At 40.5% G+C, this 57671-nt stretch carries 48 protein-coding genes and 2 tRNA genes (1 of these 50 only partly in view); 27 read left to right on the top strand and 23 right to left on the bottom strand.

Annotated elements, in window-relative coordinates; translation table 11 throughout:
• The 3 genes in view from NK987_RS00440 to NK987_RS00430 are tightly spaced (at most 2 nt apart) and all read left to right on the top strand, a layout consistent with a single transcriptional unit that may run on beyond the window.
• Positions 1 to 64, top strand: the final stretch of a protein-coding gene (locus tag NK987_RS00440; protein WP_259262260.1) for a helicase HerA-like domain-containing protein. It extends 1478 nt beyond the left edge of the window; only the last 64 of its 1542 coding nucleotides appear in the window; its start codon lies beyond the left edge, outside the window; its stop codon occupies positions 62 to 64.
• Positions 65 to 66: 2 nt separating this feature from the next.
• Positions 67 to 1290 carry a BaiN/RdsA family NAD(P)/FAD-dependent oxidoreductase gene (locus tag NK987_RS00435; RefSeq protein WP_258424529.1) on the top strand — a complete coding sequence of 408 codons (1224 nt, stop codon included), beginning with the start codon at positions 67 to 69 and terminating at the stop codon, positions 1288 to 1290.
• Complete coding sequence (locus tag NK987_RS00430) at positions 1290 to 1652, top strand: hypothetical protein (RefSeq protein ID WP_258424528.1); 363 nt, start codon at positions 1290 to 1292, stop codon at positions 1650 to 1652. The genes NK987_RS00435 and NK987_RS00430 overlap by 1 nt, the downstream gene beginning before the upstream one ends.
• A 5-nt stretch (positions 1653 to 1657) precedes the next feature.
• On the opposite strand, the gene gap is transcribed toward NK987_RS00430, so the two are convergent.
• Positions 1658 to 2653: a type I glyceraldehyde-3-phosphate dehydrogenase gene (gene gap / locus NK987_RS00425; protein ID WP_259262259.1), complete on the bottom strand. Its 996-nt coding sequence runs from the start codon at positions 2651 to 2653 to the stop codon at positions 1658 to 1660.
• Between the two features lie 192 nt (positions 2654 to 2845).
• Here gap and NK987_RS00420 point away from each other — a divergent pair.
• Together NK987_RS00420 and NK987_RS00415 are read left to right on the top strand one after the other, a co-directional pair.
• Positions 2846 to 2920: transfer RNA gene (locus NK987_RS00420), tRNA-Glu, on the top strand.
• A 39-nt stretch (positions 2921 to 2959) separates the two neighbouring features.
• Positions 2960 to 3031: transfer RNA gene (locus NK987_RS00415), tRNA-Glu, on the top strand.
• Between the two features lie 122 nt (positions 3032 to 3153).
• Here NK987_RS00415 and NK987_RS00410 read toward each other — a convergent pair.
• Both NK987_RS00410 and NK987_RS00405 read right to left on the bottom strand, forming a co-directional pair.
• Positions 3154 to 5358: a B12-binding domain-containing radical SAM protein gene (locus NK987_RS00410; protein WP_259262258.1), complete on the bottom strand. Its 2205-nt coding sequence runs from the start codon at positions 5356 to 5358 to the stop codon at positions 3154 to 3156.
• A gap of 167 nt (positions 5359 to 5525) precedes the next feature.
• Positions 5526 to 8063: a M14 family zinc carboxypeptidase gene (locus tag NK987_RS00405; protein ID WP_259262257.1), complete on the bottom strand. Its 2538-nt coding sequence runs from the start codon at positions 8061 to 8063 to the stop codon at positions 5526 to 5528.
• Positions 8064 to 8236: 173 nt separating this feature from the next.
• On the opposite strand from NK987_RS00405, the gene NK987_RS00400 reads away from it, so the two are divergent.
• Complete coding sequence (locus NK987_RS00400; RefSeq protein WP_259262256.1) at positions 8237 to 8995, top strand: 3-keto-disaccharide hydrolase; 759 nt, start codon at positions 8237 to 8239, stop codon at positions 8993 to 8995.
• Between the two features lie 106 nt (positions 8996 to 9101).
• On the opposite strand, the gene NK987_RS00395 is transcribed toward NK987_RS00400, so the two are convergent.
• The 5 genes from NK987_RS00395 to NK987_RS00375 form a co-directional block, all read right to left on the bottom strand.
• A complete protein-coding gene (locus tag NK987_RS00395; protein WP_259262255.1) occupies positions 9102 to 9776 on the bottom strand; it encodes a LytR/AlgR family response regulator transcription factor in 675 nt (224 codons plus the stop codon).
• Between the two features lies 1 nt (position 9777).
• The gene (locus NK987_RS00390) at positions 9778 to 11193 is read right to left on the bottom strand and encodes a sensor histidine kinase (RefSeq protein WP_259262254.1); all 1416 of its coding nucleotides are present in this window, start codon (positions 11191 to 11193) and stop codon (positions 9778 to 9780) included.
• A 20-nt stretch (positions 11194 to 11213) separates the two neighbouring features.
• Positions 11214 to 11414 carry a hypothetical protein gene (locus NK987_RS00385; protein WP_259262253.1) on the bottom strand — a complete coding sequence of 67 codons (201 nt, stop codon included), beginning with the start codon at positions 11412 to 11414 and terminating at the stop codon, positions 11214 to 11216.
• Positions 11415 to 11649: 235 nt separating this feature from the next.
• The gene (locus NK987_RS00380) at positions 11650 to 12864 is read right to left on the bottom strand and encodes an Nramp family divalent metal transporter (protein WP_259262252.1); all 1215 of its coding nucleotides are present in this window, start codon (positions 12862 to 12864) and stop codon (positions 11650 to 11652) included.
• Positions 12861 to 13952 (bottom strand): DUF2891 domain-containing protein, encoded by a 1092-nt coding sequence (locus tag NK987_RS00375; protein ID WP_259262251.1) that lies wholly within the window; start codon positions 13950 to 13952, stop codon positions 12861 to 12863. Before NK987_RS00375 ends, NK987_RS00380 begins: the two co-directional genes overlap by 4 nt.
• A gap of 132 nt (positions 13953 to 14084) precedes the next feature.
• Between NK987_RS00375 and NK987_RS00370 the strand changes: the two genes are divergently transcribed.
• The 5 genes from NK987_RS00370 (at position 14085) to NK987_RS00350 (ending at position 19945) form a co-directional block, all read left to right on the top strand.
• Positions 14085 to 15098, top strand: a complete 1014-nt coding sequence (locus tag NK987_RS00370; protein WP_259262250.1) for an alpha/beta fold hydrolase — start codon at positions 14085 to 14087, stop codon at positions 15096 to 15098.
• A complete protein-coding gene (locus NK987_RS00365) occupies positions 15088 to 16338 on the top strand; it encodes a DNA recombination protein RmuC (protein ID WP_259262249.1) in 1251 nt (416 codons plus the stop codon). The genes NK987_RS00370 and NK987_RS00365 overlap by 11 nt, the downstream gene beginning before the upstream one ends.
• A 47-nt stretch (positions 16339 to 16385) precedes the next feature.
• Complete coding sequence (locus NK987_RS00360; protein ID WP_259262248.1) at positions 16386 to 17045, top strand: tetratricopeptide repeat protein; 660 nt, start codon at positions 16386 to 16388, stop codon at positions 17043 to 17045.
• A gap of 100 nt (positions 17046 to 17145) precedes the next feature.
• Positions 17146 to 18492, top strand: a complete 1347-nt coding sequence (trkA, locus tag NK987_RS00355; protein ID WP_258424516.1) for a Trk system potassium transporter TrkA — start codon at positions 17146 to 17148, stop codon at positions 18490 to 18492.
• 1 nt (position 18493) lies between these two features.
• Positions 18494 to 19945: a TrkH family potassium uptake protein gene (locus NK987_RS00350; RefSeq protein ID WP_259262247.1), complete on the top strand. Its 1452-nt coding sequence runs from the start codon at positions 18494 to 18496 to the stop codon at positions 19943 to 19945.
• Here the strand turns inward: NK987_RS00350 and NK987_RS21440 are convergent.
• From NK987_RS21440 to NK987_RS00335, 3 genes are all read right to left on the bottom strand, one after another.
• Positions 19942 to 21849 (bottom strand): tetratricopeptide repeat-containing sensor histidine kinase, encoded by a 1908-nt coding sequence (locus tag NK987_RS21440; protein ID WP_259262246.1) that lies wholly within the window; start codon positions 21847 to 21849, stop codon positions 19942 to 19944. The genes NK987_RS00350 and NK987_RS21440 overlap by 4 nt on opposite strands.
• Positions 21850 to 22029: 180 nt before the next feature.
• Entirely contained in the window at positions 22030 to 24483 is a 2454-nt protein-coding gene (locus NK987_RS00340) for a ligase-associated DNA damage response DEXH box helicase (protein ID WP_259262245.1), read from the bottom strand.
• A complete protein-coding gene (locus tag NK987_RS00335) occupies positions 24476 to 26065 on the bottom strand; it encodes an ATP-dependent DNA ligase (protein WP_259262244.1) in 1590 nt (529 codons plus the stop codon). Before NK987_RS00335 ends, NK987_RS00340 begins: the two co-directional genes overlap by 8 nt.
• A 138-nt stretch (positions 26066 to 26203) precedes the next feature.
• Here NK987_RS00335 and NK987_RS00330 point away from each other — a divergent pair, with 138 nt between their 5' ends.
• Positions 26204 to 26719, top strand: coding sequence for a hypothetical protein (locus tag NK987_RS00330; RefSeq protein WP_259262243.1), 516 nt, complete (start codon positions 26204 to 26206; stop codon positions 26717 to 26719).
• 28 nt (positions 26720 to 26747) lie between these two features.
• On the opposite strand, the gene NK987_RS00325 is transcribed toward NK987_RS00330, so the two are convergent.
• The 3 genes from NK987_RS00325 to NK987_RS00315 form a co-directional block, all read right to left on the bottom strand.
• Positions 26748 to 27173, bottom strand: a complete 426-nt coding sequence (locus NK987_RS00325; RefSeq protein WP_259262242.1) for a hypothetical protein — start codon at positions 27171 to 27173, stop codon at positions 26748 to 26750.
• A 69-nt stretch (positions 27174 to 27242) separates the two neighbouring features.
• On the bottom strand, positions 27243 to 27836 hold the full coding sequence (locus NK987_RS00320; RefSeq protein WP_259262241.1) for a hypothetical protein: 594 nt from the start codon (positions 27834 to 27836) through the stop codon (positions 27243 to 27245).
• A 27-nt stretch (positions 27837 to 27863) separates the two neighbouring features.
• On the bottom strand, positions 27864 to 30170 hold the full coding sequence (locus NK987_RS00315) for a TonB-dependent receptor (protein WP_259262240.1): 2307 nt from the start codon (positions 30168 to 30170) through the stop codon (positions 27864 to 27866).
• Between the two features lie 315 nt (positions 30171 to 30485).
• On the opposite strand from NK987_RS00315, the gene NK987_RS00310 reads away from it, so the two are divergent.
• Positions 30486 to 31703: a S8 family serine peptidase gene (locus NK987_RS00310; protein ID WP_259262239.1), complete on the top strand. Its 1218-nt coding sequence runs from the start codon at positions 30486 to 30488 to the stop codon at positions 31701 to 31703.
• Between the two features lie 50 nt (positions 31704 to 31753).
• On the opposite strand, the gene NK987_RS00305 is transcribed toward NK987_RS00310, so the two are convergent.
• Complete coding sequence (locus NK987_RS00305) at positions 31754 to 31963, bottom strand: DUF3820 family protein (protein ID WP_259262238.1); 210 nt, start codon at positions 31961 to 31963, stop codon at positions 31754 to 31756.
• A gap of 207 nt (positions 31964 to 32170) precedes the next feature.
• Between NK987_RS00305 and NK987_RS00300 the strand changes: the two genes are divergently transcribed.
• Positions 32171 to 33127, top strand: a complete 957-nt coding sequence (locus NK987_RS00300) for an aldo/keto reductase (RefSeq protein ID WP_259262237.1) — start codon at positions 32171 to 32173, stop codon at positions 33125 to 33127.
• Positions 33128 to 33177: 50 nt separating this feature from the next.
• On the opposite strand, the gene NK987_RS00295 is transcribed toward NK987_RS00300, so the two are convergent.
• Together NK987_RS00295 and tamL are read right to left on the bottom strand one after the other, a co-directional pair.
• Complete coding sequence (locus tag NK987_RS00295; RefSeq protein ID WP_259262236.1) at positions 33178 to 33471, bottom strand: hypothetical protein; 294 nt, start codon at positions 33469 to 33471, stop codon at positions 33178 to 33180.
• Positions 33472 to 33497: 26 nt separating this feature from the next.
• A complete protein-coding gene (tamL, locus tag NK987_RS00290) occupies positions 33498 to 35912 on the bottom strand; it encodes a translocation and assembly module lipoprotein TamL (RefSeq protein ID WP_259262235.1) in 2415 nt (804 codons plus the stop codon).
• Between the two features lie 18 nt (positions 35913 to 35930).
• Here tamL and NK987_RS00285 point away from each other — a divergent pair, with 18 nt between their 5' ends.
• From NK987_RS00285 to NK987_RS00275, 3 genes are all read left to right on the top strand, one after another.
• Positions 35931 to 36677: an RNA methyltransferase gene (locus tag NK987_RS00285; RefSeq protein WP_259262234.1), complete on the top strand. Its 747-nt coding sequence runs from the start codon at positions 35931 to 35933 to the stop codon at positions 36675 to 36677.
• A gap of 19 nt (positions 36678 to 36696) precedes the next feature.
• Positions 36697 to 37692, top strand: coding sequence for a bile acid:sodium symporter family protein (locus NK987_RS00280; protein WP_259262233.1), 996 nt, complete (start codon positions 36697 to 36699; stop codon positions 37690 to 37692).
• 155 nt (positions 37693 to 37847) lie between these two features.
• Positions 37848 to 38633 carry a PhzF family phenazine biosynthesis protein gene (locus NK987_RS00275; protein ID WP_259262232.1) on the top strand — a complete coding sequence of 262 codons (786 nt, stop codon included), beginning with the start codon at positions 37848 to 37850 and terminating at the stop codon, positions 38631 to 38633.
• Here the strand turns inward: NK987_RS00275 and NK987_RS00270 are convergent.
• Together NK987_RS00270 and NK987_RS00265 are read right to left on the bottom strand one after the other, a co-directional pair.
• A complete protein-coding gene (locus NK987_RS00270) occupies positions 38626 to 39717 on the bottom strand; it encodes a 3-oxoacyl-ACP synthase III family protein (RefSeq protein ID WP_259262231.1) in 1092 nt (363 codons plus the stop codon). The genes NK987_RS00275 and NK987_RS00270 overlap by 8 nt on opposite strands.
• A gap of 114 nt (positions 39718 to 39831) precedes the next feature.
• Positions 39832 to 40467 carry a peroxiredoxin gene (locus NK987_RS00265; protein ID WP_259262230.1) on the bottom strand — a complete coding sequence of 212 codons (636 nt, stop codon included), beginning with the start codon at positions 40465 to 40467 and terminating at the stop codon, positions 39832 to 39834.
• A gap of 182 nt (positions 40468 to 40649) precedes the next feature.
• Here NK987_RS00265 and NK987_RS00260 point away from each other — a divergent pair, with 182 nt between their 5' ends.
• Genes NK987_RS00260 through NK987_RS00250 form a run of 3 tightly spaced genes read left to right on the top strand, consistent with a single transcriptional unit; the run spans position 40650 to position 42595 of the window.
• Positions 40650 to 41249: a TIGR04282 family arsenosugar biosynthesis glycosyltransferase gene (locus NK987_RS00260; protein ID WP_259262229.1), complete on the top strand. Its 600-nt coding sequence runs from the start codon at positions 40650 to 40652 to the stop codon at positions 41247 to 41249.
• A 58-nt stretch (positions 41250 to 41307) separates the two neighbouring features.
• On the top strand, positions 41308 to 41901 hold the full coding sequence (locus tag NK987_RS00255) for a DUF6134 family protein (RefSeq protein ID WP_259262228.1): 594 nt from the start codon (positions 41308 to 41310) through the stop codon (positions 41899 to 41901).
• 7 nt (positions 41902 to 41908) lie between these two features.
• Positions 41909 to 42595, top strand: coding sequence for a TIGR04283 family arsenosugar biosynthesis glycosyltransferase (locus tag NK987_RS00250; protein ID WP_258424494.1), 687 nt, complete (start codon positions 41909 to 41911; stop codon positions 42593 to 42595).
• A gap of 198 nt (positions 42596 to 42793) precedes the next feature.
• Here NK987_RS00250 and NK987_RS00245 read toward each other — a convergent pair whose 3' ends face one another.
• Positions 42794 to 44104 (bottom strand): amidohydrolase, encoded by a 1311-nt coding sequence (locus NK987_RS00245; protein ID WP_259262227.1) that lies wholly within the window; start codon positions 44102 to 44104, stop codon positions 42794 to 42796.
• 127 nt (positions 44105 to 44231) lie between these two features.
• On the opposite strand from NK987_RS00245, the gene NK987_RS00240 reads away from it, so the two are divergent.
• A complete protein-coding gene (locus NK987_RS00240) occupies positions 44232 to 45203 on the top strand; it encodes a YheT family hydrolase (RefSeq protein ID WP_258424492.1) in 972 nt (323 codons plus the stop codon).
• Between the two features lie 266 nt (positions 45204 to 45469).
• Here the strand turns inward: NK987_RS00240 and NK987_RS00235 are convergent, their stop codons facing one another.
• Entirely contained in the window at positions 45470 to 47200 is a 1731-nt protein-coding gene (locus NK987_RS00235) for an amidohydrolase (protein ID WP_258424491.1), read from the bottom strand.
• 376 nt (positions 47201 to 47576) lie between these two features.
• Between NK987_RS00235 and NK987_RS00230 the strand changes: the two genes are divergently transcribed.
• Positions 47577 to 49427, top strand: coding sequence for a serine hydrolase domain-containing protein (locus NK987_RS00230; protein ID WP_259262226.1), 1851 nt, complete (start codon positions 47577 to 47579; stop codon positions 49425 to 49427).
• A gap of 164 nt (positions 49428 to 49591) precedes the next feature.
• On the opposite strand, the gene lhgO is transcribed toward NK987_RS00230, so the two are convergent.
• Positions 49592 to 50797 carry an L-2-hydroxyglutarate oxidase gene (gene lhgO, locus NK987_RS00225; protein WP_259262225.1) on the bottom strand — a complete coding sequence of 402 codons (1206 nt, stop codon included), beginning with the start codon at positions 50795 to 50797 and terminating at the stop codon, positions 49592 to 49594.
• A gap of 160 nt (positions 50798 to 50957) precedes the next feature.
• Here lhgO and NK987_RS00220 point away from each other — a divergent pair, with 160 nt between their 5' ends.
• The 5 genes from NK987_RS00220 to rplT all read left to right on the top strand — a co-directional run bounded on the left by NK987_RS00220 (position 50958) and on the right by rplT (position 56866).
• Complete coding sequence (locus NK987_RS00220) at positions 50958 to 53438, top strand: DUF5686 and carboxypeptidase-like regulatory domain-containing protein (RefSeq protein ID WP_259262224.1); 2481 nt, start codon at positions 50958 to 50960, stop codon at positions 53436 to 53438.
• Between the two features lie 165 nt (positions 53439 to 53603).
• A complete protein-coding gene (gene thrS / locus NK987_RS00215; protein WP_259262223.1) occupies positions 53604 to 55553 on the top strand; it encodes a threonine--tRNA ligase in 1950 nt (649 codons plus the stop codon).
• Positions 55554 to 55639: 86 nt separating this feature from the next.
• Positions 55640 to 56191, top strand: coding sequence for a translation initiation factor IF-3 (gene infC / locus NK987_RS00210; RefSeq protein WP_258424486.1), 552 nt, complete (start codon positions 55640 to 55642; stop codon positions 56189 to 56191).
• A 21-nt stretch (positions 56192 to 56212) separates the two neighbouring features.
• On the top strand, positions 56213 to 56410 hold the full coding sequence (gene rpmI / locus NK987_RS00205; RefSeq protein ID WP_258424485.1) for a 50S ribosomal protein L35: 198 nt from the start codon (positions 56213 to 56215) through the stop codon (positions 56408 to 56410).
• Between the two features lie 111 nt (positions 56411 to 56521).
• Entirely contained in the window at positions 56522 to 56866 is a 345-nt protein-coding gene (gene rplT / locus NK987_RS00200) for a 50S ribosomal protein L20 (protein WP_258424484.1), read from the top strand.
• A 345-nt stretch (positions 56867 to 57211) separates the two neighbouring features.
• Here the strand turns inward: rplT and NK987_RS00195 are convergent, their stop codons facing one another.
• Positions 57212 to 57466, bottom strand: coding sequence for a GIY-YIG nuclease family protein (locus tag NK987_RS00195; RefSeq protein WP_259262222.1), 255 nt, complete (start codon positions 57464 to 57466; stop codon positions 57212 to 57214).
• Between the last annotated feature and the right edge of the window lie 205 nt (positions 57467 to 57671).

The following is a 57671-nucleotide window of genomic DNA, read 5'->3' as shown; positions in this document are numbered from 1 at the left end:
AAGTATCTTCAGGGAATTGACCAGGGGAATATTGGGTTCATTTTCGGGAAGTAAAAGAAGATAAGGGTGGGTAGGCTAAAAATCGGTGTCATTGGAGCCGGTGCGGCAGGGTATTTTGCTGCCATTCATGCCGCCCAATGGGATGCTGAAGTGACTATCATCGAGAAGACTTCCAAGTCACTCGCTAAAGTGAAGATCTCGGGAGGCGGTAGGTGTAATGTCACCCATGCTGCCTTTGAGATCTCTTCCCTTTCAAAAAACTACCCAAGAGGTGAAAAATTTCTTAAGAAAGTATTCCGCCTTTTTGCTGTTAATGATACCATCAACTGGTTTGAATCCAATGGAGTAACTTTGAAAACCGAGGCAGATGGAAGGATGTTTCCTGTTTCGGATGATTCACAATCCATTATTGATGCTTTACAACATGCTGCCAATCGGGTAGGAGTTAGGGTACTTTTTAACTTTAATGTAAAAAAAATCATTACCAAAAACCCAGGGTTTGAACTTTGGTCAGATGACAAAAAGCTTCATTTTGACAGGATCATCGTCTGTTCTGGAGGAAATCCAAAATTGGAAGGGTTTGATTTTCTTTCAGGTTTTATACACAGTATTGAACAGCCGATTCCTTCTTTATTCACCTTCAATACACCACAGGAACCAATCAGAAAATTGATGGGTATTTCACTTCCTGATACTTTCGTCCGACTTGAAGGTACTAAAATGGCCTACAGAGGCCCTTTGCTGATTACACATTGGGGATTGAGTGGACCGGCAGTTTTGAAATTATCAGCCTTTGGTGCAAAATGGCTTTTTGACCAACAATATAAAGCCAAGGCACATATCAGGTGGTCAAATGATTGGTCCGAAGAGTGGCTTGTCATGGAGCTTCTTTCTTTTCAAAAAAATCACCCAAAAAAGAAAATCAGTACCAATCCCTTGTTTGGGATACCGGGTAGATTATGGGAACATCTCTGTGAAAAATCAGAGATGGAGCCTGACATTATTTGGCAAAATTTGCCAAAAAAACAGTTCAATAAATTGGTTCAAAATCTTTTTTGCTATATTGTATGTGTAGATGGAAAGACTACCTTCAAGGAAGAATTCGTTACGGCCGGTGGAGTGGTCTTAGATGAGATCGACCCTGAGACTATGGAAAGCAAACTTATTGATGGTTTGTTTTTTGCAGGTGAAGTATTGAATTTAGATGGGATAACAGGAGGATTCAATTTTCAGGCCGCCTGGAGTACCGGATATGTTGCAGGAGTAAGTGCAGGTCAACCAGAAAAATAATGCTCGAAAAACAACTCCCTGTCAATTTTGACAGAATAGAAGAAATGGCTGAAGGTGATGCTGAATTTAGAGCAGAACTGGTAAGTGCTTTATATAAATCACTTTCGGAGCTAAAGGAAAAGTATCTCGAAGGCTCTGAATTGAAAGACCTTGAGATCATCTCTCAGATCCGGCATAAGGTAAAGCCTGCGCTAGCCTTGTTCGAAATCAATGTTTTGAACGAAGTGATTCAAGAAGGAAAAGATATTCTTACAGATAAGGGATTCAATGAGGGTTTTATTGCACACCTTGAGCGTTTCCTTGATGCTGTCCAAGACGCCATAGATCAGGTTGCGTTGCATTTGGATGTGGAAAAAAGCTAGAGTAGCTATCTTATTTTTTGGATCAGGTCAACCAATCGATTTGAATAGCCTGCTTCATTGTCGTACCATCCTACTATTTTGACCAGGTTTCCTTTGACTGATGTCAATGCCGAATCAAATATGCATGAGTGAGGATTTCCAATGATGTCAATAGAAACAATTGGCGCTTCTTCAAATTCAATGATTCCTTTCATATCACCGTCAGACTCTTTTTTAAAAACAGCATTCAATTCCTTTGTTGTGGTTTCTTTTTTTAGCAATACCACCAAATCAGTGAGCGAACCATCAGGAACAGGAACCCGCATCGCAGAAGCTTCGATTTTCCCTTTTAGTGCAGGCAATACAATTTCCATCGCCTTTGCTGCATTGGTGGTGGTCGGGATGATGGAATATGCCGCAGCCCTAGCCCTTCTTAAATCCCTGTGCGGGGCATCATGCAGGTTTTGGTCATTGGTATAGGAATGCACGGTGGAGACAAATCCTTTTTCTATCCCAAAATGATCCTCCAAAACCTTAACCATCGGTGCAAGGCAGTTAGTTGTGCAAGAGGCGTTTGAGATGATTTTCTCTTCACCTGAAAGGATATGGTCGTTGACACCAAGAACTATGGTTGGTATTTCTTTACTTGGTGAAGGAGCAGTGATGATTACTTTTTTTGCACCTGCTTTGAGGTGGCCTTCAGCAAGTGGTTTTTCTGTGAATTTGCCCGTGGACTCCAACACAATATCGATGTCAAGATCGCCCCATGGAATATTTTCCGGATTTCTTTCAGCAAAGATCCGGATGGTTTTTCCCTTTACCTCAATATTTCCATCCACCGCTTTGACGGCAAAGGGGTATTTTCCGTGAACAGAATCATACTGAAGCAGATGGGCAAGGGTAACAGGGTCCGTAAGGTCATTGACAGCAATGAGTTCGATGTCTTCTTTTTCAAGTAAAAGCTTGAAGGTCAACCTTCCGATACGTCCAAAGCCATTGATTGCCACTCTCGTTTTTTTCATGTCAGCTAATTGGGAATTTAAATCAAAGGCGAAAGTAAGGATTTGCGGGGAAAGGCTTCCAATATTTTTTTAGGTTAGTTATCAATGTTTTGACTTCCAAAACCAAATATTTTTCTGTCTTGTTTTGCATTCTTGTTTTAACCCGCTATATTTGCAACACCTTTCAAAAAAGAGGTCAAAACCCACAAAAATGGTCGATTCGTCTAGGGGTTAGGACGTATCCCTTTCACGGATAAAACACGGGTTCGATTCCCGTATCGACTACCAAAACACTGGAAAAATCCAGTGTTTTCTTTTTGACTGCATGGTCGATTCGTCTAGGGGTTAGGACGTATCCCTTTCACGGATAAAACACGGGTTCGATTCCCGTATCGACTACAACAAATTGATGTTTTTCATCTTTCGGATTGCATACGAAAGTATGCATGAAGAATTTGTTTTATGGTTGTTAGTGGTTAAAGTGAATGAAAACCCGGTCTTCTAGGCCGGGTTTTTCTTATTTAAACCAATACCAATCCAAATTCCAATAAGCCTCTCCAGACTTTGGATCCTAGGAAGCGGTCAAAATCTCCTAAATTTGCTGCCACGTATTTCTCTTCAAACTCCGCAAAGGTCATCTCTTTTTTTCCAAGTTTGGGTGTGATATCCCGAAGGATTGTTTCAAGCCATTCTCCTTCTTCCTGTCTGACGAGGATTTCATCTGTTCCATTTTTGTTTTCGATCACCAAAGGCCACATTTCTGTCTTTTTACCTTTTTTCACAAAAGCAGTTCTCTCCAGTTCAGGTTCATTTCCCAACCAAATTAATTTGGCATTGGGTTTCATAACATTTCCTGTTTCGATCTGAATGGCATTGTAGATGAAATTGGGAGAAACGGATGTTTTTGGGATTTTGAAACTAAACCACTCCTGAAGCGGAAAATCAAAACAGATCCCATGCATGTAATTGAAAAGGGCTTTTTTGAGGCCTTCGCTAAAAAGTTCATGGTCAGCACCATTGGGATCCTCATGACTCAGGTCGTTGTCGGCAAACAGGCCTTTTTCAGGTCCGGTACGGACTACTTTAAATGCACCAGGGTCAATCCCGATTGGCGCATGGGATGTCATCGCAAACAAATGCCAAAATCCCGATTGCAGGATATTGTTCATAAAGAGTTGCCTGACCATCTCCAGGCTGTCAATGGTTTCTTGCGCAGTCTGCGTCGGAAAACCGTACATCAGGTAAGCATGAACCATCACGCCTGATTCTGTGAAATTCCTTACCACACGGGCTACTTGGGAGACAGTGACACCCTTTTGCATCATCTGCAGCAACCTGTCTGAAGCTACTTCCAACCCCCCTGAAACGGCAATGCATCCGGAAGCCTTCAGTAACCTGCACAGGTCATATGTAAATCTTTCTTCAAAACGGATATTGGTCCACCAAGTGATTTTGAGGTTTCTCTTAAGGATTTCGATCGCCAATTCCCGCATCAGGGCAGGGGGGGCTGCTTCATCCACAAAGTGAAAGCCCGTTTCTCCAGTCTGTGCAATCAATTCCTCAATCCGGTCACAGATGATGTTGGCGCTGATCGGCTCGTAATTTTTGATATAATCCAAGGTCACATCACAAAAGGAGCATTTCTTCCAATAGCAGCCATGTGCCATCGTCAGCTTGTTCCACCGGCCATCCGACCAAAGGCGGTGCATGGGGTTGGCAATCTCGATGACTGACAAGTATTTGTTCAGAGGCAAACCCGAATAATCAGGCGTTCCTGTTTGGCTAAAGGGAATGTCGGTGTTTTTGGCGCCATTGTGGTAGGTGACTTTCCCATCGACCAAGGCAAAGGTTCTTTTGAGTTGGTCAAGACTTCTTTCACCATCCAAATGCTCCAACAGGCAGGTGAGGGGCCTTTCTCCATCATCTAAAGTGATGAAATCCAAAAAGTTAAATACCCTAGGCTCATTGATTGACCGGAGTTCAGTATTGGGATAGCCGCCTCCCATAGCCACTTTGATATGGGGATAATTAGTCTTGATAAATTTTCCACACCGCAAAGCGCCGTAAAGATTTCCGGGGAAAGGTACCGAAAGACATACAAAATAAGGATCGGTTTCTTGGATCAGTTTATCCAATTCCTCCATTAAAAACTGATCAGTAAAAGATTCGGGACCTTCCAAAGCCTCATTCAAAGCATCAAATGAAGTCGCCGACCTTCCCAAACGCTCTGCATACCGGCTAAAACCAAAGTGCGGATCCAAGGCCTCAGAGATCAAATCCCCGATATCTTCCAGGTACAAAGTTGCGAAATGCCTAGCTTTGTCTTGGATGCCCATCGTTCCAAATGCCCAATCCAAATCATCCAATTGGTCAAAGCGGGAGGCTTGTGGCAGGAAGTCGCCGTCACAGATATTATAAGCCAAAGTGGGATTGTCAAACTGCAGGAATCGGATGACAGGATCAATGGTATGCAAATAGTCTTTCTGTAATTTGACTATTCTTTGGATGTTCGAGGAATAATTTTTAACTCCTTTATTTTCAATAGATTGAAATACTTTGGTTAAACCTTCTTTTGAAAAAATTCTCAGAATAACTTTGATGCCCAAGTCACTTTGAAATGCTGATTTCCCTATTGTATTCAGATACCCTTTGATATAAGCTGTCGCCGGGTAGGGTGTATTAAGTTGGGTAAAGGGTGGCGTAAGAAGGAGAATTGATTTGGACACAGTAAAATGATTTGCTTCAAATTTCGGCAATTTTTAAAGATAACCACTAAAGAATCTTAAAATGAATGAACCACCAAAGGAACAAACAAAAACAAAAGAAACTTAACATTTAAATATTTATGCTTAGGTCTTTGTCCTCTTTTATTTCTTTTGTGGTTCAAAATCAATTAAATTTTATCTCCAAAGAAGATGGCATTGAAGAACAGCTTATTTGTTCCAAACCATGTGCCGCGGAAATTCGGGTTGTCGATAAAGTGAATTACCCTTCCCTGACCGACAGGTGACACCAATACACTTGCACTTTGCTTGATTTTTTCAAGGTTTGCCGGAGAAACGTAACCGCCAAGCAAAGGATTTGTTGTATACCTGACCGGGGTTTGGGATTTGTTTTTAGATGGTTTGAAGAAAAGCGTTGTATTTCTATAAACAGGAATTTCTGAGTTTTTGTAACCAAAACCCAAAGGATGTGTAGTGTCCAATTTTCCCAAATAAATGCTTCCACCGATTTCCTGCGCTCCGGATAAGTTCCTGGAGTCGGCAAATGCGACGGATTCAGGACCTTTTGCTGCTTCGGAAGTAACAAATTCTTCCTGAACAATCTCTTTACTTTGGAGCCATTGACTTGCTGTCCGCATGGAAATGATGGTTCCGCCTCTAGAAAGCCAATCGTTCAAATGGGCAATTTGCGGTGCTGAAAGACTAGAATAATTCCCTGAAGGAAGGATCAAAGTGGTGTAATCAAACAGATTCACCCTCCCAAACAATCCCAAATCCACTTTTGTAATTGGCATTCCAACTTTGGTATCCAACAGGTGCCAAATTTCCCCGGCTTCATATTGGGAGGTTCCCTGACCGACAAGCATGAGAACTTTTGGTTTTTGGATGGCTGAAATACTGCCGCTACCCAAGTCAATCCCTTTCAAGCTGAATCCTGTCGTGCTTGCAAATACATTTTGGCCTGATAAGTCAGCTGCTTCTTTCAGTGCTTTTCTCAATTCTTCTTGAGAAAGTTTTTGGAAAGCCGTAGGAATGACCAATGAACCTGCAGGGAATTCCTTTGAGCCTTGATCGGTATTTGAAGTAAATGGCTGCGCAGTAACTTCAACATGGACTCCTGCTGACTGAATATGGTTCAGGAATTTGGCAGCAAAATAATCGGACCAATCCACCATATATGCAACATACTTCCCATCGGCCGGGAAGGTCAAGTTTTGGCTTGGCAATTCCTTGATTTCTTTTCCGCTAACAACTGTTTGCGTGGCGAAAGGCATGCCATATGCCAAGGCCATGGTCCAAGATGAAGCGTCGTAAAATACCGAATCTGAAAATGTAGTCACCTTCTCAAACATCGATCTTACCATCCTGTATTGTGTTTGGGATGTAGGAACAATCCAGGATTTTCCTTTCTTAAATGACTTTTCTTCTGAGGTTATATCTTTATCATTTTCAAGTACTTTGATTTTATGATCTAACAATAACTTTAAGAAAAGTCTGTTACGGGAATCGTCTGACTCATCTCCAAAAATATACCCTTTGGCTTTGTCTTTTCCTGCTTCAGTGATCGCAGTTTGGAAATATTCACGAAGGTATTTGTGCATATATTCCCTTTCCTTGACACCGGCTTCCATGGTGGCAATAGAAGTTTTGAGTTGGTTCCGTATCGTAAATTGAAAGGTAATATCGCCACGCTGAGAGCTTTGGATATGACCCCGCGAACTCGCCTGTTCAAATACCAATCCCAAACCTCCCTGAATATCCGGATAGGTAGAACCATATCCCGGATAGCTGTTGTCAAATACTTCCTTGGTCCAATACAAACTGCCAATATCATCCAACGCCTTTGCAAAATAGACCGCAAACTTATTGTTGATTTCGTCATAGTTCTTTCTTGGAATCACAGGGTTTTCACTGCCAAAAGGTTTGGTCGGTTCAAAGAAGTAGGTGGCATTGGTTCCCATTTCGTGAAAATCTCCCACTACGTTTGGATACCAAGTATGATACCAAGCGATTTTGCTTTGTAATTCCACTTGTGCCAAAGGCAACCAATCCCTATTCAGGTCGAACCAATAGTGGTTGACGCGTCCTGAAGGCCATATTTCATTGTGTTCTCTGTCCAATGGATCTGCGACAGGCGGCGAACCTTTGTGCATGTTTGCCCAATTGGTATGTCTGTCCCTTCCGTCCGGATTGATGGCGGGATCGATCATGACCACGGCATTGTTTCTGATTTCTTTGGCAAGGTCACTTTGCGAAGCCAAAAGCCAATAAGCTGTCAAAATAGAAGCTTCTCCTCCCGAAGGTTCATTACCGTGGACGCTGTAGGCAAGGTTGACGATGGCCGGCATGCCGCTGACATCAGGCATGGGCAAGGTTGGATCTACCAACTTGAGGTGGTTTGTCCTTATGGATTCCAAATTGGAGATGTTTTCTTTATTGCTGATAACCAGGACAACCAAGGGCCTGAGCTGATTGGTATAGCCGATGGTGACAAGCTCTGCCATATCCGATTTGTCAGCCAACAACTGAAAATATCCCACAAGACGGTCGTATCGGGTATGCCATTCTCCAACGTGGTAGCCCAGATAGGAGTAGGGACTTGGAATGTCATTAGAGAAAGTTTCTCCTGGAAAATAATATTCCTTTTGGGCTTTTGCAGAATATATATGGAGCAAGAGCAAAGTTATCAGTAGTAGTTTCTTTCGCATAGGTTTAAATTTGGAGGAAATTACCTGTAAGGTAGCAGAACCAAAACCAAAAATCCATCAACGGCTTTTGAAAGCTTGCGAATTGACTTAATTTGGAACGCGAAAGAATTGTAAAGTTGAATCCTTCATTTGGATCCATCAAAACTAAAAACAATAAATAAACCAATAAACCTATGAAAAAGCTTTTTCAAGCGTCTTTGACAATGATTGCCTTCATGGCGGCAATGCCATTATTTGCACAACAAAAAGACATCAAACTACCACCGGAAGCTACTGAATTTTGGGAACCTGTTCCTAGAAAAGTGACGGCTGCTGCCCAAATGGGTCAAGCACCTTCTGATGCGATTGTCATTTTTGATGGCAAGAACCTTGATAACTTTGTCAGTTCAAAGGATGGAAGTGCCCCACAATGGAAAGTCGAAAACGGTGCATTTACAGTAGTCCCAAGAACTGGTGCGATCAAAACCAAGCAAGGTTTTGGGGATATGCAGCTTCATATCGAATGGTCAGCACCTACTGTAATCAAAGGTGAAGGTCAGGGTAGAGGAAATTCCGGAATCTTCTTGATGTCTTTGTATGAATTACAGGTTTTGGATTCATATGAAAGCAGAACCTATTCCAACGGTCAGGCAGGAAGTATCTACAAGCAACATCCTCCTTTGGTTAATGCGATGAAAGCTCCGGGAGAATGGAATACTTACGATGTGATTTTTACCGCTCCAAAGTTCAATGCTGATGGCATGTTGGTTACTCCTGCTAGAATCACTGTTCTGCACAATGGGATTTTGGTACAGAACAATGTTGAACTTAAGGGCCCAACCGAATACATCGGAATTCCAAATTACAAAGCACATGCTGCCGAAATGCCGCTAGAACTCCAAGATCACGGGGATTTGGTAAGCTTCAGGAATATCTGGGTGAGGAAGTTGTAATTGAGGACAATTTTCAATTTTAGACGGAAGACAGAAGATGGAAGGCAATACACATCCTTACGTCTTCTGTCTTTTTTTTACTTCTAACTTTTAACTTCAGAATTCCTTACTTCAACCTATCCATCAATCCTTCCTGATAACTGACACTGATTGGGACGAGTTTATCTCCAATAGTCAATTGGTGCCTCTCGATTTTTTGGACATGTTGGATATTCACCAAAAAGGAACGGTGGGATTTGACAAAATTGGAAGGCAGGATTTTTTCGACTTCTGCGAGGGTCATTCTACTAAGGATTTTTTCTTTCGGAAGCTGGAAATTCACATAGTTCCCATTTGCCTCGCAAAAGAGCAACTCATCGAAATTGACCTTTATTTGCTCATAGCCTGTTTTGACAAAAATGGTCCCTGCGGCATTTCCATTTTTGAGTTCATGCCATTCCTGCGCTTTTTGGCAGGCTTTTAAAAACCTCCCAAGGTTAAAAGGTTTGAGCAGGTAATCCTTCGCATCCAATTCGAAACTCATCACAGCGTGCTCTGAGTAAGCTGTAGTAAATATGACCATGGTGTCCTTCGGAATCAAAGCCGCGAGCTCGAGCCCTGAGATATCGGGCATTTTGATATCAAGGAAAATCAAGTCCACCTGCTCGCTTCTGATATAATCCAAGGCAAGGATTCCATCTGTGAAAACCTTACGCAAATCCAAGAAAGGCACTTTGGCTGCATGGGCTTTGATTACCTCGAGGGCCATCGGTTCATCGTCTATGGCTATGGCATGGAGCATATCAGGAGCGTTTTATGGTTAAATGTACAAAATATTCCACTTCGTTTTCCCGAATGACAAGTTCATGTTTCCCCGGATAGAGGAGTTGGAGACGCTGTTTGACATTGTCTAAGCCGATACCGTTTGACTTGGATTCAGGGTCATCTTCGTGGCTTCGGTGGATACTGTTGTTGACATCCAAATGGATGGTTCCATCCGTACAACGCAGGCTGATTTTAACCCATGATTTCTTTTGGAAACTGATTCCGTGTTTGAATGCATTTTCTACAAAGGGTATAAGCAACATGGGAGCGATATCCCCTGTACAATTTTCAGGATTATGCCTAAAATCAATGTCAACATTGTCATGGGATTTAATGCGGAGTACCTGCAAATCCACATAATTGATCAGGTATTCTTTTTCTTTTGCAAGTGGGATTTTATCCATGTTGTTTTCATGAAGCATAAAGCGCATCATGTCTCCAAGCTTTTGGATACCCTCAGAGGTCCTTTCGGCATTTTCCTGCAAGGCCGTTCCATACAGGGTATTCAGGATATTAAAAAGGAAATGGGGATTGATCTGCATCCTTAGTAAGGAGAGTTTGGCTGAACCTTCGTCCACTCTGTAGCTCAGCGTATTAATCTTACCTAGAAGGTGATCATATTTTTTGAACATCAGGTTGGAAAAGGGGATGAGTAGACCTACAACAAATATCAACACAGCCAATCCTAGGACCAAAATACCGACATTCTCGTTTTCAATTGCCAAAATGAAAAAGAAAAACCCTAAGGCCAAAATCAACAAAACATATAATGAGTTGGCAAGTTTGTTCCGTTCTTTCTTTCTGTTTCGGTATATGAAAAAGTAATTGTAAAGCACAATGCCAAGCATCACAGGGATTGCGATCGTATAGCTAAGCGGAATCCACCGTTCGATGATATCTTGCAAACCAAACAGAAATAACATCGCAAAGGCGAAGACCGTGATTAATTTGACAACGTTGTAAGGCTGAAAGTCTTTCGTTTCGGAACTAGGGAAAATCTGTTCTATCACGTCACTAAGCAAAAGGTAACCTATATAAAGGCCTACAGTGCTGAAATAGTAGGGTGCCGCGAAGTTTTGGACAAGTTCACCCATCATTGAAAATCCGCCCACAAAAAGGAAGGAGATCAAAAGGATCAGGAAGGAATAAATGTAGTAGGTAGATTTTCGTTTTATGGTTTCTTTGCTCGGAATCAATATCTGATGGTGCAGGAAGAAAGAAAGGAAAAGTATTGCAGGTATCAGGATTTTGGCAAAATATCTTGCGAGTTCCAATCCATTCGGTTCAAAATCGTAGAAGTTGGATTGGAAAATGTTTGCTAAAATAATGGTGACAAACAAAACTGTCATCACCCACCATTCTATTTGTCTAAAGGGAAGTGGTTTTTCTTTCATTGGGGTTTGAATTTAATGATTTAAGGTTGGGTTTGATTTGATTTAGAAACAGAAATCTCGGGTTTTGATTTTTCTTTTCGCTTTTCATCTTCAGCTTTACCGATAAGCCAGATGTTATAAAGTATGGCTGCTATAAGTAGAATGAAATAAGGCGTCTTGGATTTCATGGAATAGGTCGTCGATTCTTTGACAAGGATAAGCCTGATAATAAAGTACCACAAAAAAATGTGATGAAGCGAATGGAATTTGGGGTGGAAATGCAGTTGGCAGTCTCGGTAGGCAGTGGTCAGTATCAGTAGGCAGTTATCAGTCAGCAGTCGCAGTTTACAGTGGTCAGTTGCAGTTTTCAGTTAACAGTATCAGATTTTAGTAAAGAGTGACAGTTTGCAGAGGAAATTTTGCAATCTTCCAATCTTCCAATCTTTCAATTTTCCAACCTTCCAATCTTCCAACCTTTCAACCTCCTAGCACCTTCCAAATACTCATTCCTCCAAGCAGTAAGGTGATCAGCCAGATTGCGAAGGCCAAAACATTCATCCATACTCCGTTGGTGTGAGTTCCCATTACAGATTTTTTATTGACCAACCAGAGGATGTAGCCACTCAATAAGGGAAGCAAAACGCCATTTGCCAGTTGCGCAAAGAGAATCAGTTGGATCGGTTTGATGCCAAATGAAGAAAATACCAAACCCAAACCCAAAATCCCCACAATACTGATCCGCATAGGAAAACTTTTGAGGTCATTGGATAAGCCAAAGCTTCCGGCAATAACCAAGGAACCTGCCAACGGAGCTGTGATCGCAGAGGTGATTCCTGCAGCAAACAATCCAAAAGCCATAAAGTATTTGGCCATTTTGCCCATCAAAGGTTCCAACCCAATGGCCAAATCAATTGCTGAATTGACTTCGGTAGCAGATCCGGCTTTGGCAGTAACAATAATCGCCATAGAAACCAATCCTCCCAAAATGACAGCAATCAGGGTGTCAACCCTGATATATTTGAGGTCTTGGATTGAATTCCATTTTTGGGAAATCAGAGAGGAATGTAAAAAAAGATTGTACGGAACCACCGTTGTACCGATCAAGGCTACTATGGTAAAGATATTCTCAGGATTGATGCTGGGTTTAAATCCTGAAAGCAAGTCGAACATATCCGGTTTAGAAAAGGCAGCAGTTCCCAAAAAGGCCAAGCTCATCAAAATCACCAGACCTGTCAGGTAGTTGCTGATGGATTTATAACTTCCGGTCAGCAATAGGATCAATGCCAATGATCCAATCAAAAGATTGAGCAGATTAACTTCAAATTGGCCAAGGTTTAAAATCTGGGTTTGGAAAAACAATTCTGACCCCAAAGCACCTCCGCTGATGTTACCTGCTTCATAAGCTGCGTTACCCAAAACGATGGCAGTCATCACAAGAAAAATGGAAAAATACCGGAGGATTCCTTTTTGCAATGTTTCCGATATGACCGAAGCGAGCCCTTTTTGGGTAACCAAACCAATCCTGGCAACCATTTCCTGAAGTACAATTGTTGCAATCACAGACAAAGCCATCGCCCACAGCAAGTCAAAACCAAAGTCGACTCCGGCGAGGGTGCAGACTGTAACCGTACCCGGCCCGATGAAAGCGGCTGCAACAACCGGCCCAGGACCTATGTATTTCCTCCAACTCATGGCGCCTGCTGCAAAGCATATATTGCATAACTGCCCAACCAATGCGTTCCTTCATAATTGTCATCGACAATAGAAGGAAGGGAATAATTGATGTGCATGTTGGCTACCTTCATCAGGTGGCCATATTCCTCAGGATAATCTTTGATCAAACCATAAAGCACCCAAGCCCTGCTGAAGTTAAGTCCATCAAGGTGAACCAATTTACCATCTGTCCGGTCGCTGACTTTTCCCGGCTCCAAAGCAAAATCAGTATTCGCCAATTGGGGTAAAAATTGTTTGACCCATGGTCGAAAATCTTCTTTGGGCATCACTTTCCTCATGATATCCAATTCCTGAAAGCATGGAGACAAAAAGTCAAAACCGCTCGGTTCATAGACCAAAGGGCAATTTTCATCTTTAGAAAACCAGTCCAAAGCCTTGGATTTAATCAATTCCTGCAGGCCAACGTGATTCAATGTTTTGGCATAATCATAAGCCAAAGACAATCCAAAGGCAATATTGGTATGCTCACCAACCCTGATAGGATAAATGAGTTTTGGCAAAAATTCAAGGTACTTTTCCACCATGAGGTCTGTCAATGGCTGAAGGTTTTTTTCCAGTTCCCTTGCCAAAGGATCATCCCAAAGATGGATTTCCTCGGCGAGTTTCAGCATCCAAGCCCAACCGTAAGTCCTAGAAAAACCTGGATCAGAAGGGCCATTAAAATAGGCGACCTCTACAGCAATGTTTTCTGCGCTGATATTTTCCAATAATTTCCTTCTGATTTCTTCTCCATTTTCTAAGTCGGGGAATTGTCTCAGAAGACTCACCAACATCCAATGACCATGCATACTTGAATGCCAGTCAAAGCAGCCATAAAAAGCTGGATGAAGTGCTTTTGGGCCTTTCAGTTCAGATTCATTTCCCAATGTCTGATTGAGTTTATTGGGATATTCGGTTTGCATACAATGCAGGGGAAGTTTGGAAAGTCTGTTGGCTTCAGCTTCTGTCAGGCGTATGGGGTCAGGGATTTCGAGGGTTTCCTTTTTTGGCTGACAGGCCAAAAGAAAGCCTGCCAGGAAAAGCAATAAGAATAAAGATCTGATCATGTCTATGGTTTTGGATTTTGAATATAAGGGATAAAGGTGATTTTTTCAGATTGGCTCATTTATTTGGCTTTTTCGGGTTATAAATAGCTTGATTATTGATATTTTGCCTGAAGATTATCCCAACAAAAATTCATGAAAAGATTTATTCTCAAGTTGCTTAAGGTCATTTTATTCATTGTTTTGGCTGTAATCCTTGTTTTATTGGCATCCTACAGAGGTGATATTGCTCCTGATGAACTAATCAGAAAATACAGCGATGAAAACTCCTTTTTTTTAATGGTAGATGGTGTGAACGTTCATGTGAAGGTCAGGGGAGAAGGAGAACCGATCTTTTTGATCCATGGGAGTTTTTCTTCCCTTCATACTTGGGAAGCTTGGGAAAATAAGTTGAGTCCATTTTTTATGACCATTTCTATGGATTTGCCGGGTCATGGCCTTACAGGTCCCGATTTGCAAAAACGATATGGAATTGAGGACTATTCCAAACTTGTATTCGGTATCGCAGACCAGTTGGATTTGAAAGAGTTTCATGTAGCAGGTAATAGCATGGGCGGAGGAGTGGCGCTAAAAATGGCCTCCGACCAACCTGAAAGGATAATGACTTTAAACCTCATCGATTCATCGGGTGCAAGACCGAAAACCCGAACAGATTCTGCCCAAAGCAAATCTTATAACTCAGGCGCTTGGATTTTTAAAGTGGCCCAAAACCCTATTTTCAATAAACTTTTGCTCAAATGCACTCCCAAATTTGTTTTCGGCCTAAACCTGAAACAGGTTTTCTATGATAATTCAAAAATTACGGATGAAGTGTTGACAAGGTATTATGAGTTGTTGAGAATGGAAGGAAACAGGCAGGCAACATTGGACAGGCTGACTACCGGAAAACCTTATGCGATAGATTTTGAAAAACTGAACATGCCGGTTCTGATCATGTGGGGAAAACATGACGCGTGGATTCCTTTGAGTAATGGCGAAAGCCTTGCACAAGCTATTCCAGGATCGAAACTGAAGGTTTTTGAAGATGCGGGACATGTGCCTATGGAAGAAATACCGACGGAGACTGTCTCAGAATATCTGTCATTTTTGGGCATTCAGGTTGAAAGAGATTACTTTTCTACCCCCAAATTCTTCAGCCATGTCTATTGAAACCATTTTGATTTCTCTTTCAGTAATTCAGATTTTACTGATCATCTTTTTAGTCATTAAGTTTCTATCTCAAAAGTCCGAAAGGGATTTCAATCAATTGGGAATTAGTCAGTTAAAGCAAGAATTTGCACAGCAGATGGCTGCGAACAGGGTCGAAATCCAGGATGGTTTGATGAAACAGTTTGGTTTGGTATTCGAGTCCCTTCGAGCCAATTCAAAAGAACAATCTGAGGTTTTGAAGGATTTCGGCACGATTTTCAGAGAAAATGTCAAAGAATTCAATGAGCTTCAGAGGGAAAAATTCCAAGACCTGATCTTCAGGCAGGAGCGGATGTTGGCATCCACGGAAGAGCGCTTGGATAAGATGCGTGAAACTGTGGATGAAAAACTGCAAAAGACCTTGGAGGCAAGGTTGGGCCAATCTTTTGAGTTGGTGACCAACCAACTTTTGGCTGTTCAAAAAGGACTTGGAGAAATGCAGAACCTCGCAACCGGAGTGGGTGACCTCAAGCGGGTGCTGAGCAATGTCAAAAGCAGGGGAGTGTTGGGAGAATACCAATTGCATGGGATTTTGGAAAATATCCTTTCGCCCGAACAGTATGCAAGTAATGTTTCCGTCAAAAAAGGGAATTCGGAGCGGGTAGAATTTGCCATCAAAATGCCCGGAAGCAAGGAAGACGGGCCGGTTTACCTGCCGATTGATGCCAAATTTCCGCAAGAAACTTTTTACAGACTTCAGGATGCATATGATACCGGAGACAAGCTTATCATAGATTTGGCAAGGGCCGATCTCTTCAAAGCCATCCGGAAAGCCGCTCAGGATATCAGCCAAAAATATCTGCATCCCCCGTTTACCACCGATTTTGCCATGCTTTTCCTTCCCATGGAAAGTCTGTATGCAGAAGTTCTCCGTGAACCCAATCTTGCGCAATCCCTGCAAAAGGATTACAAAATCATCATTACCGGACCGACAACTTTAGCCGCGATGTTGAACAGTCTTCAAATGGGATTCAGGACATTGGCTATACAGGAGAGGAGCAGCGAAGTTTGGAAGGTATTGGGAGCCGTCAAGTCTGAATTTTCAAAATTCGGGGATTTGATCAGCAAAGCTCAAAAGAAAATTATTGAAGCACATACCGATTTGGATGAATTGGTTGGAACAAGGACAAGGGTTATTCAACGAAAATTGAAAGAGGTAGAAATTATGCCGGAAGATGAGGGAAGAAAACTTCTTGAATGATTGTTAAACTAATTTCCATTTTTAAATTTGAGAAAAATCAATCCCCTATGAAATTTTATTATTCGGTCATTTTCTTTTTGATTGTCTCATTTTCTTCAGCACAGCAGATTTTTGATGTCGAGCCCGAAAATCGGGAGAATTCAATAGAAATCAACAATACTGCTGTTGACATGATTTCCAAAGGAAACTTTGAAAGTGCTGCACGGATTCTGCAACAGGTGATTTTGGATGATCCATCATTCCACCCGGCTTATTTGAATTTTTATAGAGCAGGAGGGCAGGTAGCTTCCCAAAAGGAAAAAGTGATCGAAACCTTAAGAAAAGGGCTTTTGATCTTTGAGGAAGATGATGAGATGGCGTATTATCTCGGAAACATTCTTCAAAGGGAAAACCGCCTCACAGAAGCGATAGCTGCCTATACAGATGCCATTAACTTTAGTAAAATTAATGGAGAAGAATTTGAGTTGGTCTGGGCTTACCATTTCAACAGAGGGAATTGTTACCTTAAATCAAACAAACACGCCAAGGCCATACCTGATTATGATTATGCATTGAAACTCAGCCCGTCTAATGCAGACGTTTTGACCAACAGGGGGTTTTGTCATTATAAAACAGGAAATAATTCTGCCGCTTGCGAAGACTGGAATGAAGCCAAAAGACTCGGAAATACCCAGACAGAAAAGTATCTCCAATCCTTCTGTAAATAAAAAACTTATTTCTTATTGCGCTTAGATGCAAAACATCATACCTTTTGCCCGATTTGGACAGGATAAGCTTTTACACTCCTGACTCTTATTGATATTTCAAATGGGAATGAACATTGTCATTGCAGGTGCCGGAGATATGGGTTACCATCTAGCGGAGCAACTTAGTTATGAAAACAAGGATATAACCCTGATTGATGTAGATAAGGATGCATTGGACAATGCGGCTTCACATCTTGACGTCATGACCATCATGGGAGATGCGACTTCACTCGAAGTGCTCAATAATGCCAACCTGAAGGATACGCATATGTTTATGGCTGTTACCACTTCAGAAAAGACAAATATTGTGGCAGCTACTTTGGCAAAACAATTGGGTGCAAAACGGGTGATTGCGAGAGTACGAAACCATGATTACTTAGAACCTGAACACGAGGTTTACTTCAAAAACATCGGAATAGACAATATTATTTCACCCACCATGCTTTGTAGCGGTGAAATATACCGGATGATCAAAAATTCTACATTTACGGAAGTTATTGAATTCGAAGGAGGTAAACTCAATATTGTCGGGATTTCATTGGATCAATACAGTCCATTATTCAACAAAAAAATAGCTGATATGAAAGACATCCCTTTATTTGGGGATATCAGGATCGTAGCAATAGTCAGAGATCAGATGACGATCATTCCGAGAGGCAATACCATCATCAGAAACAACGATCACGTATTTTTCATTTCTAATAAAAAAGCTGTTGAATCCATCATTGAACTTCTTGGGGAGAAAAAAATAAGCATCAAAAATATCATGATCATTGGAGGTGATGATATGGCATTTGCTACAGCCTTGAAGCTTGAAGATGAATTCCGTGTGACTTTGGTCCACAGAGATAAGGAAAGATGTAAATGGCTTTCTGAAAGGCTAAATAATACCTTGATTATCAATGGGGATTACAAAAACATTGAACTTTTGATTGAAGAGGGATTGGAACAAATGGAAGCTTTCATCTCCCTTACAGAATCTTCAGAAACTAACATTATCACCTCGCTAAGTGCAAAGAATCATGGTGTTTACAAAACCATTGCCCATGTGGATACAAGAGAGTATATCCATATTTCGCATAGTATAGGCGTGGATTCCCTTATCAATAAAAAACTAGTTGCAGCCAATCAAATAACCCGTTTTTTAAAAAAAGGAAAAGTGGAAGCGGTATCAGGAATCTATGGGGTAGATGCAGAAATCATCCAATACGTAATCACAAAAGGAAATAGATTGACGAAAAAATCCTTAAAAGAACTTCATTTCCCTGATACAGCCATTGTTGCAGGCGTAATCCGGGGAGAAGAAGTTTTTATACCTGATGGAGATTTTATGCTTCATGTAGATGATAAGGCTATTGTTCTTGCCTTGCCAGCAGCCAAAGCAGCTTTAGAGAAACTTTTCCATTGATATGATTCATTATAGGGCTATTGGAAAAGTAATGGGGGCATTGTTGATGCTTTTATCACTTTTGATGTTTCCGGGACTTGGATTTTCATTATACTTCGAAGGTGGAGACCATTACCCGTTGTTAATGTCCGCTTCTGCTTCTCTGATAGTGGGTGCAATCATGTTTTTTTCTTTTGCAAAGCAAGATCAGAATATCAGAAAAAGAGAGGGATACCTGATAGTCACGCTGAGTTGGGTTTTCATGTCTGTATTTGGAATGCTTCCATATATGCTGAGCGGGACAACAGCTACCTTGAGTGATGCTTTATTTGAAACTGTTTCAGGACTTACCACTACCGGTGCAAGTATTTTGACCGACATAGAAGTGGTTCCTGAAGGAATTCTTTTTTGGAGAAGCATGTCCCAGTGGGTAGGAGGACTTGGAATTATCGTTTTGACAGTGGCCATATTTCCACTTTTGGGTATCGGTGGCATTGAATTGTTTGTGGCAGAATCACCAGGACCTACCTCAGATAAACTACATCCACGGATTCAAGAGACAGCCAAAAGGTTATGGCTGATTTATGTAGGGCTTACCTTTACCCTTGGTGTATTGTATTATTTTGGTGGGATGACATTTTTTGACGCTGTCAATCACGCATTGACTACGATGGCCACAGGTGGATTTTCTACCAAAAATGCGAGTATGGCTTTTTATGATTCAGCCTTTATCCAATATTCTGCTATAATTTTTATGTTTTTGGCAGGTACTAACTTTACTGTAATCTATTTTGGACTTACAGGAAAATTTGATAAAGTATGGCGTTCAGATGAATTCAAAGCGTATGCTTCTACCATAATTGTCCTTGCTTTTTTCATTACTGTTCCTGTTTATTTTTATTCAAGTCAAGATTTGGAAAAAGCATTTAGGGATACTTTGTTTCAGATTGTATCCCTAATCACGACTACGGGATTTGTATCCGCTGACTACACTTCCTACCATGACGGACTTACTTTGATTTTCTTTATGTTATTGTTTTTGGGTGCATCTGCCGGTTCTACCGCAGGAGGGATCAAATTTGTCAGGCATTTAACCTTCTTCAAAAATAGTTGGCTTGAATTCAAAAGAATTGTACATCCACGGGCAGTGGTTCCTTTAAAAATAAACGGTGACAGGGTTACAGGAAAAATCATTACCCATATCATGAATTTCCTGTTGATTTACCTTATGATTTTTGTGACAGGATCGGTGGTGATTTCCCTGATGGGATATGACATTCTCACTTCATTTGGTGCAGTAGCCACCTGCTTGGGCAATGTGGGACCGGGAATAGGTAAAGTAGGACCGATTTATAATTTTGCCTTCTTTGATCCTTATTCAAAAATGATTCTCAGTTTTTTGATGCTATTGGGCAGGCTAGAATTGTTTACAATTCTCGTCTTGTTTACCCCGTATTTTTGGAGAGCCAATTAAGATTTTGGAAGTGTAAAACAAAAAGTGGATCCTGAGCCAATCTGGCTTTTTGCCCAAATTTCGCCTTTGTTTTTCTTTACCAGTTCTTTGGATATCAACAGTCCCAAACCGGTTCCTTTTTCCTGATGTGTTCCGGAAGTACTGTAAAAATCATTGCCAAACAACTTGCTCAGGCCGGCTTCTGTCATGCCTATTCCTTGGTCAGAAATGGAAATGGTATAGAAATTTTCCTCTTCTTCCAAAGCGACGGTGATTTTATCATTGGCATTGGTGAATTTCAGCGCGTTGGTGAGTAGGTTTCTGATTACGATTTCAAGCATCGTTTTCTCAGCTTCGATCTCAATGGATTTTGGAATATAATTTTCCAAAATCTGTCCTTTATAATATCCTGAACCTGATAGGAAACTGAGGCTTTGTTCCACTACTTTGAAAAGATTGAATTTTGAAAATTCTGTATTCATCCCCCTCATTTGGCTTCTAGACCATATTAGTAGGTTTTCAAGTAACATGGAGTTGTTTCCAAGATTTTGGGATAAAATCGGCAAATAGGATTCAAATTCCTCTTGGCTTAGGTTGTCTTCATTCATCAACTTGACCATTCCCCAAAGTGAATCCAAAGGTGCTTTGAGATCATGGGCGAGAATTGAGAATATTTTGTCTTTTTCGATATTTAAACGATTCAGTTCTGCAGCTTGGCATTCGATCTGATTTTGTTTTTCTTTCAGGACACGGATATTGTGGATTTCTTTTTTGTATGACCTGTAATAGATCGAAAATGCAATGAAGAGCGAAAATGCCAATAACATCAGAGCAAAGGTGATGTACATTTTGAATTTCTGATTAGCCTGCATCAGTTCATTCTCTCTGCTCAAAGCAGCAATCTCATCCTTCTGTTTTTTGATAGTAAGCCCTGCAAGGTAATTTTTGATTCTTTCCGCACTTAAAATCTCTTTTTCCTGGTCCAAAAGCGCCAGATATTTCTTCGATTCTGTGGTATTTCCCCGATCAAAATATAACTGATACATCATCTCATAAATCTCAATCATAGATTCTGAGTTTGGACGCTGTTGGTGCAGGATTTTAGCTTCTTCAGCATACTTGATGGCTTGATTCACATTTCTTGTGGCAATGTTGAGCTCTACAAGTTTTTCAAGCGCATGGATCGCCCTAATTATATCATAAGTGAGGCCATATTGATAGAGGTTCTTGATGTCATCCTCTACCGAATTGAATTCTCCCATTGACATTAAAAGTACAGATCTATTGAATTTTGAGACTAGCAATTGTCTTTCATTTCCTTGTTCTTGGCGTATTTCAATGGCTTTGTTAATGATGTCGAGTGCCTCTTTATTTTTTCCCAAAGCCCCTAAAACAGGGCTCATTCCAGTGTAATTATAAGCCAAGCCTTCTTTGTTACCCACTTTCAAAAACTGGGATTCAGCTGCCTTGTAATATTCCAAAGACTCTTCAAAAAGATCTTTGTAAAAGTAAATCTGGCCAATATTATTTAATGAATGTCCTATTTGTACAGGATTATTGTTTTTTTCACTTATCTCCAATGCCTCCTCATAGAGTTTAAGTGCCTCTTCCTGTAGGTTCATGTTTCGGTAATAAACCCCCAATCTATTAAGGTTTTGAGCTTCCAACTCGTGATCCTGAAGTTTGTGCGCAAGTCTGATGGCTTCAGGGTAATATTTTTGGGCTGAATCAGAGTAATGAATCACCTTGACAAGCTCCGAGAGAAAATTAAGTTTTTCTCTGTCGGATTCAGCATCTTGGTATAGGAAAAGTAAACTGTCGGCTACGTTTATTTTGTCATTTAGAATATTTCCAAATGAACCTTTGGGGAAAAGTAAAAAAATAAAAATAAATACAATTAATGGTGGTAAATGATAAGTTTTCACAGTGCAATTATTTTCGACTTAAAACAATAAAAATCGATCGAAAATAGCCTTATTCCAATTAATTACAAAATGTTTATTATACAGAAAACCTCATTATGTGCACAAAACATATAATTAATTATCAAATAGATTTTTTTGTTTGTTTTAAGGAAAATGGTTAGAAGGGAACATTTTTTAAAATCATTCAATCAGTTGGGCTTTCATTTTTGCGATCCTGTCCTCGAGAGACTCTGAGGAAATTGATGCCCTAAACCAACGGTCAACCATGATCGGAAAAGAAAATGGTGTGAATTGTCCGGGAGTCTTAAGAATGATTTTATTTGAATTTATTCTTCTGATTGCTTCAAGGACTTTGTCCTTTTCCATCTGCATATCCAATACCTCTCTGTGTGCCTGACTGAGTAAAAGGTTATCAGGATCATAATCTTCAAAAACCCCGAAAAGTATGCCCGAATTGGATTGAAGGTGTTTAAATTTCACCGGTTTGCCGGGAAACCCTTGGAAAATAAGTCCTGAAATCGTGGCTACATCTCTAAATTTCCTTTTCGCCATTTCACTTTCGTTGATGCAAGCTTTTATGTCTTCCGCAAGGTTTACTTCCGAAAAAACATCCTCTTCCAAAATGTCCTCAATCGGAATAGGCATATCCGAAAGTAATTCAAATCCATAATCGTTCATGGCGATGCTGAAACTCATTGGATAACTTACGCTGATCCTGTAAGCTATTAAAGCACCAAGGATTTCATGGACCATCCTTCCTTCAAAAGGGAAGATGAACACATGATAACCTTCCCGGGAAATGATTTTTTCAATCAGCAAGGTCTCCTTGGATGGAACAATTGAAATTCTGTTTTGTAAATCTAAAAGTGGCGCGACATAGGACATCTCTTGGGATTCATAAATACCAAGGGTAGATTTCTCCAAAATTTCCCTGATTTTCGAGGCAAGTTTAGAGGAGAGTGAAATTCTTCCTCCCATGTAAGAAGGCGTATTTGTACTTTTTTTCTTGGAAAGCTGAACAATGGCACTCATGTCTTTGATGGCTACAAATTCAAGGTTTCTTCCTGCAAAGAAAAAACGATCTCCAGGTTTGAGCTTTGAAAAGAAAAATTCTTCCACCATGCCTAAAAAAGTGCCGTTTTTGAACTGAACTTTGAGCATCGGTTCGCTGACAATGGTGCCCATCGACAGCCTATGAATCATAGCAGCTCTTTTATTTTTGATTTGGTATTTTCCTTTTTCATCTTTTTCCACCTTGGAAAATTCCTCATAACCCTGCAAGGATTCTCCACCTTGGGTAATAAATGACAAAGTCCAACGGTACTCCTCTTCTGTCAGTTTTTGGAAGGAAAAAGTATCTCTCAGTATTGGCAGCAATTCGGCCTCCAAAAAACCATCACCCACTGCGAGTGTTACCAAAAACTGGATCAAAACGTCAAAAGTCATTGTCGGACAAAGAAGATTTTCTGATTCATTGTTTTCCATGGCACTCCTTAATGCCGCAGCTTCAATCAGCTCCAAAGAATGGGTCGGCACGAAATATATTTTGCTTGGCAGTCCGGGTTGATGGCCTGATCTGCCAGCCCTTTGGATAAACCTAGCTACGCCTTTGGGGCTTCCGACCTGTACCACGGCATCGACAGGCCTGAAATCTACTCCCAAGTCGAGACTTGAGGTACAAACCACCAATTTGAGTTTACCGGAATGCAGGGATTCTTCCACCCATGTTCTTACCGATTGATCCAAAGAACCGTGATGGATCGCCACCAAGCCTGCCCATTCCGGTTTTTTTTCCATAATGTAGTGATACCAGATTTCTGTTTGGGCACGGGTATTTGTAAAAAGTAAAATGGAATTATGATTCTCGATGATAGGAATGACCTTATCAATAAGCCTTATTCCCAAATGGCCTGACCATGGATACTTTTCCAATTCATCGGGAAAAACAGTATTGAGAATTATTCTTTTCTCAATTTTGGCTTTGACAATATGGACAGGATGTCTTTCACCGAGAAGTATTTGACAAGCTTCCTCAAGATTGCCAATGGTAGCCGAAATCCCCCAAAGTCTTATTTCCTGCGGGCAGATTTGGCGAATGTATGAAAGGGCTAACTGAACCTGAACTCCTCTTTTGTTTCCCAAAAGTTCGTGCCATTCATCGATAACAATGGACTGCAAAGACTTAAAAAACAATTGATTTTCTTTTTGGGTGAGAAGGATATGCAGGGTCTCAGGAGTGGTAATCAAAACCTCGGGTGGGTTCTTTTTTTGTGAAACACGCTCTTTGTTTTCTGTATCTCCGTTTCTTACAGAAACTTTCCACGGCAGCCCGATCTCTTCACAGACTTCCTGCATGGCTTTTTGAATATCCTGAGCCAAAGCCCTAAGAGGAGTGATCCAGATCAACTGGATTCCATTTTTCCTTTGTTTTTGCCAATCTTCAGGATGCCTGCGTATATAATCCAAAATCACAGGGAAAAACAAAGCAAATGTCTTTCCGCTTCCTGTTGGAGCATTGAGCAATCCTGACTTTCCAGCCATAAAGTCTCGCCATGTTTCTAACTGAAATTCAAAAGGTGACCAGCCTTTTTTTTCGAAGTAATCAACAGCAACTGATAAATGATTACTAACCATATACTGAAAGTAGGGATTTTAAATCTTCCAAAGTGTTGGCTTCTCCTATTGGTTTATCTTTCCTATACCTTTGAATCCTTGGAAACCTGAGCGCAATTCCTGATTTGTGCCTAGGACTTTCCTGTATTCCTTCAAATGCGATTTCGAACACCAAGCCTGGTTTAACCGTTCGGACAGGTCCAAACCTTTCAAGCGTATTTTGCTTCACGTATCTATCAACTTCCAAAATCTCAGCATCAGTCAGTCCTGAATATGCTTTGGCAAAGGGAATAAGTTTATCACCTTCCCACACCGCTAAGGTATAATCAGTATAAAGATCAGCCCTTCTGCCGTGCCCTTTTTGGGCATAGAGGAGCACTCCATCGATGGTGAGTGGTTCAATTTTCCATTTCCACCAAGAACCTTTTTTTCTTCCTACTTCATAGACAGACTCATTTTTTTTCAGCATAAACCCCTCTGCCATCCTTGTTCTCGATTGGGATTGAAGTCTTGAAAGTTCATTCCAATTCTTTGCCTCAACCAGAGGTGAAATTTCAAATCTACTGTTATTGATTTCTTTTGAAAGTTTTTCCAATAACTGCCTTCGGTCTTTTTGAGAATTTTGTCTTAAATCCTTTCCGTCATATTCAAGAATATCATATGCGATAAAACTGACAGGGGCTTCCTGAAGGATTTTTTTACTCAAGTTTTTTCTTCCGATTCTAGTCTGAAGCAAAGAAAAGGGTAGGGGTTTACCCTGGGAAAACGCGATGATCTCTCCATCCAATACAGTCCCTGAGGGTAATTGCAAGGACATTTCGACTAGTTCAGGAAATTTATCAGTTACTAATTCCTCGCCTCTTGACCATATGAAGACCTCACCATTCCTTTGGATCACCTGTCCCCGGATTCCGTCCCATTTCCATTCAATCTGCCAATCTGAGATTTCTCCAAAACTTGACAGTTCCTTTTCCAATGGATATGCAAGAAAAAATGGATAGGGCCTGGAAATATGTCCACTATTTTCTTTGGTCATAACCAGTCCCTTAAAAGAAGTTTTTTCAGGGTTCCAATCCCCCATTATCCTATGGGCTACTTCAATTTTTTCAAGTTCAAAAGCTTCGGCCACTGCTTGGGTAATAAGATTTTGACTTACTCCAACCCTAAATCCACCTGTGATCAATTTGATGAAAATAAAGCGTTCCTCTTTCGCCATCATTTCCCATGCCATCAATATTTTTTCCTTTTTGTGGGATTCCTCAAGATTTTCCAAATCCATTAAATACCTGATCCAAAAACTCAGAGAATTATCTTGGTGAATTTCTTTGGTTGGCAAAAGCAGGGAGATTGTTTCGGCCAGATCACCGACTGTTTGATATGATTCTTCAAAAAGCCAATCAGGAATTCCGGACCATTCGCAGCACCATTCACGTAATTGTCTTGTATTTACCTGTCTCTTGGGTCTACGGTGGGTAAAAAGGGCTATAGTCCAAAGTTTATCCTCATCCGAGACCGACAAAAAATATGTCCTCAGCGCCTCGAGTTTGTCAGAGGTTTTGTTACTTTGGTCCAGACGCATGAAAAGACTAGCAAAATCTCTCATTTATTGAAGTTATGTTTCATTTCAAACTTTTGACAATGTGACAAGGTTCACATCAAGAAAAAACTTAAAATTGTATCTTTATCTCTGTATGGAACTTAAAGCCATATTCAGCGTAATTACATTAAAAACCAAACAGCTATGAAAAAGTTGGCGATTATATTTCTTTCTGCCCTGATCATATTTTCCTGTGATCAGCAAAAGGATCCTGTTTATACCACCAATGAACTGACTTACAACCTTTACCAAGGTTCTGACTTCAATTATACCGGCAAAGTTCAAATTAAGGAATTGCTCAACGGTGACTTGGAGCTTACTTTGGAACTTAATGGGAACAAGGACCAGGACCCTTATTATTTTCCTGCCCACCTTCATTTTGGTCCTTATGACAGCCCTGATTCTCCCATAGCTTTCCAACTTGACCCCATTGACATCAGAACTTTGAAAAGTGTTACTGTCTTAGGACAGCTTTCGGATGGGACCAAATTGAAATTTGAGGATTTAAACAATTTCGATGGACATATTAAAGTTCACTTGGCTGATTCGGGACCTGAATATCAGGTAATTTTATCAGTGGGAAATATCGGAGCAAATGACAACAGCCCACAGGCATTTAAAAAAGAGGACATGACGGTTTGTTCACCTTATCTCAACTAAAAAAGGTCATCTTCTGATGACGTTTTCTTTATTTATTTTCTTCCATTACCTCAGGAAGAGTCAATCTTTTGAATTTTTCATGTAATTGTGCGATTTCAGCATGCATCACTTTTTGGTAATCAAGGTGCTCAGTGTCTTTAAATGGCTTCATCGGATTGTGGACGTGATACGTTCTTTGATGCTCATCATCATGGGAATGCTCAAATCCAGGAACTTCAATAATGTCTTTGTCCCATATCTTAAGTTCCTCTTTTAACTCACTGAAATCTGATCCTGATTCCTTCAGCTGCTTTTCGAATCCTGTGATTTCTTCTCTTAAGTCAAGGGACTTTTGGAGATATCCGTTAGCTTCTGCATATATTTTTGGATCTCCTTCCACTTCTTTTTTTCCTGAACAGGAAAGGGCAAAAGAAATTACAAAACTGAATAACAAAAGGTGGTATAAATTTTTCATAAAATTGAATTTTTATGCCAATATAAATAAAAAGGCGACTTTTTTAAAAAAGCCGCCTGTATTGTATTATCAATTCAACACTACAGGAAAAGTAATGTCAAGGTCTGTTTCGCCTCCTGCTTGCACAAAGTTCTCCCAATTTGGATTGTTTGCCCCAGTAAAATTCTTGTTGAGGTCATGTCTTAAAACAACCCTCATCTGCGCTGTATTAAAACCAATAGTCTGTACAATGCCTCTCAAACCTACCGGATTACCATCAATATCCTCGTCATCATAAGCATAGGTCAGAATCGCTGTTCCCTGAAATGCCGTCCCAAGGAAAAAAAACTGATGATCTTCCTTTTCTTCCTCAATTTCAACTGTGATATCTTCATTTTCTATGCTGTTGAAAAGGGAAACTTCCATAAGATAGGTTTTACCCCTTGCAAGCGTGATTGTTTCTATGGTTGGACCATTTCCCAATTCCAACCCATCAGGGTCTGTTGCACTTACTTCAATTGGAGTGCCTGTAGGAGAACCGGCTGAATTTAGTTCTGTGAATTTTAAGATTACATCTGTGATTACTTCGCCTTCATTTTCCGGTACGGGGTCGTCACTTTTACAAGATGAAAAGGTCAAGGCAACCGCTGCAAATAAGGTCATTAAATAGCTGTAGTTTTTCATGATAATTTAATTGTATATGTATTTGGTTTAAAATTCATAATTGAGTTTGATCAATAAATTCCTTCCCAATTCATGGGAAAAGTACCTGAATCGATTCATGTAATCTTTGTAAGCTTTATCGAACAGGTTTGTGACCTGAAAACCTAAATTGAGCTTGTCATTTCCTATTTTGAAAGATGTTTGAAATCCTAAATTCCAAAGCATGTAAGCCGGTGGTGCAGGGGCAAGGTCAAAATCAGGTTCGCGATGTTGCTTTGCCACAGCAAGATTACTGAAGGAAATTTTGGAATTATTTTCGGATACGCCGGTTTGAAAATTATAACTCAAACCCGTTTCCAACCTGTCAGTAGGGATAAATGGAAGAAAAGTATCTTCAGTCGTATTGGTTGCTCTGACAATTGAACCCCTTGAAAATAATTCCCAATGGGAAGTAACTGTCCAAATTGCGCTCAGGTCAGTCCCCATAAAAAAAGCATCGGTCTGAAGGTATTCAAAGACATTGAATGTACCTCGGAGAGAAACAAAACGGTCTTCAGTAGGATTGAGGTAAATATAATTTTTAATGGTATTGGTATATCCGGTCAGTTCAACGTTGACCTTACTTCCTGAATAATTAAGGGTATTCATCCATTTAAAGGATTGTTCAGATACAAAATCAGGGTTTCCGATTTCGATCGCCGCCAAACCATGATGAAGTCCCTGACTGAACTGTTCATTGATACTAGGCGGTCTCCAAGCTGTTCCAAAGTTGGTATTGAATGTGAGATTTCGTGAAATCGGGTACATGGCACCGATAAAAGCAGAGAAGTTATTGAAATCAAATACATCTTCTTGAAGGACGCCTCCTCTGTTGACCCTTGCTGACTCCACATGTCTGAAATCATACCGAAGACCGCCTTCTATTTCCAAAGGCCCGCTTGTGAATTTTTCAATGGCAAAAAAACCGACATTAAACATTTCATAATTGGGAATCAATGGCACTACACCAGTTCCGGGGATATTTGAATTTGCCTGTTGAATCAATTGAAATCCTATGGCCCCATTCCAGTTTTTCCTTGTTTGGTGGTTATAGCTCAGATCTAGGGTGTTGGTAAAAAGCACCAAATCCAGGGAAGGTCTGCTGTTCAGCTCTCCCCGTCTTCTGTCATATTCCTGTCTATGATTTCTCTGAAAAGCGTATTGGATGTTCAGCTTTGCCCCGTCAGCCAAATGATAATGCCCCTTTAATTTCAAAAGCTGATGGTCGACATTTTGCTTCGGATTTTGGATGTCATATGTGAAATCCGGCGTCCGAAACGGCCTTCCATTTTCAATGATACTTTCCAAGTCGGAGAGATTGCCCGTATGGGAATCCGTCAAAATACCGATAGTAGTCTGAAAATGACTGAAATAAACTTCCGTACCCAACTTTGAATTACTGTAACCTAAGGCTCCTGAAAAATTAAACTCTCTCGCGCCTGTATTATCAAGCATATAATCGGGGGTTTGCAGGTTTCCTGCAATTCTTGAAGATGACTGAATCCAATAACCCAAACCTTTGATTTTTTTCGAACCGCCGAGTAAACCCACTGAACCTGTGATTCCGCGCCCATTTGAAAATCCAATCAGGTCAATTTCTCCACTTTGACCACCTTTGACAGGTAGCGGTGCAGGATTTACCAAAATCACACCTCCCATTGCGTCCGGACCAAACCGGACAGTTTCGGCACCTTTGACTACAGAAATTTCTCTTGCTACAAATGGGTCGATTTCTGGAGCATGATCTGCACCCCATTGTTGGCCTTCGAGTCTGACTCCATTATTAAGAATCAAAATCCTATTGCTGTGAAGTCCATGAATTACAGGTTTTTGGATACTCGATCCTGAAGAATATGTCGTTACACCTGGGATTCTTCTTAATGTTTCCCCTAGGTTTTGACCTCTTGAAATCCTCAGCTCATCTCCATAGATACCCGAGACAGTATTTGTTGTCAACAAAGCATCCTCATGCCCGTGGATTTCAACTCCTTCCAACTGGACATCCTCTGCCATCAACCTGATGGTGATACTCATATTTGACTTGATATTGACTTTTTCTAAATTGTCTTTATGACCGAGATATTGGACTTTTAGAGTCTGTTCACCTTGGCAGATTTTCGATATCCTAAAATTTCCTTGGGAATCGGTGACAGCACCTTTTTCTGAATCAATTAGCCAAACATATGCACCTTCAATAGGCTCATTGTTTTCTTCATGAACTACCTTTCCACGAAGAACAAGCAAGCATTCTTCCTGCCCAAATGAATTGGCAGCTATCAAAAGAAAGGAAAAGAGAAAGACAATTGGTTTAGACATAAATGAAACTATGTTGCAAAAATAATCAAAGCCATCCTTTTGACCTAACGTTAATGCAACTTTGTTTCAATTCTGAAGTTCAAATAAAAAATAAAAAATTTTTTCTGCTAAAAATATCCAATTCAAACTTTTGGTAAAGACATTTTGATAAAAACACCAAAAAATTATTTTTTTAAACATTAAAAATATAACAATTTCATTAAAACCACTTTCTAATAATTTTTTTATACTTTTTGAATTTCAATTTTATTTTGATTTAATTTATCAAAACCAAATTCTATTTGGGAATTAAAACCACTTTAAAATTTCTTTATTATGATCAAAAAATTCTACCGATTTATGGGCAAACCTGCAGGAATTGCTTCATTAGCCCTAGCCCTTGTGACATTTTCATGTCAAGAAAATGCGGAATCTCCAATTTTGGAATCGCAAGACCAGATTATGAAATATCAAAATGGAGATATTATTCCTGATAGCTATATCGTAGTATTAAAACCTCAATCTATAGGTTTTAGAAAAGATGGATCCTATGAAGACACACAGTCTTCGATGAGAAAAAGTGTTTCAAGTATCTTGGCAAAATACAGAATCTCAGATGAAAATCTAGGGGCGGTATATTCAGCTGCATTAGATGGCTTTGCAGTGAAACTTGATAAAAGTCAAATCGAATTATTGAAAAATGATCCTTCAGTAAGTTATATAGAACCAAACAGAGTAATGTCCATTGCCCAAAAAGGTAAACCGGGCGGTGGCGGTGGCTCCACAGGACAAGAAACACCTTGGGGAATCACCAGAGTGGGTGGTTCGGTTAATTATACAGGAACAAACGTCGCATGGGTAATTGACACAGGAATTGATTTGACACATCCTGATCTAAATGTAAATGCCACCAACGGTTTTACTGCTTTTACATCTGGGAAAGATGCCAATTTCAATGATGGAAATGGACATGGTTCACACGTAGCAGGTACCATTGCTGCAATCAACAATTCAATCGGCGTGATAGGTGTTGCAGCCGGAGCTCAGGTCGTACCTGTTAAAGTACTTGATTCTAGAGGTTCAGGCTCGTATGACGGGGTAATTGCCGGAGTAGATTGGGTTGCAGCCAAAGGAAAATCAGGAGATGTAGCCAATATGAGTTTGGGTGGCCCTGTTTCTCAAGCATTGGATGATGCTATTGTAGTTGCAGCAGGCAAAGGAATCAAGTTTGTGGTTGCTGCGGGGAACAGCGCAGCTAATGCAAATAACTATTCCCCTGCAAGAGTAAACGGTTCGAATATTTATACGATTTCGGCTTCTGACAGTGGAGATAGATTTGCCTCATTTTCAAATTTTGGAAATCCTCCGATTGACTATTGTGCTCCTGGTGTTAGCATTAAATCTACTTGGAAGGGTGGGGCATATAATACCATCAGTGGAACTTCAATGGCCTCACCACATGCAGCAGGTGTATTGCTTTTGGGTACTGCAAAAACATCAGGATTTGTAACAGGTGACAAAGACAACAGTCCTGATGCAATTATTTCACGATAATTTAAAAAGTAATATTTAGGTTTTAGACCGCCTGCTTCATTGTGGGCGGTTTATTTTTTTAATTCCCTTAAGATATCCTCCAGGCCGTTGAGCCGGATTTCATAAAGTGTACTAAGCCACATGCCTAGTTTTCCCTCAGGAAAACCCTTTCTATGCATCCAAATCAAATAATCCTCAGGAATATCGCAAAGCAACTTTCCCTTGTATTTTCCAAAAGGCATTTTTTTCGAAACCAAGTCTAAAAGTATTTGTCTGTCCATGTCCCAAAAGTAGGTTTTTAGATATAAAATTTGACTTTCAGCCGGTATTTCATTTTGCAGACCATTTTTATATTTCCAATTGAAAAGTAGGTCCATTTTGATTTAAAAAACAAATTTTAAAACATCCATCAAAAAAATGAGGTTTTCATTCCGAATGAAGATATAAGCTAATAACTTCGTGTAGTTCAAAAAACCGAAACAAATACCATGAAATCAATCACTTTTAGTAATGGAGACCAAATGCCGATAATAGGTCTTGGCACTTGGAAATCTAAACCTGGAGAGGTCTATCAGGCTGTTCTATGGGCAATTGAAGCTGGATATAGGCATATTGATTGTGCTGCCATCTATGACAATGAAAAAGAAGTGGGTAATGCGCTAGATAAAGCCTTTAAAGACGGTGTTGTAAAAAGGGAAGAGCTTTTTATTACTTCAAAACTTTGGAACAGCAACCATCGCTTGGATGATGTGGTGCCTGCATTAAAAAAAACACTCAAAGACCTTCAGCTCGAATGCCTTGATTTATACCTCATACATTGGCCGATAAGTTTTAAAAAAGGGGTTTTATTTGCCCAGACCAGGGAAGAGTTTTACACCTATGGGGATGTCCCTTTGTCTCAAACTTGGGAAGGAATGGAAGAAGTAAAGAAAATGGGATTGGCTAAACATATAGGAGTCTCCAACTTTAACATTACCAAACTTGAGGAAATAATCAAATCAAGTCAGTTTGCTCCTGAAATGAATCAGGTAGAAATGCATCCATTTCTTCCACAGGATAAATTGGTCAATTTCTGTAGGTCCAAGAATATCTTAATGACAGCCTACTCGCCCCTAGGTTCGGGAGATAGGGCAACTGCTAATAAAAAAGCAAATGAACCAAGCCTTCTCGAAAATGAAGTGGTAAAGGAAATAGCTTCGAAGCACCGTGTTTCTTCTGCACAAATCCTGATTTCTTATTCAGTACATAGAAATATCGCCGTCATTCCAAAATCTGTCAATCAAGACAGAATTGTACAAAACCTAGCTTCAATCGAAGTCAATCTAGATGAAATCGATATGCAAAAACTGGCAAATATTGGAACTGCGTATCGATTTATTGATGGTTCATTCTTCACAGGAACGCAAAGCCCTTACAAGTTGACTGACCTTTGGGAAAAAGAATAAATAAAATTATCTACCATTTTGCCTGATGAAACCATCGGGCAAAATGTTTTTTACCTGATTTTTAATATTCTCTCTACCAACATTTCCCATTCATCTTTCAAGCTGATTTCAGGTCTGGTTTCTCCGGAACGGCGGTACCAATAATCCGCATTCCAAATATCACCTTCTTTTCTGTGGAGATAAGCATGGACTCTGGCTGAGAGCTTATCAGAAGGACCATCTGCAAGGTTATGGGCACTTTTCCAATCTCCCTTACCATAATACCACAAAGCTTCCAATTGTGTACTTAGTCCTTCTGGTGGGTTTGGTTCATTTAGCGATGATTTGAATTCAGACAATGTCATTTTAGTCAATTTTGGCTATTTATGATTTAGAATGGATATCCAATTCCTATGTTAAATACAGTCTGTCCCCTTTGTCCTGGAAAATTCCTAAAGAAGCTATTCAGGATATACCGTTGTCCGGGTTGTCGGGCAGGATCGACTGCCTTGATTCCCATGTCCAACCTGACTACCAAAAAATCAAAGTCCATCCTCAAACCAACTCCGGTTCCCACAGCGATCTCCTTATAAAACCTGTTGAATTCAAAATTTGCACCGGGTCTTGAATCATCGGCTACAAAAGTCCAGGTATTGCCAATATCAACAAAAAATGCGCCATCGAAGTAGCCATAAATTTTTGATCGAAATTCAAACATTCCTTCAAACAAGATTTCACCAGGCTGCTCAAATCGGTAATCGAAAGAGCCATCACTAAGTGTATCGGGGGCAAATGAACCAGGACCCAATCGCCTCGGTTGCCATGCCCTGATTCCTGTACTGCCTCCCGCAAAAAAGTATTTTTCATAAGGCAAGACGCCATTACTTACACCGTAAGGTTTTGCTATTCCCAGATTCAATCTGTACGCAAAAGTTTGATCTTTGGTGATGGGTATGTACCTCCTATAGTCAGATTGAAATTTCAAAAACTGGAAATAAGCCAGGTTTCTACCTTCAACGAAATTGCTGTTAACAAAATTTAGAGTAGTACCGCCGCTTTCAAAGAATAAGCGCCAAAGTGAAGCTTTGTTTTTTTGAAAGGCACCGTATTGGTTAAAATTAAAAATTACTTGCCCTGAAATACTGCTGACATAAGAAGGAAGGAAAGAATTGATTAGGTTATTTCCTTGCTCCTCAAGGCCTTTCAGTAGAGCCCGGAAATCATCACTTAAGTTTGACCGGATAAAATTCGCGTCCAATGCATTGACTGTATATTGTTGCTTTAGATTCCGTGTATTCCAATTATAGGCAATGACCCCGTTGACACTTTCCCTAATGTATTCAGGGCGGTTGACATAATTGTAACCGATCAAAGTCCTGGTACGGGGATTATACCTGCCGAATTTTTCCAGGGAATTGACACTGAGCGGAAGTAAAAACTGGGGAAAAATTACTGAGGCAGAAGTATTTAATTCCCTGCTTCTGAAAACGCCTCCTTCTCCTGTCGCTGATACGACACCTTCCAAACCGGCTCTGAAGAAAAACTCGAAAATTTCAGCACCTCTAAACAGGTTACGGTTTCTCAGAGAATGGCTAAAAAATGGACCTGGGACCTGTTCCGTGATGGTTGCTCCAAGCTGATTGGTAATGAGATATTTTTGGTTGGATTGGGTATAAATCCTTGGTCTGAGCACATTCCCCAAAGTATCAAAAGCAATGTTTACAAACCTAAACAGGTCAAGGTTAGCAAGTTGCCTCTGCGTTTCGATCACATTGGTCCTATTGTACAAATTACCTTTTTCAAGAAAAATCCTGGAGGAAATGATCTTTTCTGAATACCTGTCATCATATAATTCGAATACTATGTCCCTGTGTTTTTTTTGGTAGGCATTGTTAATAAATGCATCAGAAGGTGGATCAATTGAAAAATAGATAGAATCCAAGGTGTAGACTTTGTGTTTTTCTGAAAATGATGGATTTCGGATCACTTCTTCGATGTTTATTTTCTTTTCTACAGTGTCTTTGTACACATTATATTCAAGAAATGACTTCGAAAAAGTATAGTATCCATTATCTTTCAATAAATCCTCCACCCGCTGTCTTTCCCGGGTTATGGAATTTTGATTGTAATTTTCACCGACTTTAATCTGATTATCATTTTGATTTTGGGTCAATAATGTCAAAATCCCTTCGTCGTCAGATTTGGTATAAAAGGAATCTACCACATAAGGTTCATGCTCTTTGATGAGATAGGTTATTCTTGCTTTTTTGTTTTTGAAGGAGGCTTCAAAATTAGTTTCTGCATCAAAAAAACCGTTGTTTACCAAGTAGTACTTCATTTGCCTGGTTGTTTCTTCGGTCAATGCGCTGTCAAAAATGACTCGAGGATTTCCCGTTCTCATGAAAAAATTTCCAAACTCAAGTTTCTTTTCGACGGAAGCTAAATTGTCATTGATTTTGTTTAGCCTTTTGATCTGCTTTTTGCTGAGCTGTTTTGAAGTACTTATTTCCCTCAATTCATTTCTTTCCATAAGCAGTTCATCCTGTTTTCTGATATGCCTTGTACTGTCATAAATCCATTCACCAAATCTATAAATGGAAATTCCCGCCGAGGTGTTGAGAAGTGGGATTCTGGTATTTGGGGCTTGCTGGATCAATCCCGAAAGGTCGGATTTGTCACTTTTTTTTACGCCTTCCACTTTGACATCATAAACCAAATATTGACCTTCCTTGAGCCCTTTGGTCAAAGAACAGGAAGAAATTAAAAAAAGCAGAAAAAGAAAGTTTATATATTTGGCTTTATTCACAATTAGGCAATTAACCGAATGTTAAGCAAAAATACGCTTAAGTTTATTAAATCCTTGCAACAGAAAAAATTCCGAAAACAAGAACAGTTATTTTTTGTGGAAGGAGGTAAAAACGTAACGGAATTGCTTCAATCAGATTATGAAGTAACTCAGGTATTGTTTACCACACAATTTGGCAAGGACAATTCAGTTCTATTAAATGCTATCAAAGCTGAAATTTTTGAAGTAAGTCAGTCTACATTGGAATCAGTAGGTTCATTCCAAAGCAATGATTCAGCCCTTGCCGTGGCCAAATGCAAACCCAATATTCCTATTGAATTGGCTTCAGACGAATGGGCAATTGCCCTAGACGATGTCAAGGATCCCGGAAATCTTGGGACGATAATCCGTATTGCAGATTGGTACGGGATCCAAAAATTGTTGTTGAGCGAAGAATCAGCAGAATTTTACAATCCTAAAGTCGTGCATGCAAGTATGGGAAGTTTTACCAGAATCATGTTTTCATACACAGATTTGAAAAAGCTATTCGAAAAATCTGACCTGCCCATTTACGGTGCTTATCTGGAAGGAAAATCCATATATGAGTCAAAATTTGCCAAAGGGGGGATTATCCTGATGGGAAATGAGTCCAATGGCATTTCCAAAGAACTTGAGCCTTATGTGAGTCATAAAATCACCATCCCAAGATTTGGACATGCCGAATCATTGAATGTCGCTGTAGCAACAGCCATCTTCTGTGACAACATGAAAAGGAATTCAATTTAAAATCAACCACTGAATCAGGATGGCCAAACTGAGGGAAACTCTAAACCGTGTAGGACTGAATACCTTCTTTTTCCTACTTATTGGAATGATTTTTTTGGCAAGTACCTTTCCGGATTGGGGTGCCGAAGCTATTCTCGATCCATTGAAAACAATAACAGGAATAGGCATTTCCTTCATTTTCTTTTTTTATGGGGTCAAACTAAGTCCGGAAAAACTTAAACAAGGTTTATCCAACTGGAAGCTTCATGTGTTGGTTCAATCCACCACATTTTTGATTTTTCCATTGGTAGTGTTGCTACTGTATTTCTTTTGGGGAGATGAGGCAAACCTATTTTGGATCGGCACATTTTACCTTGCAGCCTTACCTTCTACAGTTTCTTCTTCTGTAGTCATGGTTTCGATTGCAGGAGGAAATCTTCCGGCTGCAATTTTCAATGCTAGCATTTCTAGTATCGTAGGGATTTTCATTACACCACTTTGGATGGACCTGATGTTGCCCGAGACTGCAGTAGATTTTGACCTGACAGATACAATTTTTAAGCTTAGTTTTCAGGTTTTGGTACCGGTGATTTTGGGTTTATTTTTTCATAAGTATTTGGTGAATTTTGTCAATAAATTCCAGGCTACTTTGAAGAATATTGATCAAGCTATCATTCTTTTGATCATTTTTACTGCTTTTGCTGAGTCATTTTTAGCAAATATGTTTGACGGACATTCAGTTGCGGAATTGGTTCTTTTGGGAGTTTTGATGTTGGCTTTTTTCCTTCTGATGATGGGAGTGATGTACCTTTTGTCCAAAGCTTTGAAATTTTCAAGAGAAGATATGATCACTGTAATATTCTGCGGAAGTAAAAAATCCATGATCCAGGGAGCTGTGATGGGTAGGGTGATGTTTCCAGACCCGGTGGTTTTTGGGGTTATGCTTTTACCTTTGATGATTTATCACGCCCAACAGTTGATGGTAGGGTCTGCTATTGCTCAAAAGTTGGGAGATGGCAAGAGCAGTGGTCAATAGCAACAGGCAGTTTTCAGTCGCAGAAGGCAGTCTCAGAAGGCAGATTTCAGTTATCAGTCTCAGTTTCCTCTAAATCTCAAACTCAGACAACATTGACAACTTGACAACAACTACAACAATTGCAACCACTACAACAAATACAACAATTCTACCCTATGGAACTTAAAATCTACCAAGTCGATGCATTTTCAGATAAGGTTTTTGGAGGCAATCCTGCCGCAGTCGTACCCTTGACTCAATGGTTAGAAGACGAAATTCTCCAAAAAATCGCTTTAGAAAACAACCTTTCCGAAACTGCTTTTTATGTGATCGACGGAGATAGGGTCATTCTTAGATGGTTTACCCCGGGCACAGAAGTAGATCTTTGTGGTCATGCTACTCTTGCTATTGCGCATATATTATTTGAACATGAAGGATTTGAAGGAGAAGAGATTACCTTTTTATCACCGAGATCAGGGATTTTAAAGGTTAAAAAGGAGGGAAGCCAACTCGTGATGGATTTTCCACTTGATACTATTCAGGAAATTGAGTTGACAGACCTCATGACCAATCCTTTTTCTCCCAAACCTTTTCAGGCATTCAAGGGGAAAACGGATTATATTTTGCTTTTTGAGAATGAAAGCCAAATCAGGAACCTTGATTTTGACCTTGCTCAAATTGCCACGCTACCAGTCAGGGGAGTAATTGTCACTTCAAAAGGAGATCATGTGGACTTTGTTTCCAGGTTTTTTGGGCCGCAGGTGGGAGTACCTGAAGATCCGGTGACAGGTTCTGCCCATACAAGTTTGACTCCGATCTGGGCTGAGAAATTAGGAAAAAATGAATTGACTGCCGTTCAGGTTTCACCAAGGGAAGGTAAATTGGGCTGTAAATTGGTCGGAGACAGGGTGATCCTGACCGGAAATGCAGTGACTTATCTGATTGGAAGGATTTTTATTTGACCCTCATTAATGGTTGGATATAAACAAAAGCATTGACATTCATCCCTGCACCAACAGAGGCAAATACCAAGACATCATCGGAATTGAAATGATGAGCTGGCAGTTCGTTTCTGACAATTTTGTCGTATAAGATCGGAACTGTAGCCACTGAATTGTTTCCCATTTTGGCAATGATCATCGGCATGATTTGTTCAGGCATTGCTTCTTTCTCAAAGAGTTTAAAAGTCCTTTCAAGGATCGCATGGTCCATTTTGGCATTGGCCTGATGAATCAGGACTTTATTTACATCCTCTATTCCAAATCCTGCTTTTTCAATGACCTGTTTTACCAAGATCGGAACCGTATTCAATGCATATTCATAAAGCTTTCGGCCATTCATCTTCATAAAAAGTGTATCATCTTCATAATTAGGATTGTATGATACGTCCATTCTCAAGTAATGGGCTTGAGTCAAGGTATCTGTTCTGGTCTTATGTGCAATGATACCCACAGGTTTTTCACTTTCTATTCCTTCAACCACCACCGCTCCTGCACCATCGGAGTAGATCATGGTATCAATATCATGCGGATCGACGATTCTTGAAAGGTTTTCCGCACCAATGATCAGGGCACGTGTGGCATCGCCAGATTTGATAAAATAATTTGCTTGGATCACTCCCTGAACCCATCCCGGACAGCCAAAAGGCAGATCATAGGCCACACAGTCCGGATTTTCGATTTTGAGCAAATGCTTAACCCTTGATGCAATCGTCGGAACCAAGTCACTTTTTTTATTACCATGCCTGATTTCACCAAAATTGTGGGCCACGATGATATAATCTAAAGTCTCAGGATCTATTCCTGCAGCTTCTATGGCCCTTTGCGAAGCAATAAATGCCATATCAGAAGTATTTAATCCAGGTTCCAAATACCTTCTTTCTTCTATTTCAGTGATTTCCTGAAACTTCTTTATGATGGCTGAATTTTCTTTTTGGATTTTTTGCCCTGAGGCATCCAAAAATTCATTATTCAAAAAATCCTCATTCTTAACAATGATTTCCGGCAGGTAAGAACCTGAACCTTTGATTACGGTATAGGTTGGCATGGTGGTGATTTTTGGCTCTTGGATTAAGAATCCAAGTAAGCAATAAATTATTAAAATCAATCAATAAACAGCAAAGAAAAAGCCTTGGATTTGCCAAGGCTTTTTAGATCAGTATCAAATATTCGGTTGTGGGGTAGTCCTCAGGTAGGGCTTGATTTTGGTATGCCCTTTAGGAAATTTTTCCGGGATCTCCTCATCCTTGATAGCTGGTGCGATGACCACATCTTCCCCATGTTTCCAATTGGCAGGGGTGGCAACGGAGTATTTTGCAGTCAATTGCAAAGAATCAATTACCCTGAGCAATTCATCAAAGTTTCTGCCTGTGCTTGCGGGATAAGTGATGATAAGTTTGATTTTTTTATCAGGCCCGATCACAAATACCGACCTGACGGTAAAGTTCTCATTCGCATTCGGATGGATCATGTCGTAAAGTTGTGAAACATTCCTGTCCTTATCCGCGATCAAAGGAAAATTGACCGTCGTATGTTGGGTTTCATTGATGTCTTTGATCCATGCTGCATGGTCTACCAATCCATCCACACTCAAGGCCATTACCTTGACATTTCTTTTTTCAAATTCGGATTTCAATTTTGCGACAGCACCAAGCTCGGTGGTGCAAACAGGGGTATAATCTGCAGGATGGGAAAACAATACTCCCCAACCATCGCCTAAATATTCATGAAAATCAATTGTTCCTTCGGTCGTCTCTGCGACAAAATTCGGTGCTAAATCTCCTAATCTTAGTGACATGGTTTGTTTTTGATTTAAAGTCTATAGAAAATATAGGGTATTAACTTGGGCTTTTCTTTAAAAGTTCAGAATCTGAAAAAAAATAAGGCTTTTAGGAGATTTTAAACCTATTTATAAATTGCCGAGCATAAAAATTTGAGGATATTCCATTAATCTTGATAGTTTGCCACAAAATGAAAAGTATGAATAATGAAAATGCGTTGATCGTCTTTCAAAAAAACGCAGTATTGGGAAAAGTGAAATCCAGGCTTGCCGCTACAATCGGGGAAGAAAAGGCCTTGGAAATATATAAATCATTGCTCTTGCACACATTTGGTGAAATCAATAAGTTGAAAGGAATCGATACCTCGATCTTTTATTCAGATTTTATTGAATTTGATTCAGAATCAGCATACAAGGCTGAATACAAAGAAATCCAAGTGGGTGGGGATTTGGGAGAAAGAATGTCAAACGCTTTTCGGAAACTTTTTCAAGAAGGGTACAAAAAAGTAGTCATTATCGGAACAGATTGTCCGGAAATCCAGAGCAGCGACATTGATGCCGCATTTCGCTCTTTGGAAAAAAATGAAGTTTGTATCGGACCAGCTTTAGATGGGGGGTATTATTTACTCGGAATGCGCAGATTCAATGAATGCCTTTTTCAGAATATCCCTTGGAGCTCTTCTGAAGTAACTGCCAAGACCAAGGAAATACTAATTAGCCGACAAATCAGCTTTGATTTATTGAAAACATTGCGCGATATAGATACCGAGGAGGACCTGATTGCAATATTCCCCAAATAAATCATTTCAAGTTGTCATTTTAATTTTGGAATTTGGCGTTGCCAGAACCAATCAATTCATGAAATCCATCACTAGATTATTCCTGATCCTGTTTTTTCTCCCGGTGGGACTTTTTGCCCAGAATGTCCAAAAATACGACATATCCATAGCGGGAATATCAATCGGTGAGATGACTGCTTCAAAAAAAGTTACCGGTGAAGATTCCCAAATTGACATCAGAAGTAAGGTCGGATTTTGGTTTTTTGGAAAAATCGAACTCGATTACCATACCCTATCGGTTTTTAAAGGCAATCATTTTGTCAAAAGTGAAGTCAATTCCAAGACAAACAAAGGAAACTTCCGCTCACTCATCACCTGGATCAATGACCATTATAAAGTGAATTCACGCAATTACAAATACGAGTTGGATACTGAGGTTAGGAAAAAGGTTTTTTTCAGTTCCGCTTCCTTTTATTTCGAAGAACCCAAAAATGTAAAAGAGTTTTTTGCTGAAGGATATGGATTGGTTTGCCCTGTGACCAAACACAAGGACCATTACGAAGTCAATGTCAATGGAAACAAAAACAGGTTTTACTACATCAATGGAAAATTAGACAAAGCAGTGATGGAATTCCCGATCAAAAACTTTGTCGTAAAGAGGAAAGACCCTTGATGTTCCCATGAAATTAAGTGTCATTATTCCGGTAATAAATGAAGAGAAGAACCTCAAAGAATTGCTGCTTTTGTTTCCCAAGGATATAAATTCAGGGTTACTGGAAGTGATAGTAGTGGACGGTGGGAGTACAGACAGGTCCAAAGAAGTTGTAGAAAAGGCCGGTTTCAGATTTTTGGAAAGTCCGATCAGAGGCAGGGCATCTCAGATGAATTTGGGTGCTAAAGTCGCGAAAGGGGATGTATTATATTTTGTCCATGCCGATGTAAGGATCTTGCCGACATTTATGAATGAAATCAGAGCGTGTTTGGAAGAAGGTTTTCCGGTGGGCTGTTTTGCCTATGATTTTGATTCAACTATGAAATTACTAAAGGTCAATGCATGGTTTACGCAATTCAACGGATTGCTTTCCGGAGGAGGCGATCAGACCCTCTTTATCCGAATGGATGTTTTTTGGGAATTGGGGGGATTTGATGAGACATACTGCCTGATGGAGGATTTTGAACTGGTCAGGAGGATTAAGAAAAAGTACAACTTTAAAGTAATTCAAAAAAGGATTTTGGTCTCCGCCCGTAAGTATGAAAAAAATTCTTGGTTCAGGGTTCAGGTGGCAAATCTGATTGTATTTGGTCTTTTTTTTCTAAACCATCCACCTTCAAAACTCAAGGTTTTGTATTCCCGGTTATTGAAATAAGAAAACGGAACAGCAGGGCCGTTCCGTTTAAAATATCATCAATACCTATGAAGAAAACTTACTGCCACAAAAGTATACCATCAAAATTTCAACTTGGTTAAGCCATTGTGAACATATCCTTGCAGTATGTTAAATTATTTCTATTAGGCTTCTTTTACGCCATGTTTTGTGTCTTCAAAAAAACAAACCTTGACCATGTTACTTTTTTTCCATCATCACTTCCTGGTTTTTCAAAATATCCATCGCAAACAGACTCATGGCTTTTATGCCTGTCTTGATGGTGGGTTCGGGTAATGGTGCAAAGAAGGGGCTGTGTAATCCAGGAATTTCCAATCCCTTTTCTCTTGCTTCCTCTAAAAATTTTGGATCACTTGCTCCAAGGTAAAACATGGTGATTGGAATGTTCCTTTCCTGCATCCCAAACCTGCTGAAGTCTTCACCGATCATTTGTGCTTTTACTTCTACGACTTTATCTTCCCCGATATTCTTTTTGAACACTTCCACCATTTGTTTGGTCAGTTTGGAATCATTGAGTAAGGCCGGTGTATGCGGTTCCCTGATCCAATAAGTCGGCATTTTGTTTTCCGGAACTCCCGCTGCTATGGCAAGGTTTTCTGAAATTCTTTTGACACTGGAAATCATCTCTTCCCGCACATCCATCGAATATGACCTCAAAGTCAGTTGCATGACCACCTGATCGGGAATGATATTGTGCACTGTACCGCCGTGAATCGATCCCACAGTGACGACTGCAGGTTCCATTGGGGCAATTCTCCGACTCACTATTGTCTGATAAGCCTGAATCATCTGCGCACTCAATACAATCGGATCAATTCCGGTATGCGGCGCAGCACCATGTGCACCGACACCATTGACCGTCACATTCATCATATCGACGCCTGCCATCAAAGCACCTTCCTTGTAACCCAACATTCCTGCGGGAAGAAATGGATCATCATGGAGTGCAATGGCATAATCCGGATGGGGAAACCGCTTGTACAAACCATCATTCATCATGTTCCAAGCCCCCATGCCATTTTCCTCAGCGGGCTGACCCACCATTAGCAAAGTTCCTCTCCAAGAGTTTTTATATTCCATCATCATCTTGGCAGTCCCAATAAAAACCGTCATATGGATGTCGTGACCACAGGAATGCGTGATGAAAGTTTCCTTGCCATCATTGGAAATTCCTTTTTTAGTGGAAGCATATGGCAGACCTGTTTTTTCCTCCATAGGCAAGGCATCCATATCAGAGCGGATCAGTAAAACAGGTCCTGGACCGTTTTCAAAAACACCTATAACCCCATATCCGCCAATGTTTTCTGTAACGGTGTAGCCTAGGGCCTTCAGTTCTTTGGCTACTCTTGCCGAAGTTTCCTTTTCCTGCAGTGAAAGCTCAGGGTTTTGGTGCAGGTGTTTGTATAATCCGTCTAGCTCTGGATAAATCTTGTCAATGAAGGTATCGACAGTTTGGGCGATAATCATATCGGTAAGGAATAGAGACATCATAAGAAGGAAAAGGGTGTTTTTTATCAATTTCATCGGGATTGATTTATTTTTGTAAACCAAATAAAACAAATATTTCCCTGTTTTGTGGATATGTTTTTATTTTCGCCTTCTTAACTTCTCCTTTTTTATGCCTTTGATTGGAAAATCCACTTATGGTAAACCTCCTAAATTCCTTTTCAACGGGCATTTGGAAACGATCATACCCAGTATTTTTAGAAAAATTCAAGGGATCCAATATTCGAGGGAAAAGATCAATACTCCTGATGGGGATTTTTTGAACCTGGATTGGTCCAAAACTGGAAGCAAAAAACTACTGATCATTTCTCACGGATTGGAAGGAAGTTCTGACCGGCATTATGCCATGGGATTGGCCAAACTGTTTAACCAACATGGATTCGATGCCTTGGCTTGGAACAACAGGTCCTGTGGAGGAGAGATGAACAAAGGTCCAATTCTTTACCATCACGGTGCTTCATATGACCTAAAAACTGTCATCGACCATGTCGAAAAATCCCTTACTTACGAATCCTATTATCTGGCAGGAATCAGCATGGGGGGAGCACAGACTTTGAAATATTTGGGAGAAAACGGACTTGACCTCAATTCAAAAATCAAAAGAGCGGCCGTTTATTCCACTCCCTGCAACCTGCCTGACTCGGCAGCAACATTGAGAGAAAAGAGAAATGCATTTTATAAAAACAGGTTTCTCGGTAAGCTGAAAGCTAAAATACAGGTGAAAGGGGAACAGTTTCCGGGATTGGTAGATTTGGATTTGCTCAAATCAGTCAAAGACTTTGACACATTCGATACCCACTTTACCGCCAAAGTGCATGGATTCAGGGATGCGCAGGATTTTTACCGAAGCGTCAGTGCCGACAATTGGATGGAGCATATCCAGATCCCGACTTTGATCATCAATGCACTCAATGATCCGCTGATCATGGACCGCTGCTTTCCCGTCAAGCTTGCCGAAACCCATCCCCATATTTTTCTTGAAATGCCCAATAGGGGAGGTCACACCGGATTTTTGGTTCCCGGTCAGGAATTTACATGGGCGGAGTACAGGTTTTTGGAGTTTTTGAATTTGCCGGTAGGGTAGGTTCTTGACTAATTCGGTAACCCCCTTCGGATGTTGATTAGAAAATTCAACTGGTTGGAATTCGTAATAACACCCATTTATTTTTTCGGTATTTGAAATCCTGATTCAAAAAAGTTTAGCTTATTCCGGGTCGTTGCCATCTATCTTTCATTTATTTTTCCCTCCAATACAATTCCCAACCTTGCGCATTTTAACCCGATCCTTGCATCTCGGGGTGGACTTTTGGGGGTTCTGAATGATCACTTTGGATTATTTTGTTCTAAAACTTAATCTTTCTTTTGATAGACCGAATTCCCTTCTTTAATGGTTTCTATTACTTTGATGTCTTTGATGGTAGACGGCTCCACTTTTAAGGGGTTTTTATCCAAAACAACAAAATCAGCTAGTTTGCCCACTTCCAATGTCCCTTTTGATTTTTCCTCGAAATATTGGAATGCCGACCAAACAGTGATACTTCTCAGAGCATCGTAGGGACTTATCCTTTCATCCGGCCCGATAATTTGGCCTGAACGGCTAGTCCTGTTTACCACAGTGTGTAAGATCATGATGCTATTTGGCAATATGACGGGGGAGTCATGGTGCTGACTGAATATCATTCCTTTGCGCAGGGCGGTACCCGCAGGGGAAATCTTGAAGCCACGCTCTTTTCCCAAAACTTCGTTGACATGCCAATCCCCCCAATAGTAAGTATGCAGCCCAAAGAAAGATGGAATTATCCCAAGTTCCTTCATTTGATCAAGTTGTGGATCGGTCACTGTTTGGGAATGGATCATGACCGGGCGCCTGTCTTCATTTCCAAAAAGGGCAGCGGCATTGCTAACTGCACGAATATATTGGTCGGCGGCAGCATCCCCGTTGCAATGGGCCAATATCTGCCAGTTATTTTCGAAAGCCGCATTTATCAAAGAGAATACAATTGAATCTTCCTGAATGGCAGGATACCCCCTGTAAGATTTATCCTGACCTGTTGGAGGGATCTTATATGGTTTTGAAAGCCATGCTGTTTTTCCTTGGGGAGATCCATCCAGAGAGATTTTGCCCCCTGCTACCCTGACATGATTTTGATAGGTATCGCTTACACCAACCTCTTTGATATAATCCAATTGAGTTTGAATATCAGGAAAAACGGCGATATCAATCAAAATCTGACCTTTTTGAGCCAGGCTTTTTAGTATTTCGGTAGCATCCTTGTTGGCCCGACCTTCCTGACCTGTGGTAAAACCAAATGCCATGTACAAGTCCTGACCGGCCAAAGCGATTCTTTGATTGGCTTCTGAATCAAGACTTCCAAATATTTTGAAAATAGGAACAAAAAATGCCATCTCCTCCAATACGCCATTTGGGATTGTGGTTCCCTCAATCCGACGGATAACCCCACCCGGAGGGTTTTTTATTCCTTCAACATAGCGCATGAGTTGAAGGCCTTTGTTGTTCATAGAGGCCAAATGTCCCGATTGGTGGATAATGATCACAGGAATATCCTTGGAAACCTTATCAAGATCTTCAGCGGTGGGATGCACCTTTTCTTTAAGCTGGGAATCGTCATACCCAAAACCGATGATCCAATTAAATTTATCGATTACATCCTGGTTTTTACCTTTCCAATCTGCCAGGATATCCAAAAGGGATTGGATGTCCTGTCCCTCACCATCAGGTGGAGGCAATAAATTGGCTGCAAGTGCCTGTATTCCTGTGTTGAAAATATGGCCATGTGCATCAATAAACCCGGGAAGGAGTGTTTTTCCATTCAGGTCTACTTCCAAGGCAGGGCTAGGGTAATTCTTTTTAGCTTCAATTAAACTACCTGTAAAAGCGATTTTCCCATCCTTGGCTACAAGTGCTTCAATGTATTGTGGCTGGTCACCGACCATCGTCAGGATATCACCTCCATGATATAGTGTGACATTTTCCATTTGGGAATTTTCGAGAGGTCTGTTACATGAAAAAAAAATGCAGACAAGCAAGAAAACTGAGAGGTATGATGCGTTGAATTTCATAAGATCACAATTTGTATTGTAATCTACAAAATGTTTTTTTGATCCAAAAACCGACTTTGGATGGCAATTGCTCGATACGTCTTTATAGAAAATCAATGTTGGGTTAACCTGTATAAAAGTGAGATTAATTTTTCCTTCGGATTATTTTTCTAGTTGATTAGGTTAAATCAACCTTTCGACTTATGGTCTGAGGATATCTCGGGCCGGTCTTCTTTCTTTCCAGAATATTCAAACTTGTTTTTGCAAATGCTTTGAACGGTAACAATCCTTCCTGTTTTTGGCTTTATTTTCGGTGTGTAGATCGTTTCCAGTTAATTGGAAAGGTTTTAAAATTGATTTTCAATAAACCTATTTTACCCAAAAACACCTTTCTGCTATGAAGTTTTTCAAAAAACATGCGCTCTTAGGATTTCTTCTTTTAGTCTCCCTTTCGGTATTTGGACAGCAAGTCAGTGGTCCAAAGCTGATCGTAAGGGGAGATGACATGGGTTCGAGCCGCTCTGCCAATCTTGCGAGCATAGAGACTTTTGTCAATGGCATAGAGACCTCCATTGAGCTGATGGTCGTCACGCCATGGTTTCCCGAAGCTGCACAATTGCTCCGAAAAAACACTGCAATTGATGTGGGACTGCACTTGGTTATCACTTCCGAATGGGATGGCATCAAGTGGAGGCCTTTGACCCAGGCGCCGAGTCTTGTGGATGCGGACGGTTACTTTTTACCCATGATGGGGCCAAATAAGAACTATCCCAGTTTGGCCATTTCTGAAAACAAATGGAATCTGGAAGAAATTGAACAGGAATTCAGGGCACAGATTGAGTTTGCATTGAAGCATGTTCCTCAGATCAGCCATCTTTCAGGGCATATGGGTTCGACAGGTTTTGACCCCAAGGTGGCTGAAATGGTAGACCGCCTCTCTGCAGAATATGATTTGCCGGTGATGAGTAGGGCTGTGATGCAGGGTTTGGGGATTTCAGGAGCGACTTATGAGGGAGCTAAAATCACCTCTGCCGAAAAAGAAGCTGCATTTATCCGTATGCTGGACAAGCTTGAGCCGGGCAAAAGTTACATGTTTGTAGACCATCCTTCCTACGATAACGTCGAAATGCAGGGTGTGGGCCATATCGGTTATGAAAATGTAGCTGAGGACCGTCAAGGTGTCACCTACACTTGGACGAGTGAAAAAGTCAAAAAAGCCATCTCTGGCAAAGGGATTGCTTTGGTCAATTTCCCTTCCTTGGTCAAAGCATTGCCTAGAAGTGATCCGGCTGCGGAAAATGTAAATCCAAAAAATATTGCCAATTATCTTGAAGCCGTAAAAGCCAGCGGACAGGAACTTCACAGCTTGATGATAATCAGGCATGGCAAAGTGGTGGCAGAGTATTGGTTTGGAGACAATGCTGCTAACAAACCCCATGTACTTCATTCAGTCAGTAAAACATTTACTTCAACTGCAATAGGCTTTGCCGTTCAGGAAGGACTGCTCAAAGTCAATGACAAAGTAATTTCATTTTTTCCTGATAAACTGCCTTCCGATGTCAGTGAGAACCTCAAAAACATGGAAATCAGGCATCTTTTGACCATGACTACGGGACATGATACCGATCCTACAAGGGCCACTAGAAGCGAAACAGAAAAGGATTGGGTGGAAGCTTTCTTAGCGGTCCCTGTCGATCATCAACCCGGGACGATGTATGTTTACAACAGCCTTGCGACCTATGTCCTGTCTGCCATACTTCAAAAAACCACAGGGGAAAGGGTGATAGATTACCTGCAGCCGAGGTTGTTCAGACCTTTGGGAATCGTGGCAGCCAGGTGGGAAGAAAGTCCGCAGGGAATTCCTGTCGGTGGTTGGGGACTTCATTTGAAAACTGAAGATTTGGCCAAGTTGGGACAGTTTTATCTCCAAAAAGGTAAATGGAATGGCAAACAGTTGCTTTCAGAAGCTTGGATAGAAGAGGCAAGCACCGCCCAAGTTCCTTCACTGCCAGCCGGTGTCAAAAGAGAAAACCTAAAAGTGAAAGCCAAAGACAGCGATTGGCTTCAAGGCTATGGCTACCAGCTTTGGAGAAGCCGCCACAATTCCTACCGCGCAGATGGGGCCAATGGTCAGTTTGTATTGGTTCTACCTGAAAAAGATGCCGTCATTGTGGCTACAGCCAATATTCAGGATATGCAGGGTGAAATCAATTTAATCTGGAAACATTTGTTGCCTGCCTTGAAGTAGGTAAATATTCTAAGTATTTAAGATTTTCCATAACATTCCGAAGGGAAATGAAATTTTGGGTATTCGTCATCCTGAAGGAGGTACTGCCTGTCCCGTTTTCTACGGGAACTGAAGGATCTCATAAAATTTAGGTGAGACTCTTCGCTTCACTCAGAGTGACGACCCTACTTCCCAAATCTCTTCAAAGCCAATTCGCAGACAGTACCGCCAATCGACAAAGAACTCGTTGCAGCAGGGGAGGGGGCGTTCAGTACATTGATTGCAAACTCACTCTCTTTGATGCTGAAATCATCCAATAAGCCACCTGTTCGGTCGCATGCTTGGGCACGCACACCTGCACCACCATCCACCAAATCTGATTCATTAATATCGGGAATCAATTCCTGTAATGCTTTGGTAAATGCGGCTTTGGAAAAAGATCGGTAAATTTCACCCATTCCGGTTTTCCAATATTTTGCCGCTACTTTTTGGAATCCCGGCCATGCAAGTGTTTCTCCCAACTCTGATAAGTTGATGTCAGAGCGTTTATACCCCTCTCTCTTAAATGCCAAAACTGCATTGGGTCCGGCCTCAACACCGCCTTTCATCATTCTCGTAAAATGGACGCCTAAGAAAGGGAAATTTGGATCGGGAACAGGATAGATAAGGTTTTTGACCAGGTATTCCCGTTCTTTTTTGATTTTGTAATACTCACCGCGGAAAGGGATGATTTTGACATCAATCTCTTCTATTTGGTTCATTTGGGCGACTTTGTCTGAATACAGGCCTGCGCAGTTGATCACAAGTTTGCAGCCAAATTCATGGTATGCCGACCTGACATAAGAGATCCCGTTCAAGGTTTTGATTTCATTTACTTTATGGTTGAAAAAAATGGTCCCGCCGATTGCTTCAAACTTTGCAGCAAATGCCTGCGCCACCACTTTGTAATCGACGATTCCTGTTTGGGGGACATGGATGGCAGCCAACCCGGCACAGTAAGGTTCGTAAGCCTTCAACTCATCCAAAGATATTGCCCGTGTTCCTGTCAATCCATTTTGTAATCCCCTTTCCAGAAGCCCGTTCAAAATCGGAACCTGTTCATGTCTGGTAGCGACAACGACCTTTCCTGTCAGCTCAAAAGGAACATTTTCCTCTTCACAAAATTTAATCAGTTCATGGTAGCCATTGATACAGTTGGTGGCTTTCAAAGAACCCGGCTTATAGTAAAGTCCCGAATGGATGACCCCGCTGTTGTTGCCTGTTTGATGCTTGGCTACTTCGGATTCCTTTTCTAGAATTGCGACTTTCAGATCAGGTTTTTGTTGCTTGATTTTTAAGCCCGTGGCCAAGCCTACTATTCCTCCTCCTACAATGATGATATCGTATGTCATTTTCTGTATAATTGCAGACAAATATAAGGATGGGATTTATTTTTGAACAGTATAATTTTGGGGCATAAAACTATGAAGCGTTCTTTTTCCATTTCAAAAACAACAGAATTAGAACTTTTCCAAGACTTTTGCGTGTTTTGAGCCGTACCTATAAACCATTATGAAAAGTATACTTTTATCAGTGATTATTTTTTTTGGCTTTTTGAGTGTTTCCCTTGCCCAATATGTCATTAAAGGTAAAGTAACGGACATAGAAACAGGCGATCCAATTCCTTTTGCAAGTGTGATTCTGAAAGGAACCAAAGTAGGTATAACCACAGATTTTGAAGGAAATTATACGATTTCGACAACAGTCAAGGCGGATAGCCTTCAGGTAAGTTATGTCGGGTACATTTCTCAAAGCAAACCGGTGATTTATTCCCAATCAATCCTCATCAATTTTCAACTGGTTCCCTCTACTTTCAACCTCTCAGAGTTTGTTTTTGAATCAGGTGAAAACCCTGCTTTTCCTATCATCCGAAAAGCTGTGGAGATGAAAGAGAAGTTTGATAAGAGAAACCTAACAGCCTACGAATCTGAAAACTATACAAAAATAGAACTGGATTTGGATGAGGTAGAAGGGGCTTTCAAAGAGAGAAACCAAGTCAAAAAGGTCATTGCGGTGATGGACAGCATCAAGCAGCTAACCAATGATGAAGGAAAAAAAATCCTTCCTGTTTTCTTTTCAGAAACCTACTCTAAATTCTATTTCCGGACAGATCCTTTGTTGAAAAAGGAAGTCATCGAAAACTCCAAACTGAGTGGCGTGGGAATTACGGATGGGACGACGGTATCTCAAATCACGGGTTCGGCATTTCAGGAATATAATTTTTATAGAAACTGGTTAACCATCGTAGAAAAGGAATTCGTCTCACCGATTGCAGATGGTTGGAAGACTTTTTACGATTACGACCTGATGGATTCAGTGATGGTCGGAGAGGATTTTTGCTACATGCTGAAAGTTTATCCGCTCAGGGAACAGGATTTGGCATTTAAAGGAACCATTTGGATCAAAAAGGAAGATTATGCATTGAAGCAGGTGGATTTGACGATCCCAAAATCGGCTAACCTTAACTTTATAGAAAGGATTAAAATCCAACAGGAATTGGTAGCCACCGATGCAGGACCATTGCTTCCATCCAAAACCCGTATACTAATCAAAATCTCCAAAATCACAGAAAATACGGTTGGTCTGCTTGCCAAATTCTACAATTCAGGACAGAATTTCACAGTAAACAATCCGAAGCCTCCAAGTTTCTATTTTCAGGCCATACAGCTCAAAGAAGATTTTGACAAGGGAACTGAGGAGTTTTGGCAAAGTGTTAGACCCGAGCAGCTTTCAGACCAGGAAATTGTTTCCCGTCAGATGGTGGATACCCTGAGCAGGATTCCGGTAATCAGGTTTTACTCAGAGGGAATCAAGTTTTTGGGAACCGGGTTTTTGCCTGTCGGGAAAGTTGACCTTGGACCTTGGACAGGTCTTTTAAATTACAATAATGTTGAAGGCCTTAGATTGGGGGCAGGACTCCGGACAAACCTAAAATTCAGCAATAAATATGTTTTATCGGGTTACTTGGCCTATGGTTTTGCAGACAATCAGTTCAAATACTTCCTTTCAGGAACCAAAATACTGGACCGGAAGAGGTGGACAACCATTCAGATCAATACCCAAAGGGAAATAGATCAGGTGGGATTGGAAATTGAAAACCTTTCACTCAACAGTATATTTCTTGCGGCATCGAGGTTTGGAACTTTAAATAAACCCTATTATGCCAAATATTATCGCCTGATCTCACAGCGTGAAGTATTCAAAGGTTTTAACCTGACTGCCGGATTTACAAGGAAGGAATTTGATCCGGTTTTTGATTTCAATTATTTGGATGAAAATACAGGGACATACCAAAGTAGGTTTGACCTTGCACAGGTCAACCTTGGAATCAGGTATGGAAAAGATGAGGTAAACATCATTAATGACAATTATCGTGTTTCCCTTGGTCCGGTAAAATGGCCGGTTTTTGATTTTAGGTTTACACAGGGACTGAATAGCCTTGGCGGAGATATCAATTATCAAAAATATGTCTTGAGTGTGTACCAAAAGCTCAACTTGGGGCTGATAGGCGTCTCTAGGTATGAATTAAGGTCGGGTTTTGTTCGAGGCACAGTACCATATCCTTTGCTTGAAAACCACATAGGAAACGAGACCATCTTTTATACCACTGTGGCTTTTAACTTGATGAATTTCAATGAATTTGCAAGTGATCGGTTTGCAAGTTTGAGTTACAGACATTCTTTTGAGGGATTTGGGTTAAACTGGATCCCTTTGATCAAGAAACTCAAATGGAGGGCTGTGGCCAATGCAAATGTGCTTTGGGGAAGTGTCAGTGACAAAAACCTGATGAACTCCTCGGATCTGGATGCAGATGGAAATCCTTTTCCTGCTTTTGGAAGATTGGATCAGGATCTGCCTTACATTGAATTAGGGTATGGTATTGAAAATATATTCAAGTTCTTCAGGGTGGATTTTTTCCATAGACTAACCTATTTGGATAATCCGGGCGCAAATTCTTTTGGGGTTAAAGTAAGCGCGCAGATAATACTTTAAGGAAAAAACATTTGGATTGGGGTTTTGAAGGCCTATCCTGAATTCAAAAAAATAATGGAGTTTGTTCCTTATATCTTAAAAAAAGCCAACATCAATTCGCATATTTGCAAATCAAAAACACACCTGTTTGTAAAGGTGTGATGTTTCATCAAGTAAAAATTTTAAATGTCTAACCAACAGATCAACATTACACTTCCCGACGGTTCGGTCAGGGAGTATGGAAAAGGAGTTTCGGGGCTACAAATTGCACTTAGTATCAGCGAGGGTCTAGCCAGAAATGTACTTGCAGCAAAAGTAAACGGTGAAGTTTGGGACTCAAGCAGGCCCATTCACCAAGATTCCAAAGTTCAGTTATTGACCTGGAATGACCCGGAAGGAAAAAATACTTTTTGGCACTCCTCAGCCCACCTGATGGCAGAAGCATTGGAAGCGCTTTACCCAGGCACAAAGTTCGGAATCGGTCCTCCTTTGGAAAACGGCTTTTATTATGACGTTGATTTTGGGGATAAGTCCATCGATGGCACTGAACTCGAAAAGATAGAGGCCAAAATGATGGAATTGGCCAAACTGAAAAGCGATTTTATCAGAAAGGAAGTTCCTAAGAAAGAAGCAATAGCCTATTTCACTGAAAAAAATGATCCCTACAAACTTGATTTGTTGGAAGGACTTGAAGATGGTTCAATTACTTTCTACGAGCAGGGCAACTTCACAGACCTTTGCCGCGGTCCGCATATTCCAAACACGGGTTTTATCAAATCCGTAAAATTGCTCAATATCGCGGGAGCTTATTGGAGAGGGGATGAAAAAAACAAGATGCTGACCCGTCTTTATGGCATTACTTTTCCAAAAGCCAAAGAACTGCAGGATTACCTTTTTATGCTTGAAGAAGCCAAAAAGCGTGACCACAGGAAGCTGGGAAGGGAATTGGAGCTGTTTACTTTCTCTGAAAAAGTGGGAATGGGTTTACCGCTTTGGTTGCCAAAGGGAACACTGCTTCGTGAGCGGTTGGTAAACTTCATGAAGAAGGCCCAGGATAAATCAGGGTATCAACAAGTGGTGACACCACATATTGGACATAAGGCACTTTATGAAACTTCCGGTCATTATGAGAAGTACGGGAAGGATTCCTTTCAGCCAATCCATACTCCTAATGAGGGAGAGGAGTTTTTGTTGAAGCCAATGAATTGCCCCCATCATTGTGAGATTTACAAGCACAAGCCAAGGTCATATAAGGATCTTCCGATTAGATATGCTGAGTTTGGAACTGTTTATCGCTATGAACAAAGCGGGGAATTGCATGGATTGACCAGAGTTCGTGGATTTACACAGGATGATGCACATATTTTCTGCAGACCTGATCAGGTCAAGGAGGAATTCATTAAAGTCATTGACTTAGTTTTATATGTATTCAAAGCCTTGGGATTTGATGACTATACTGCGCAGATATCATTGAGAGATCCTGAGAAAAAGGAAAAATACATTGGAACAGACGAAGCTTGGGAAAAAGCAGAATCTGCAATTGTGGAAGCCGCCGCTGAGAAAGGATTGGAAACTGTCACTGAATTGGGCGAAGCCGCTTTCTATGGTCCAAAACTGGATTTCATGGTTAAAGACGCACTGGGCCGCAAATGGCAATTGGGAACTATTCAGGTTGATTATAACCTTCCCGAAAGGTTCCAGTTGGAATATATAGGTTCGGATAATCAGAAGCACAGACCTGTGATGATTCACCGGGCACCGTTTGGTTCCTTGGAGAGATTTGTTGCAGTTTTGATTGAGCATTGTGCAGGAAATTTCCCGTTATGGCTTTCACCGGAGCAGATTACCATTCTTCCGATTTCAGAGAAATTCATCGAATATGCGGAAGAGGTCAAGGCCATCCTTGAAGAGAGCGACATCATCGGCTTGATTGACAACAGAGACGAAAAAATCGGAAGGAAAATCCGGGATGCGGAAGTTAAGAAAATCCCTTTTATGTTGATCGTAGGGGAGAAAGAGCAACAGGAAGGTAAAATTTCTGTGAGGAAGCACGGGGAAGGCGATATAGGAAGTTTATCTCCGGTTGAGTTTGTATCCTATTTCAAAGGAATAAAAGGAGAGTCTATAAAAAATTAATTTAATCGGTAATAATCAAGCAGATTTTTTAAATCTCAAATTAATTCCGATATTTGCACGCAATTTCATTAAATAACAATAAGAATTTGAAAGGAAAACCACCGTTCAGACAGAGACAAGAAGAACCTTATAAGGTTAACGACAGGATCAGAGCAAGGGAAGTCAGAGTTGTAGGAGACTACGTAGAAGGCGGAAACGCTGTTTTGACGCTCGCTCAGGCCCTTAAGGTAGCTGAAGAGAATGAACTTGATCTCGTAGAAATTTCTCCAAATGCCACTCCACCTGTATGTAAGGTGATTGACTATGCGAAATTTAAATACGAACAGAAAAAGAAGCAAAAGGAAATCAAAGCCAATGCTGCGAAGACTGTTCTAAAAGAAATCAGATTTGGACCGAATACTGACGATCATGATTTCAATTTTAAATTGAAACATGCCATCAACTTTCTAAAGGAAGGGGCAAAAGTTAAAGCTTATGTTCATTTCGTGGGAAGGTCTATCGTATTTAAGGAAAGAGGAGAGATGTTGTTATTGAGATTTGCGCAGGAGCTTGAGGAATATGCCCAAGTAGAGCAGCTTCCCAAATTGGAAGGAAAACGAATGTTTCTATTCTTGGCTCCGAAGTCATCAAAGAAATAATTTCAACAAACAAACACAGTTATGCCTAAAGTAAAAACAAAATCAGGTGCAAAAAAAAGGTTTGCCTTAACGGGAACCGGTAAAATCAAAAGAAAGCATGCTTACAAAAGCCACATCCTGACCAAAAAATCAACCAAAAGAAAGAGAAATCTTACTAAAATGGGAATGGTTCATGAATCAGATGAAGGAAGAGTAAAAGCAATGTTGAGAATCGGTTGATCCGTTATCTTATTTCTATTGAAAATTAGGTTTATTTATTCACCAGGCGCTTCGGTCTACAAGATCAACTGAGAAAAAGGTTGGCACCAAGGGTCAAAAAATCAAAAAATTATGCCAAGATCAGTAAACTCCGTCGCTTCAAGAGCAAGAAGAAAGAAAGTCCTTAAAGCAACAAAAGGCTACTTCGGAAGAGGTAAAAACGTTTGGACAGTAGCCAAAAACAAGTACGAAAAAGGTTTACAATACGCGTATAGAGACAGAAAAGCCAAGAAAAGAGAATTCAGGGCTTTATGGATTCAGCGTATCAATGCAGGTGCCAGGGAATATGGCATCTCTTACTCTCAATTTATGGGATTGTTGAAAAAAGCAGATATCGAATTGAACAGAAAAGTTCTTGCAGATTTGGCTATGAACCATCCTGAGGCATTCAAAGCTGTTGTTGAAAAAGTAAAATAAGAACGCACTTTCTTATTTTAATTGTAAAAGCCCCAAACCGGGGCTTTTTTTTATAGCTATTTTTTAATTGGACAAGGTCAATTTGGGATTTTTTGCTATATTACAAATGTCCTACAATTCATAAAACCAATCCCAAAAATCTACAGAATGCCGACCATAATAGGCCTGTAAGAAAACAGGATTAGTTTGCAATCAAAAAATTTGGAAACGATTATGTCGATTTGGTGTTAAAATTTATGGATAAAACTGAAATAGGAATAAAAAAAAAAGCCTCTCAAAGGAGAAGCTTTATGTAGCGAGGAGGGGAGTTGAACCGCTGTCCGCCGCGGCGGATATGAATCCTTGCTACATATAAAGTGGAAGAATATTTGATTTAATCCAATCTCTTCCCTTGCCTGATTTGAGTTCTGTTTCCCTTTGAAGTGCCTTTGATTTATCTTCAAAAAACTCCACATGGATGCAGTACCAAGGCCTAAATCGAGTTGTGAAACCTTTGATTCCTTTCTCGTTGTGAAACTTGAAACGGGTTATGAGATCTGAGGTCATTCCGGTGTAAAATCGGGAGGCCGAAAAAGAATATAGGCCGTATACAGTATACATATTTAAAAATAATAGAAATAAAAAAAGCCTCTCAAAGGAGAAGCTTGATGTAGCGAGGAGGGGAGTTGAACCGCTGTCCGCCGCGGCGGATATGAATCCTTGCTACATATAAAGTGGAAGAATATTTGATTTAATCCAATCTCTTCCCTTGCCTGATTTGAGTTCTGTTTCCCTTTGAAGTGCCTTTGATTTATCTTCAAAAAAC

The organism is Aquiflexum gelatinilyticum, assembly GCF_024813435.1.
Taxonomy (GTDB): Bacteria; Bacteroidota; Bacteroidia; order Cytophagales; family Cyclobacteriaceae; genus Cognataquiflexum; species Cognataquiflexum gelatinilyticum.
Note: the sequence above shows the minus strand (reverse complement) of the source record. Positions and strands in the feature narration are given on the sequence as shown.

Excerpts from the sequence above, each read along its gene's own strand:
- NK987_RS00365 (WP_259262249.1), top strand. The coding sequence starts at position 15,088 with ATGTCTATTGAAACCATTTTGATTTCTCTTTCAGTAATTCAGATTTTA.
- NK987_RS00405 (WP_259262257.1), bottom strand. The coding sequence starts at position 8,063 with ATGCGAAAGAAACTACTACTGATAACTTTGCTCTTGCTCCATATATAT.
- NK987_RS00400 (WP_259262256.1), top strand. The coding sequence starts at position 8,237 with ATGAAAAAGCTTTTTCAAGCGTCTTTGACAATGATTGCCTTCATGGCG.
- NK987_RS00315 (WP_259262240.1), bottom strand. The coding sequence starts at position 30,170 with ATGTCTAAACCAATTGTCTTTCTCTTTTCCTTTCTTTTGATAGCTGCC.
- NK987_RS00340 (WP_259262245.1), bottom strand. The coding sequence starts at position 24,483 with ATGGTTAGTAATCATTTATCAGTTGCTGTTGATTACTTCGAAAAAAAA.
- NK987_RS00430 (WP_258424528.1), top strand. The coding sequence starts at position 1,290 with ATGCTCGAAAAACAACTCCCTGTCAATTTTGACAGAATAGAAGAAATG.
- NK987_RS00310 (WP_259262239.1), top strand. The coding sequence starts at position 30,486 with ATGATCAAAAAATTCTACCGATTTATGGGCAAACCTGCAGGAATTGCT.
- NK987_RS00390 (WP_259262254.1), bottom strand. The coding sequence starts at position 11,193 with ATGAAAGAAAAACCACTTCCCTTTAGACAAATAGAATGGTGGGTGATG.
- NK987_RS00325 (WP_259262242.1), bottom strand. The coding sequence starts at position 27,173 with ATGAAAAATTTATACCACCTTTTGTTATTCAGTTTTGTAATTTCTTTT.
- NK987_RS00275 (WP_259262232.1), top strand. The coding sequence starts at position 37,848 with ATGGAACTTAAAATCTACCAAGTCGATGCATTTTCAGATAAGGTTTTT.
- NK987_RS00270 (WP_259262231.1), bottom strand. The coding sequence starts at position 39,717 with ATGCCAACCTATACCGTAATCAAAGGTTCAGGTTCTTACCTGCCGGAA.
- NK987_RS00380 (WP_259262252.1), bottom strand. The coding sequence starts at position 12,864 with ATGAGTTGGAGGAAATACATAGGTCCTGGGCCGGTTGTTGCAGCCGCT.
- gap (WP_259262259.1), bottom strand. The coding sequence starts at position 2,653 with ATGAAAAAAACGAGAGTGGCAATCAATGGCTTTGGACGTATCGGAAGG.
- NK987_RS00295 (WP_259262236.1), bottom strand. The coding sequence starts at position 33,471 with ATGACATTGTCTGAATTCAAATCATCGCTAAATGAACCAAACCCACCA.
- NK987_RS00285 (WP_259262234.1), top strand. The coding sequence starts at position 35,931 with ATGTTAAGCAAAAATACGCTTAAGTTTATTAAATCCTTGCAACAGAAA.
- NK987_RS00335 (WP_259262244.1), bottom strand. The coding sequence starts at position 26,065 with ATGAGAGATTTTGCTAGTCTTTTCATGCGTCTGGACCAAAGTAACAAA.
- NK987_RS00220 (WP_259262224.1), top strand. The coding sequence starts at position 50,958 with ATGAAAAGTATACTTTTATCAGTGATTATTTTTTTTGGCTTTTTGAGT.
- trkA (WP_258424516.1), top strand. The coding sequence starts at position 17,146 with ATGGGAATGAACATTGTCATTGCAGGTGCCGGAGATATGGGTTACCAT.
- rpmI (WP_258424485.1), top strand. The coding sequence starts at position 56,213 with ATGCCTAAAGTAAAAACAAAATCAGGTGCAAAAAAAAGGTTTGCCTTA.
- NK987_RS00375 (WP_259262251.1), bottom strand. The coding sequence starts at position 13,952 with ATGATCAGATCTTTATTCTTATTGCTTTTCCTGGCAGGCTTTCTTTTG.
- NK987_RS00255 (WP_259262228.1), top strand. The coding sequence starts at position 41,308 with ATGAAATCCATCACTAGATTATTCCTGATCCTGTTTTTTCTCCCGGTG.
- NK987_RS00195 (WP_259262222.1), bottom strand. The coding sequence starts at position 57,466 with ATGTATACTGTATACGGCCTATATTCTTTTTCGGCCTCCCGATTTTAC.
- lhgO (WP_259262225.1), bottom strand. The coding sequence starts at position 50,797 with ATGACATACGATATCATCATTGTAGGAGGAGGAATAGTAGGCTTGGCC.
- NK987_RS00230 (WP_259262226.1), top strand. The coding sequence starts at position 47,577 with ATGAAGTTTTTCAAAAAACATGCGCTCTTAGGATTTCTTCTTTTAGTC.
- NK987_RS00320 (WP_259262241.1), bottom strand. The coding sequence starts at position 27,836 with ATGAAAAACTACAGCTATTTAATGACCTTATTTGCAGCGGTTGCCTTG.
- NK987_RS00360 (WP_259262248.1), top strand. The coding sequence starts at position 16,386 with ATGAAATTTTATTATTCGGTCATTTTCTTTTTGATTGTCTCATTTTCT.
- NK987_RS00260 (WP_259262229.1), top strand. The coding sequence starts at position 40,650 with ATGAATAATGAAAATGCGTTGATCGTCTTTCAAAAAAACGCAGTATTG.
- NK987_RS00250 (WP_258424494.1), top strand. The coding sequence starts at position 41,909 with ATGAAATTAAGTGTCATTATTCCGGTAATAAATGAAGAGAAGAACCTC.
- NK987_RS00240 (WP_258424492.1), top strand. The coding sequence starts at position 44,232 with ATGCCTTTGATTGGAAAATCCACTTATGGTAAACCTCCTAAATTCCTT.
- thrS (WP_259262223.1), top strand. The coding sequence starts at position 53,604 with ATGTCTAACCAACAGATCAACATTACACTTCCCGACGGTTCGGTCAGG.
- NK987_RS00280 (WP_259262233.1), top strand. The coding sequence starts at position 36,697 with ATGGCCAAACTGAGGGAAACTCTAAACCGTGTAGGACTGAATACCTTC.
- NK987_RS00350 (WP_259262247.1), top strand. The coding sequence starts at position 18,494 with ATGATTCATTATAGGGCTATTGGAAAAGTAATGGGGGCATTGTTGATG.
- NK987_RS00395 (WP_259262255.1), bottom strand. The coding sequence starts at position 9,776 with ATGCTCCATGCCATAGCCATAGACGATGAACCGATGGCCCTCGAGGTA.
- NK987_RS00245 (WP_259262227.1), bottom strand. The coding sequence starts at position 44,104 with ATGATGTCTCTATTCCTTACCGATATGATTATCGCCCAAACTGTCGAT.
- NK987_RS00330 (WP_259262243.1), top strand. The coding sequence starts at position 26,204 with ATGAAAAAGTTGGCGATTATATTTCTTTCTGCCCTGATCATATTTTCC.
- NK987_RS00300 (WP_259262237.1), top strand. The coding sequence starts at position 32,171 with ATGAAATCAATCACTTTTAGTAATGGAGACCAAATGCCGATAATAGGT.
- NK987_RS00265 (WP_259262230.1), bottom strand. The coding sequence starts at position 40,467 with ATGTCACTAAGATTAGGAGATTTAGCACCGAATTTTGTCGCAGAGACG.
- NK987_RS00370 (WP_259262250.1), top strand. The coding sequence starts at position 14,085 with ATGAAAAGATTTATTCTCAAGTTGCTTAAGGTCATTTTATTCATTGTT.
- rplT (WP_258424484.1), top strand. The coding sequence starts at position 56,522 with ATGCCAAGATCAGTAAACTCCGTCGCTTCAAGAGCAAGAAGAAAGAAA.
- NK987_RS00305 (WP_259262238.1), bottom strand. The coding sequence starts at position 31,963 with ATGGACAGACAAATACTTTTAGACTTGGTTTCGAAAAAAATGCCTTTT.
- NK987_RS00235 (WP_258424491.1), bottom strand. The coding sequence starts at position 47,200 with ATGAAATTCAACGCATCATACCTCTCAGTTTTCTTGCTTGTCTGCATT.